Here is a 57,212-nt window from a genome sequence, read left to right as displayed (position 1 = left end):
GGCCGGCCGGTGGGCGCCGGCGCGCGATCGGCTGGCCGGTCCCCAGCTCGGTCCGTGCCTGAGCGCTCTCAGGGCCCCGGGACCGCGCCGCCGCCCTGGAGGCGTTCCAGGTCCGAGGGGCGGACCTGGATCACGAGGAGGGCGATCACCGCGGCGACGGCGGTGAAGATCGCGGCCGTGACGAAGGCGGCGGAGACTCCCGCGGCCAGGATCTGGTCGGCGTACTGCGCCGGCAGCTGCCCGGTGCGCTGGAAGCGCAGCCGTTCCCCCGGGGTCGCCTGGGAGAGGAAGGCGGGGATCTGTCTGCCCGCCTCGTTGTTGCTGGCCGTGCCGAACATCGTGACGAGGATGGACAGTCCGAGGGAACCGCCCACCTGCTGGGTGGCGTTGAGCAGTCCGGAGGCGGCGCCGGTCTCCTGGACGGGCACGTTGGACAGCGCCATCAGCGTCAGGGACACGAACTCCATGCCCATGCCCAGGCTGAAGACCAGCATCGGCCCGAGGATGCTGCCCGCGTAGGTGGAGTCGACGTCGGTCAGCGTCAGCCAGGCGAGGCCCCCCGCGGCCAGGATCGCGCCCGTCACCATGAAGGGCTTCGGCCCGTACTTCGGCAGGAGTTGGGAGGCCAGGCCGGCGCCGACCGCGATGACGGCGCTCACCGGCAGGAAGGCCAGTCCGGCCTGGAGGGGGCTGAAGTCCAGCACGTCCTGCACGAAGAGGGTGAGGAAGAAGAACATGCCGAAGATCGCGGCGGCGAGGCTGAGCATGATGCCGTAGGTGCCCGCGCGGTTGCGGTCGGCGAACATGTGCAGCGGGGTGATCGGCTGCCGGGAACGCCGCTCGATCAGCACGAACAGCGCGAGGAACAGGACGGCGGCGCCGAACGAGGCGAGCGTGAACGGGTCGCGCCAGCCTTCCTGCGCGGCCCTGATGAACCCGTACACGAGCAGCACCATGCCGATGGTGGAGGCGAGGGCGCCCGCGATGTCGAAGTGTCCGGGGCGGCGTTCGGACTCGCGGATCCAGCGCGGGGTGGCGAGCGCGATCAGCAGGCCGATGGGCACGTTGACGAAGAGCACCCAGCGCCAGTTGAGCCATTCGACCAGCATGCCGCCCGCCAGCAGACCGATGGCGCCGCCGCCGGCCGAGACGGCGGCGAACACCCCGAACGCCCGGTTGCGTGCCGGGCCTTCGCGGAAGGTCGTGCTGATGAGGGCGAGGGAGGTCGGTGAGGCGATGGCGCCGCCGACTCCCTGGAGGGCGCGGGCGGCGAGGAGTTGCCAGGAGTTCTGGGACAGCCCGCCGAGGAGTGAGGCGAGCGCGAACAGCAGCACGCCGAAGACGAACACGCGCCGCCGGCCCAGGATGTCGCCCATCCTGCCGCCCAGGAGCAGGAGCCCGCCGAAGGTGAGGGTGTAGGCGTTGACGACCCACGACAGGCTGGTCGTGGAGAAGTCCAGCGCGCGCTGGATCTCCGGCAGGGCGATGTTCACGATGGTGATGTCGAGCACCACCATGAGCTGGCAGGAGGCGATGACCAGCAGCGCCATGCCGTTGCCGCGGCCGTCCTCACCCCGCGCCTCTCGCGGGGTCGTCGCCCGTGCTTCGGGGGTCGGCTCGGTTTCGCTCATCGCATCGCGCCGTGGCGGGGGTTGGGTGGCTGGTGCGTCCGCCACCATTCGACCGTACGCCGGTGCCGTACGGCCCTCCAGTCGATCACGGGTCCGGGGTGCTGACCTGTGCGGACGATCCGCCGGCGGGGCGGTCAGCCGGTGGCGGGGGCGATGTTCTGGTTGGCGTGGAAGAAGTTGTCCGGGTCGTAGGTCCGCTTGGCGGCGGCGAGCCGGTCGTAGTGGCCGCGGTAGGTGGAGCGGACCCGGTCCGGGCTCTCCCCCTCGCCGATGAAGTTGATGTACGAGCCGCCCATGGAGTGCGGGTGCAGGTCCGTCCAGTAGTCGACGGTCCACCGCCGTATCGCGTCGGCGTTGGCGGGGTCCGGGTCGATGCCCGCGATCACCCCGGACCACACGGCGTCGCGGTAGGCCCAGGCCGTGTCGTCCGGTCCGGCGTCGTGGGCGGCGGCGTCCACCGGGTACAGGTGCATCAGGGAGAGCGGGGTGGGCAGCTTCTCGCCGTACTCGTGGTGCACGTCGATCGCGCCGTCGGTGATCCGGTCGAAGAAGTCGCCGCGCCAGTACCACTGGTAGCCCTTGGGGATCAGCGCGTCGAACATGCTCTGGAGCGCCGGGTAGGGCAGGGGCGTGGTGAAGTGGAAGGCGGGCGGCGCGGGATCGCCGACGACTTCGAGGGCCCGTTCCAGGCCCTCGCCCGCGAGGCCGCCGGTGGCGCACCAGACGACGCCGCACATCTTCCGCCCGTGGATCTCCTGCGGGAAGGGCGGGCCGGGCGGGATTTCGAGGAGGGTGAAGAAGCCGTACAGGTCGCGGGGTGCGGCGGGCAGGAACTCCCGGTACCAGCGCAGGACTTCGGGCGTGCGGTCGACGGACCACACCGTGACCGCGACCCCGACGGTGTCCACCGGGTGCAGCCGGAAGGTGAACGAGGTGACGACGCCGAAGTTCCCGCCGCCGCCCCGCAGCGCCCAGAACAGGTCGGGGTGTTCGTCCGCGGAGGCGGTGACGAAGGTGCCGTCGGCGAGGACCACGTCGGCGGAGAGCAGGCTGTCGGCGGTGAGGCCGAAGGCGCGGGTCAGATAGCCGTGGCCGCCGCCGAGGGTGAGCCCGCCCACGCCGGTCATCGAGATGATGCCGGCCGGTACGCCGAGGCCGAACGTGTGGGCCGCGTGGTCCAGGTCGCCGAGCTGGGCGCCGCCGGCGACCTCGGCGGTGCGCGCGGCCGGGTCCACGCGCACACCGCGCAGGGCCGACAGGTCGAGCACGAGCGCGTCGTCGACCATGCACAGGCCGGGTCCGCTGTGCCCGCCGCCGCGCACGGCGAGTTCGACCCCGCTGTCCCGCGCGACGGAGAGGACGGTCCGCACGTCGGCGACGTCGGCGCAGCGGGCGATGGCCGCAGGACGCCGGTCGATCATGGCGTTGTAGATGCTGCGGGCGTCGTCGTAGCCCGGGTCCTGCTCGGTGATGACGGGCCCCCGCAGCCCTTCGCGCAGACCTTCCAGTGCCGTACCGCTGATGCCGCCCATGATCGGGACCCCTCTGTGCGACGGTGGACCGCCGGTCACGGCGCCTGACGTCCGGGCGGGTCGCGGGGGCGTGGTGCGGTGATCCGGTCGCACCGCGTGTCGATCGCGTCTCTTCGGGGGCGGGACGCACCGGTCCCGCCTGCTCCCAGTCTTCACCCGTCCCCGCACGGGCGCACGTCGGTCGGCGGGCGGCCGCGCCCGCCGGTCCCCTCCCGCGCCCGCCGGTCCCCTCCCGCGCCCGCCGGTCCCCTCCCGCGCCCGCCGGGTGCCCCGCCCCGTGGCCGCACAACTGCGTTTGCTACGCTCCCGGAGCCTCCCGCGGGGGAAGTCCGGTGAGAGTCCGGCGCTGACCCGCAACGGTGTGCGCGCGGCCCGTCCGGTCCGTCGCGTGAGCCCGATCGCCCGTGGTGGCAGCGACCCGTTGACTGCTCGCCGCGGACTGCGAGAGGGGACCCGCGACCGCACGCGGTCCTGGGCTGTCTCTCCCGTCCGGTCCGACGGCGGCCCCAGGTGAAGGACCGCCCGCCCGTGCACCGAAGCCCGCCACGGACACCGACCGCGCGCCCGGGGTCGGCGCGCCTGCCGGTCGGACCGCTCGCCGTCGGCCTCGGACTGCTGCTGCTGGTGTCGCTGGTCTGCGGTGTGGGGCTGGGCGCCGCCGGGATCGGCTGGGGCGAGGTCCTGCGGCTGCTGTGGGCGGGCCTGACCGGCGGGAGCATCGAAGCCCGCGACGTGGCGGCCTACACGATCGTCTGGGAGATCCGGCTGCCGCGCGCCGTGCTGGGCGCCGTGGCCGGCGCGGGACTGGCGGCCGTCGGGGTGGCCGTGCAGGCGATGGTGCGCAACGCGCTCGCCGATCCGTTCGTGCTCGGCATCTCCTCCGGCGCCGCGGTCGGCGCCAACGCGGTGATCCTGCTGGGGGTGTTCGCGGGACTCGGGGTGTGGGCGCTGTCCCTGTCCGCCTTCGCGTCGGCGCTCGCGGCGACGGCGCTGGTGTACGCGATGGCCCGCTCGCCGCACGGGCTGACCCCGCTGCGGCTGATCCTGACGGGGACGGCACTGGCGTACGGCTTCCAGGCGCTCACCACCGTGATGGTGTTCGGCGCGTCCCGGGGCGAGGCGGCGCGCACGGCGATGATGTGGCTGCTGGGCAGCCTCGGGGGCGCGACGTGGGCGCAGGTGCCGCTGGCCGGGGCGGCCGTGCTGGCCGGGTGGGGGTGGCTGCGCCGCCGGTCCGAGGCGCTCAACGCGCTCGCGATGGGCGACGAGACGTCGGCCGCGCTGGGGGTCCGGCCGTCGGTGCTGCGGCGGGAGCTGTTCCTGGTGACGGCCGCGGTGACCGGGACGGTGGTGGCGGTCAGCGGGGCGATCGGGTTCGTCGGGCTGATGGTGCCTCATGTCGCGCGGATGCTGGTGGGGGCCGATCACCGCCGGGTGCTGGCGGTGGCGCCGCTCGCCGGGGCCGTGCTGCTGGTGTGGGCTGACCTGCTGTCCCGGCTCGTGCTCGCGCCCGTCGAACTGCCCGTCGGGGTGATCACCGCGGTGGTGGGGGTGCCCGCCTTCCTGCTGCTGATGCGGCGCGGCGGCTACGCGTTCGGGGGGCGGTGACCGTGCGGCTGGACATCGAGGGCGTGACGGTGGAGGCGGCCGGGGCACGGCTGGTCGACGGCATGCGGCTCGCCGTGGACAGCGGGGCGTTCGTCGGCCTGGTCGGGCCGAACGGCAGCGGCAAGTCCACCCTGCTGCGGTGCGTGTACCGGGCGCTGCGGCCGGACGGCGGCGTGGTACGGCTGGACGGCGAGGACGTACGAACGATGACGCCGCGGGCGACGGCCCGGGTGCTGGCGGCGCTGCCGCAGGAGTCGTCGGCCGAGTTCGACTTCACCGTCGGTGAGGTGGTGGCGATGGGGCGGCTGCCGCACCGGGAACGCTCGGCGGCGGCCGACCGGGAGATCTGCGCGGCGGCCATGGACCGCACGGGCGTCGCGCACCTGGCGGACCGCGGGTTCCTGACGCTGTCCGGCGGGGAGAGGCAGCGCGTGCTCATCGCACGGGCGCTCGCCCAGCAGCCGCGGGTGCTCGTCCTGGACGAGCCCACCAACCACCTCGACATCGCGCACCAGTTGGACGTGCTGTCCCTGGTGCGCTCCAGCGGCCTGACCGTGCTGGCCGCCCTGCACGACCTGAATCTGGCCGCCGCGCACTGCGATGTGCTGTACGTCGTCGCCGACGGGCGGGTGGTGGCCGGCGGCGCCCCGCACGACGTCCTGCGACCGGCGCTGCTGGCCGAGGTGTTCGGGGTGCGCGCGCATCCCGTGCGGCACCCGGAGACGGGCGCCGTCCAGCTGCTGTTCGATCTGCTCCCGCCCACGTAAGGACCCCGTCCATGCGCACGTTCCGCGTCACCGCCCTGTGCCTCGCCTCGGTTCTCGCCCTCTCCGGCTGCGGCGCCGAGGTCGAGCCGCCCGCCGGGGCCTCGTCCACGGCCGCCGCGAAGAACGCCGCGGTGACCCTCACCAACTGCGGCCGGAAGGTCACCTTCGACAAGGTCCCCGAGCGCGTGGTCACCAACGACGTCGGCATCACCGAGCTGATGTTCGCCCTCGGTCTGGAGGACCGCATGGCCGGGTTCGCGATGCCCGAGGACAAGGGCGATCTGCGCAACGTGCCGTGGAAGGCCGGCTACGACAAGGTGAAGTGGCTGTCGAAGGGCCAGCTGACGAGGGAGAACGTCCTCGACGCCCGCGCCGACATGGTCTTCGCCGGCTGGAACTACGGCTTCCGGGAGGAGGGCGGCTTCACACCCGAGGCGCTGAAGAAGCTCGGCATCGCGTCGTACGTCCTCACCGAGTCCTGCCGCAACGGCCGGGCGGGCGACGCCCGCGGCATCATGCCGCCGCTGGAGGCGCTCTACACCGATCTCACCAACCTCGGGAAGCTGTTCGGCGTCCAGGAGCGGGCCGCCGCGCTGGTCGCCGGGTTCAGGGAGCGGATCGCCGCCGTAGTGGCGAAGGCGCCCCGGGGCGCGGACCGGCCGAGGGTGTTCCTCTACGACAGCGGGCAGGAGCAGCCGCTCACCTCGGGCCGCTACGCCGCCCCCGAGCAGATCATCAGCGCGGCGGGCGGCGTGAACATCATGCGCGACCTCAAGGACTCCTGGACTGCGGTGGGTTGGGAGAGCGTCGTCGAGCGCGATCCGGAGATCATCGTGATCGTCGACTACGGCGACGTGAGCGCCGGGCAGAAGCGGGCGTTCCTGCTGTCCTATCCGGCGCTGCGCAAGGTGTCCGCGGTCAGGAACAAGCGGATCTTCGTGCTCGACTACGCCGACCTGGTCGAGAGCCCGCGCAACGCGTCGGCCGTCGCCCGCCTCGGCGCCTATGTGCGCACGGTGGCCGGCGGGCGCTGATCAGCAGCGCTCGAAGTGGCTCGGTCTGCCGTCGCGCGTGACGAGGCGGCCGAGCTGTTCGGCCCGTGCCCGGGGCATGAGGGTCCAGCCGCCGTCGGGCTCGCGCAGGGCGGCCGAGTGCCAGGGCGTGGTCCAGGCGTCGGGGCCGTCCAGGAGCCGGATGCCGAACTTGGGGGCGCCGGCCGGCTGGGGGTGGATCGACAGGCGTACGGCGCCGGGGTGCTGCTCGGCGATGAGCGCGCCCCAGGCCCGGCTGCGCTGGATGACACCGTACGCGCGGCTGCGGCACGCGCGTTGGAGCGCGGAGCGGGTGCCGGTGAAGTCCGCGGTGTCCTCGACCAGGAAGCGGGTGATGCCCCGGTACAGGGCGAGGGTGGCGGCGTCGTCGCGGACCTCCGCGCGCAGGGCGTCCAGGGCGGGGGCGTGGCGGTCGTGGACATGGGCGCGTTTGGCGTCGTGCGGGAGGTCGCCGAGGACGTCGCGCAGGTCGAAGACGGACAGGTGCCGCGCCCCCGACCGTCCTATGAGTACGCGCAGTTCGTCGGCGTAGGCGTCGATGTGCTCGTCGGGGACGCGGATCAGGTCGCCGAAGACATGGCCGTCGGAGCAGATGACGACCCGGGCGCCGGGCGGGTGGACGCGCCGGATGTCCGCGCACAGGGTGTCGAGGAAGCGCAGGGAGAGGCGTTCGCCCTGGTCCGGCAGGTGCCCGAGGACCTTCGCGGGGTTGGGCGACTTGCAGGGGAACCCGGGCAGGGTGAACACCACGGGCTCACCCGCCCGCACGAACGCGTCGATGCCGTGCAGTTGGTGGCCGAACGCCCCGGGTGCGCCGGGGGTGCGGTCGGTGGTGCGGTGGTGGGGCAGCAGGATGTCCAGGACGGCGGCGCTGGTACGGCTCGTGGCACGGGTGTCGGATGCGGTCGTCGGCGGCATGGGGGCTCCGTACGGGCATGGCGGCGGGGCGCCGCGGCTGTGCGCCGGGCGCGGGCGCCGCGTGGCTCGGGGTGGGGGCGGGGCGGGCAGTCAGCGGCGGCGGTCGTAGGCGACGGGGAGTTCGCGGGTGCCGCGGCCGAGGACGGCGGGGATCCACGCGAGGTCGTCGTCCCCGACCGCGAGACGCAGGCCGGGCAGGCGCGTGAGCAACGTGCCGAGGGCGATGCGCAGTTCGGCTCGGGCGAGGGCGGCGCCGGGGCAGAAGTGGATGCCGTGGCCGAAGGCGAGATGGGGGTTGGGGCTGCGGTCGAGGTCGAGGGTGTCGGGGTCGGGGAAGCGGCGCGGGTCGCGGTTGGCCGCGCACAGGGAGACGATCACGGAGTCGCCTGCCGGTACGGGCGTGCCGTGCAGGTCGCTGTCCCGGTCGAAGAAGCGCCAGGTCGTCAGCTCGAAGGCGCTGTCGTGGCGCAGGAGTTCCTCGACCGCCCGGGGCAGCAGGGCGGGGTCCTCGCGCAGCCGGGCGAGCTGGCGGGGGTTGCGGAAGAGGGCGACGAGGGCGGTCGTGATCTGGTTGGTGACCGGTTCCTGGCCCGCCACCAGCAACTGGAAGATCATGGAGTCCCGTTCCTCGGGCGTCAGTTCGCCCTGGTCGCAGGCCGCCGTGAGCCGGCCGAGGAGGTCCACGTCCCCCTGGCGCCGCTTGTGGGCGACGACGTCGGCGATGTAGCTCTGGAGTCCGTGCAGCCGCGCCTCGTAGCGGGCCCGCCCGGGGTCCGCCGGTCCGACCGGCTGGACGACCTTGCCCCAGTCGCGGTCGAAGCGGGCGGACAACTCGGGCGGCAGGCCGATGACTTCGGCGAGGACCTGGAAGGGGAAGTGCGCGGCGAACCCGGCGACGAGGTCGGCGGGCCCGGTGTCCGGCAGCGCGTCGACCAGCCGGTCCGCGAGGACCTGGAAGCGGGGCAGCAGCGCGTCGACGCGGCGCGGCGCGAAGGCGTCCGTGACCTGGCCGCGCATCCGGGTGTGCCGGGGCGGGTCCTGGTGGAGCAGATGCACCTGGAGCTGGGAGTGCTGGGGCTCGGGCATGATCGAGGCGCGGGCGCGCCAGCGGTCGTTGCCCCGGTCGTGGTTCTTGCCGAGCCGGTCGTCGTTGAGGGCGGCGTGGGCGGCGTCGTAGCCGGTCACGAGCCAGGCGCGGACCCCGCTCGGGAAGAGGACGCGGTGGACGGGACCCGCGTCGCGCATCCGCTCGTACAGCGGATAGGGGTCGGCCTTGTAGGGGCAGCCCATCAGCGGCACCGGGTCGGTGAGCGGCTGCGGTTCCTGCGCGGTCATGGGCGGTGGCGCTCCTCAGAGGGCGAGTTCGGGCTTGTGGTGGTCGAGCCACAGGGCGAGGTCGACGACGCGTTCGAGGCGCAGGCGGTGCCCCCAGCGAAGCTGCTCGGGCGGGGTGTCGAGGCAGGGCTTGAGGCGGGTCTCGTCCGCCAGCGCGCGGACCTGCTCGACGGCCAGGGCGTCGCGGGCGAGGTTCTGCAGGCCGCGGTTGTAGTCGGGGTGGTGGGTGGCCGGGTAGTGGTTCTTCGGGCGGTGCAGCACCGACTCGGGCACGAGCCCGGTTCCGGCGGCGCGCAGCAGGCTCTTCTCGCGGCCGTCGAAGCTCTTCAGCGCCCAGGGCGCGTCGAAGGCGTACTCGACGAGCCGGTGGTCGCAGTACGGGACGCGGACCTCCAGACCGTGCGCCATGCTCAACCGGTCCTTGCGGTGCAGCAGTTGGCGCAGCCAGCGGGTCAGCGACAGGTGCTGCATCTCGCGCCCGCGGTGCTCGCCGGGGCTCTCGTCGTCGAGGTGGGGCACGGCCGCGAGCGCGCTGCGGTAGGTGTCGGCGCGGAACTCCCCGATGTGCAGGTCGAGTTCGGGGTGCAGCGGCATGGCGGCCTCGTCGCCGGTGACCAGCAGCCAGGGGAAGGTGTCGGCGCCCAGGGCCTCGGGGTCGTGGAACCAGGGGTAGCCGCCGAAGACCTCGTCGGCCGCCTCGCCGGACAGGGCGACGGCGGAGTGCTCCCTGATCCGCCCGAACAGCAGGTACAGCGAGGTGTCCATGTCGCCCACGCCGATGGGCGAGTCGCGGGCGGCGACGACGGCCCTGCGGTGCTCCGGGTCGAGCAGCGCGAGGGGGTCGAGGACGACCGTGCTGTGGTCGGTGCCGACGAACGCGCCGGCCTCGGCGGCGTACGGGGTGTCGTGGCCGGTGCGCAGGACGTCGCCGGTGAAGTGCTCGGCCTGGTCGCTGTAGTCGACGGCGTAGGTGCGCAGCCGGGCGTCCGGGCCCTCGCGCAGCCGGAGTTCGTCGGCGAGCAGGGCGACCAGGACGCTGGAGTCGATGCCGCCGGACAGCAGGGCGCACAGGGGGACGTCGGCCTCCAGCTGTCCGCGGGCGGCGGAGCCGACGAGCGCGCCGACGCGGTCCACGGTGGCGTCCCGGTCGTCGCGGTGGCGTCCCGCCTCCAACTGCCAGTAGCGCCGTTCGCGGATGCCGCCGCGGTCCAGGACGAGCACGGCGCCCGGCTCCACCTCCCGCACTCCGGACCAGATCGTCGGCCCGGTGTTGAACAGCAGGCTGTACGCCTCGCGCAGGCCGTCCGCGTCGACCCGGGGCCGTATCTCGGGGTGGGCGAAGAGGGCCTTGGGCTCGGAGGCGAAGGCGAGTCCGCCGTCGACGGCCGCCCAGAACAGGGGTTTGACGCCGAGCCGGTCGCGGACGAGGAGCAGCCGCTGGGCGCGCTCGTCCCAGACGGCGAAGGCGAACATGCCCTCCAGGTGCTCGGCGGCGTCCTCGCCCCACTCGGCGTGGGCGCGCAGCACGACCTCGGTGTCGCTGCGGGTCTCGAAGCGGTGCCCGAGGGCGCGCAGCCGGGCCCGCAGTTCGTGGTGGTTGTAGATCTCGCCGCTGTAGGTGAGCACGGCGGTCGGCGCGTGCGGCCGGTCGGTCATCGGCTGCGTGCCGCCCTCGGGGTCGAGGACGGCGAGCCGGCGGTGGCCGATCGCCGCGTGCTCCCCGAGCCAGACACCGCCCGCGTCCGGTCCGCGCGGGGCGAGGCTCGCGGTCATGGCCTCGATGGCCGGGGTCCGGGTGCGGGCGTCGCTGTGGAAGGACACCCAGCCGGTGATTCCGCACATGGAAGGCTCCTGGGTCGTTCAGGTGGGGACGTGGTCGCGGGGGCCGGGCTCCGGGACCGGTCCGCCGGCGGGGCGCCGGTGGTCGAAGGCGATCAGCGGATCGCCGGTGAGGGGGTGGTCCACGACGGTCGCCCGGACGCCGAACACCTCGGCCAGCAGGTCGGGGCGCAGCACCTGGCGGGGTGGTCCGGAGGCGATCACCCGGCCGTCGTGCAGGACGTGCAGCCGGTCGCACACGGAGGCGGCGGCGTTGAGGTCGTGCAGCGACACGAGGGTGGTACGGCGGGCTGCGCGCAGCAGGGCGAGCAGTTCGACCTGGTGGCGGATGTCGAGGTGGTTGGTGGGTTCGTCCAGGACGAGGACGTCGGGCTGCTGGGCGAAGGCGCGGGCCAGCAGGACGCGTTGGCGTTCGCCGCCGGACAGTTCGCTGAAGCGGCGCCCGGTGTGGTGGGTCATGCCGACGTCGGCGAGGGCGCGGGCGACGATCTCCCGGTCGGTGGCGTCCTCCCCGGCGAAGGCCCGCTTGTAGGGCGTACGGCCCATGGCGACGACCTCGTGGACGCTGAGTTCGAAGTCGCCGCCCCGCTCCTGGGGCAGCGCGGCGACGTGCCGGGCCGCCTGGGCGGGTGCCAGCCGGCGCAGGTCGGTGCCGGACAGCAGGACCCGTCCGGCGTGCGGTGTGAGGTGGCGGTAGACGGTGCGCAGCAGGGTGGACTTGCCGCTGCCGTTGGGGCCGACGAGTCCCGTGATCTCGCCGTCGGCCGCGATCAGCCGGGCGCCCGCGACGACCGTACGGCCGGCGTAGGCGACGTGCAGGTCCTCGATGTCGATCCTCATCGCACGCTCCCCGGGCGCCGGTCCAGCAGATACAGCAGGGCCGGTGCCCCGATCAGCGAGGTGACGACGCCGACGGGCAGCTCCTGGGTGTCCATGGCCGTACGGCAGGCGATGTCGACGACGACCAGCAGGAGCGCCCCGAACAGGGCGGACAGGGGCAGCAGTCGGCGGTGGTCGCCGCCGACGACCAGCCGGCAGGCGTGCGGCACCATGAGCGCGACGAACGCGATCGCGCCGGAGACGGCGACGAGGACGCCGGTCAACAGGCTGGTGAGGGTGAAGAGTTCCCGGCGCAGGCGGCTCGCGTCCACGCCCAGTCCGGCCGCCGTCTCGTCGCCCATGGTGAGCGCGTTGAGGCCGCGGGCGCGGGCCAGCAGCCACAGCAGCGCGCCGGGCACGGCGACGGCGGGCGCGGCGAGCAGCGGCCAACTGGCGCCGCTCAGGCTGCCCATGAGCCAGAAGAGCACGCTGCGGGTCTGCTGCTCGTCTCCGGCCTGGAGCACGAGGTAGCTGGTGAAGCCGGACAGGAACTGTCCGATGGCCACGCCGGCGAGCACCAGCCGCAGGGGCGCGAAGCCCTCGCGGCGCCGGGCCACGGTCCACACCAGCGCGAAGGTGGCGAGGGCCCCCGCGAACGCGGCGCCGGAGAGCCCGAGTCCGAGGGCGCCGCCGGTGCCGAGGCCGAGGACGATCGCGGCGACCGCGCCGAGCGAGGCGCCGTTGGAGATGCCGAGGAAGTAGGGGTCGGCGAGCGGGTTGCGCACCAGGGCCTGCATGGCGGTGCCGCACAGGCCGAGCCCGGCGCCGACGAGGGCGGCCAGCAGGGCGCGCGGGAGACGCAGTTGCCAGACGATCAGGTCGTCGGTGCCGGGGCGGGGCGCCTCGCCGGACAGGCGGCGCAGCACCACGCCCCACACCTCCCCGGCCGGGATGGCGGTGGAGCCCCGGGACACGGCGACCGTGAGGGCGGCGAGCAGGGCCGCGGCGAGGGCCAGCGCGAGCGGCCCGGCGGGCACGGACCGCGTGCGCGGCCCCGGGGCGTCGCCCTCACGGCCGCGGGTGTCCTCGCGGGCCGGCAGGGTGTCGGTCACGGCCGGCCGATCCTGCCCGGGTACAGCGTCTTCGCGATCTCCTCGACGGTGTCGGCGTTGGAGACCCCGCCGATGGTGGTCCGCTCGGAGCCGATGCGCAGGAATCGGCCTTCCTTGACGGCCTTGAGGCCCTTGGTGGCGGCGTTGGTCTCCAGCCACCGCCGCGCCTCGTCGAACGCCTTGTCGTTGGCGGCCTTGTCGCCCCGGTTGCGCACGCCGAGCTGGATCCAGTCCGGGTTCTTCGCGATCACGTCCTCCCAGCCGACCGGCCGGTAGTCGCCGTCGCAGTCGGCGAAGACGTTGCGTGCGCCCGCGAGGGTGATGACCGCGTTGGCGATCTGGCGGTTGCAGAAGGCGATGGGCTGCTTGGTGCCGGCGTCGTAGTCGAAGAAGAAGTACGTGGGCCGCTCGGCCTCGGGGGTGGCGCCGACCGCCTTGCGCACCGCGTCCACCTTGGTGCGCATCGCGGTGACGAGTTCCTCGGCCTTCGCGCGCCTGCCGGTGATCGCGCCGAGGGTGGTGACGTCGTCCTGGACGGCGGACAGGTCGGTCAGGGGCTGCTTCTTCGCCGCGGCGCAGGCGGTGGACTTCAGGAAGGTGTGCTTGATGCCCGCGGCCTTGAACTCCGCCTCGGACGGCGACTCCCCCATGCCCGCCATGTTCATGGAGGCGAAGCTGTCGATGTACAGGTCGGCGCCGGAGCCGAGGAGCTTCTCCTTGGGGATGACGGCCTTGCCGAGCACCTTCACGCGCTGGGCGCGTGCGTCGAGTCCGCCCGGGAAGGCGCCCTTGCCGGGCGGGAACCCGGTGCCCATCACCAGGTCGTCGGCGCCGAGCCGCAGCAGCAGTTCGAGGCTGGAGGCGTTGCTGGTGACGATGTTCTTCGGGGCCGAGGTGAAGGTGGTGCGGGCGCCCTTGCAGTCGGTGACGGTGACCGGGTAGCCCGCCGCGCCGTCCTTGCCGGCGGCCGCGGCACCGGACGTACCGCCGTCGCCCCCGCCGCCGCAGCCCGCCGCCAACAGGCCGCCGAGCGTCACGGCGGCCGTGGCCCGCCCCATACGAGAACGCATTGCAACTCCCCTGGATCCACTGGATGCGCGGGGCGGATCAGCGCCGCCCGGTCCAGTAGTCGGGGCGGACCCGGTGTCAGTTCCCGGAGGTGGTGACCGACACCGGGCCACGGCTCACGCCGCGACGGGGACCGGCTCGGGGACGGCGAGCGGCTCCGGCACGGTCACGGCCACCGTGTCCGCGCCCGCCTCGGCCGCCGCGAGCAGCTCGACGAGAGCCGCGCGGGCGCGGGCCACCCGGGAGCGGACCGTCCCCACGGGGCAGTCGCACAGGGCGGCCGCCTCCGCGTACGGCAGCCCGGCCAGCTGCGTCAGCACGAACGCCTCACGGCGCTCGGCGGGCAGCGCGTCCAGCAGGTCGAGCAGGGCGACGCCGTCGTCGAAGCCGGGCAGGCCGGCCGGCTGGGCGCGTTCCGCCACGAGCGTCCAGTCGTCGGTGTCGCACAGCCGCGGCCGGGCCGCGGCGTAGCGGTGGCTGTCGATCACCGCGCGGCGCGCGATGGACAGCAGCCACGCGCGCGCCGAGGAGCGGCCCTCGAACCGGTGCAGGCTGCCGAGCGCGCGCAGGAAGGTGTCCTGGGCGAGGTCGTCGGCGGCCTGCGGGTCGGCGGAGAGGTGCGCGACGTACCGGACGACGTCGCGGTGCAGCGAGCGGACGAAGCGGTCGGCGGCCTCGGGGTCGCCGCCGCGTGCGGCCAGCGCCCACGCGGTCGTCGACTCGTCGCACCGGGCCGCCGGGGAAGTGCCGTCCCCCGTGGCGTGCCGCACGCGGCTCGCGTGCGGGGAGGGCGGGGCAGGAGTGATCACCTGAGTCCTTCTCGGGTAGACCGGACTCCGGTGCGGCGGCGGGTACGGCGGCAGGGCCGCCCGGTGAGGGGCGGGTGCGGGCGTGGGTGCCGCGGCCACCGGAGGGGTTCCGGGGTGCGGGACACGGCCGCACGGCAGGTGCGGCCGCGGACCCGGGGCGGGCCCGCGTCGACGGATCGACAGGCGTGCCGTGGTGCCTCGGGATACCGGCTGTCTCAGACGACAGCGGTCCCGGCCGGGGGTCCCCTTGAGGTGATCGTGTGGACGAGCGGCAGCAGCCGCGGCGCCCGTTCGGAGCGGGCGCGGCGCGGCACGGGCCGCGGGGGGTGCGCCGGCGCGGGCGGGGCCAGGGGGAGGTTCAGCGGTGCGGCCAGCCAGCCCGCCACGGCCCGCAGGATGCGGAACGCGGCCCGTTCGCCGTGGGCCAGCCACAGGCCGCACAGCAGCGCCGCGAGGGTGTGTGCGGCCAACATGCCGAACGACGACATGCCGGCCATGTCGTGGCTCATGCCACCCATGGCGCCCGAGCCTGTGGGGTCCGACCCCATGGTTCCCGCACCCATGGTGCCGGAGCCCATGGTGCCGGAGCCCATGGTGCCGGAGGCCATGGTGCCAGCACCCATGTGGGCACCACCCATGGAGCTCATGCCCATGGGGTCGGCGCCGCCGGGCATGGCGCCCATGTCCTGTCCGGAGTTCCCCGAGGGCTGCGCGAGTTCGAAGACCCCGTGCAGCCCGCCCTGGGCGGCGACGACGACGGAGACGATGAGGAGCAGTCCGCGCTCCCGGCCCGCCAGGCACCAGCCGGCCCCGCCGGTGGCGAGGAGGCCGACCGCGAGCGACCACCACGGGACGCCGGCGCCGGACATCAGGACGTGGCCGAGCGCGGCCAGCACGACGCAGACGGACGCGAACACCGCGGCCCGTATCGCGCGCACACTCCACCCAACTGTCATGACGGCCCTCATCCTCGCATCCTGGGCCTGCTCGTCATGGAGGGGTACGCGCGACACCCCCGTCCCCTACTCAAGCCCAGAAGAGTGATACAGGACACATCGACGTCAGGGAACCACGCGTGCCGCCCGTCCGACTTCCTGTGGGACCGCGCGTGTCACGCGCCGGTGCCGGGACGGACGACCCGTGCCTGCACCTCGATCCGCCCGGAACGCTCGAAGTACAGCGTGAACGGCACGTAGGTGCCCTCCTCCCAGCCCCGCCCCGCGCGCATCGTCACATCGAGCCCGAACGGGGACATGGCGACCACGGTCCGGGCCGGGATCGGTGCCGAGTCCACCGCCCCCGAGGCGGCGGCCGTCTTGTTGATCATCCGGTGGCGGCTGAGCACGGTGCCGCCCGCCACGGCGGGCGAGGTCACCTTCAGGAGCCGGTCCTCGGCCCCGCCCGAATTGGTGATCCGGAAGAACGCGGCGGTGTCGCGGACGTCCCCGTACGGCAGCAGGACGCGTCCGTCGCCGACCTCGATACGGGCGGGGCTGCCGGCGTTGCCCGTGCTCACCCAGGTGGTCAGGCCGCCCAGGGCGACACTGCACGCGGCGATCGGCGCGAGCGCGGCCCGGAAGCCCTCGGCGGCCCGGCGCCGGCTGAAACGCCAGGAACGGCCGTCGGGGGCAGGGGCGTCGGAGGCGGGGGTCATCGGAGTCCTCCCGGGACTGCGGGCCGGCGGCGGGCGCGGGCGGGGCGGGGCTGCCAGGCCCGCAGCCGCAGGCTGTTGCCCACGACGAGCAGCGAGCTGACCGACATGGCCACGGCGGCGACCATCGGATTGAGCAGTCCGACCATGGCGAGCGGGACGGTGACGGCGTTGTAGCCGAAGGCCCACCACAGATTGGCGCGAATGGTGCCCAGGCTGCGCCGGGCGAGCCGTACGGCGTCCACGAGGGCCTCGATGTCGCCGCGGACCAGGGTCACGTCCGCGGCACCGATGGCGACGTCCGTGCCGGTGCCCATGGCGATGCCGAGGTCGGCACCGGCGAGCGCCGCCGCGTCGTTGACGCCGTCCCCGACGACCGCGACCCGGCGCCCCCGCTCGCGCAACTCCTCGACGAGGCGCGCCTTGTCCTCGGGGGTGCGGCGCGCGTGCACCTCCTCGATGCCGAGCGCGTCGGCGACGGCGCGGGCCGGTGCCTCGCGGTCGCCGGTGGCGAGCACGGGGTGCACTCCGAGCCGGCGCAGCCGCTCCACGGCCCGGTAGCTGCCGGGCCGCACCACGTCCCCGACCTCGATCAGCGCCTGCGCCTCGCCGTCGACGCGCACGAGGACCGGCGTGCGCGCGGCGGCCTCCGCGACCGGCAGGGCGTCCGCCAGGGCCGCGGGCAACTCCTCGTCGGGCGCGAGGACTTCGACCAGCCGGCCCTCGACCCGCCCGCGCACGCCCCGGCCCGGCTCGGCGTGGAAGTCCCGCACCTCGGGCAGCGGCCCCTGCTCCGCGAGGACCCTGCGGGCGTGGGCGGTGATCGCGCGGCCGAGCGGGTGCTCCGAGCCCTGTTCCACGGCACCGGCCAGACGCAGCACGGCGTCCTTGCCGGGGCCGCCGGGCACGGCGGTGACCCGGGCGACGCTCATGTGCCCGGTGGTGAGGGTGCCGGTCTTGTCCAGCACGACGGTGTCGATGTGGTGGAGCCCTTCGAGGGCCTGCGGGCCGCGCACCAGGACACCGAGTTGGGCACCGCGTCCGGTGGCGGCCATCAGCGCCGTCGGCGTGGCCAGGCCCAGGGCGCACGGGCAGGCCACGACCAGCACGGCGACGCACGCGGTGATCGCCGCCTGGGGGTCGGCGCCGGCCCCGAGCCAGAAGCCGAGCACCGTGACGGCCAGGGCCAGCACGACGGGGACGAACACCCCGGCAACGGAGTCCGCGAGCCGCTGCGCACGCGCCTTGCCCGCCTGAGCCTCCGTCACCAGCTGTGTGATGCGGGCGAGTTGGGTGTCGGCGCCCACGGCGGTGGCGCGGACGAGCAGGAGTCCGCCCTCGTTGACGGCTCCGCCGACCACCGCGGAGCCGGGGCCGACCTCGATCGGTTCGCTCTCGCCGGTGACCAGTGACAGATCGACGGCTGAATTGCCCTCCACCACCTGGCCGTCGGTCGCGACGCGCTCGCCGGGGCGCACGGCGAAGGTCCGCCCGACGGTCAACTCCTCGATCGGCACCAGGCGTTCGGTGCCGTCGTCGTCGCGTACGGCCACCTCCTTCGCGGCGAGCCGGGCCAGCGAGCGCAGCGCCGCTCCGGTGCCGTGGCGTGCGCGGGCCTCCAGGAAGCGCCCGGCCAGCACGAACAGCGGTACGCCGACGGCCGCTTCGAGATACACGTGGGCGACGCCGTCCGACGCCGAGGGGAGCAGGCTGAACGGCATGGTCATGCCGGGCGTGCCCGCCCCGCCGAGGAACAGGGCGTAGGTCGACCAGGCGAAGGACGCGATCACGCCGAGCGACACCAGCGTGTCCATCGTGGCCGTGGAGTGCCGCAGCCCGCGCAGCGCCCGGGTGTGGAAGGGCCAGGCACTCCACACGGCGACGGGCGTCGCGAGGACGAAGCACAGCCACTGCCAGTTGCGGAACTGCCAGGCGGGCACCATCGACAGGAGCAGCACCGGGGTCGCCAGCAGCGCGGTCACGAGCAGTCGGGTGCGGTCCGGGCGGGCGTCCTCGGCCGCCTCCTCGTCCGCGGGCGGGGACGCCGCGGGGGGCTCGGGCAGCGCGGCGGTGTACCCGGCCTGCTCGACGGCCGCCACCAGGTCCTCGGGGCTGATCCGGGGCGGATGGCTCACCCTGGCCTGCCCGGTGGCGAGGTTGACGGTCGCGCTCACGCCTTCCAGCCTGGCGAGCTTCTTCTCCACCCGCCGCACACAGGCGGCGCAGGTCATGCCGCCGACGCTCACGTCGGTGACGGTCATCAGGGGTGCCGGTTCGGTCGCCATCAGCCGCCGCCCCCGTGCCGCATCCGCATCTTGCTCTTGTCGAGCCCGCCGCCGTCGTCGGCTCCCGTGCCGTACATGCCGGGCGCGACGGGCCCGGCGGTGGCTCCGACGGCGTACGACGCCGTGAAGACGAGTACGAGCAGCAGCAGGAACCCGCAGAGGGCGGGTGGCGGCGCGAGCCTGCGCACCGCCGCACCCGCCCCGGGAGCGGACTGCTGGGGTTGTTTCATCACCGGCCTCCTGAAGCACTTTCTGTCACAGGAGTCGGACGCGGGGGACGGCGAGTTCCCGCCCGCCGACGGTCCGGGCGACGGCGGGGCGGGCCCGGGTTCAGGTCGGGGCGGTCTCGTCCTGCCGGTACCGGTGCCGGAGGCAGGAGGCGACGACCACGAAGGGCCACAGGGACTGGATGGCGGTCACCAGGCGCTCGGCGACACCGGCGGCCCCCTGGAGGTGCAGCTCGACCAGGAACCAGACGGCGGAGAGAAGCATCAGCAGGGTCGCGGCGACGGCGGGCGCCGGGCGCAGTCCCCAGGGGGCGCCGTCGCGGCGCCGGGCGGCCAGCACCGGCCAGACCGCCAGCAGCGTGAAGCCGATCGCCGTGACCGTGCCGTGCCGGAGGGAGCCTCCGCTGCTGGGCGGCGGGATGAGCGCCACCACACATGCCGTCACACCGCCCGCGCCGAGGGCCAGCCGTCCGGCGGGCGCGGCCGGCCGCAGCCCGAGCGCGGTGAGGAGATGGCAGACGCCGAGTCCGGCCAGGGCCAGGGTCATCACCCAGAAGCCCGAGGACCCGTATGCCGCGAGGGTGCTGATGGTCTCGGTGGCCGGGTCGTACGCGGGCCCTTCGAGCCGCGCGGCGATGGCCCAGCCGCCGATCAGTACGGCCGGCGCGCATCCCGATGACACCAGAGCCCATTTCGGCACATGTCGCATCAATCAACCGTAAGTCGCCGCCGCCCACCGGCCAGACACCCACACGCGCGCCCACGGCACCCCTTCGCCGCCCCGACGGCGAAGGGCGGCAGCGGCAGCACCCCCGAGAACCCGGCGGACTGCCCGTGGTGTGCCGCCGCGCGACGCGGAACCGGTCGCCGCCGAGCCGGGCACGACGCCACCTCGCCGCCCGGACCCCTGTGCCCTGTCTGTCCCGGGTGCCCCCTCGGACGGCGACCGGTGAGCCACGCGGCCCGCACGGCACCGGCCGCCGCCGAGCCGGTGTCGTGCGGTGCCGTGGGGTGTCGTGCCGTGCGGTGCGGTCAGCCCAGGAAACTCAGCCGCACCCGCCGGTCCGGGTTGTCGCGGTTGGTGTCGACCAGGCACACCGACTGCCAGGTGCCGAGTTCGAGACGCCCGTCGATCACCGGCAGGGTCGCGTGGGGCGGTACGAGCGCCGGGAGGACGTGGTCGCGGCCGTGACCGGGGCTGCCGTGGCGGTGCTGCCAGCGGTCGTCGGCGGGCAGGATGCCGTGCAGCGCGGCGAGCAGGTCGTCGTCGCTTCCCGCGCCGGTCTCGATGATCGCGACACCGGCGGTGGCGTGCGGCACGAAGACGTTCAGCAGGCCGTCGCGGCCGGCCGCCGCCTCCCGGAGGAAGGACTCGCAGTCGCGGGTGAGGTCCACGACCCGCTCCGAGGAGCCGGACGCGACGTTCAGGACTCGGGTGGTGAAGGCGTCTGACATGCCTTCCATACTCGCCCATCGGACGGAGTCCGCCCCGCGTCCCGGCCGGTCCCGGCCGCTCGCGCCCCGCCCGTCCCGTAGCGGGGAAGATCCGCGCCCGCGCGCGGGTTGGCAGAGGCGTGAACACTGCTGAGGCTGTCGCGGACATCGACGTCGTCGTCATAGGCGCGGGTCAGGCAGGTCTGTCCAGCGCCTACCACCTGCGGCGCACCGGATTCGAGCCCGACCGAGACTTCGTCGTCCTCGATCACGCTCCCGGCCCCGGGGGCGCCTGGCAGTTCCGGTGGCCCTCACTGACGTACGGCAAGGTGCACGGGATGCACGCGCTGCCGGGCATGGAGCTGACCGGGGCCGATCCGGACCGGCCGTCGTCGCAGGTCATCACCGAGTACTTCGACTCCTACGAGCGGACCTTCGGGCTGCGGGTGCGCCGGCCCGTCGAGGTGCGGGCGGTGCGCGAGGGCGAGGGCGGACGGCTCCTCGTCGAGAGTTCGGCCGGCACGTGGTCGACGCGGGCCCTGATCAACGCGACCGGCACCTGGGACCGGCCGTTCTGGCCGCGCTACCGCGGTCAGGAGACCTTCCGGGGGCGGCAGTTGCACACCGCGCAGTACCCCGGCCCCGAGGCGTTCGCCGGTCGGCGGGTGATCGTGGTGGGCGGCGGCGCCTCCGGCACCCAGCACCTGCTGGAGATCGCTCCCGTCGCGGCGGCCACGACCTGGGTCACCCGGCGCCCGCCCGTGTTCCGCGAGGGCCCGTTCAGCGAGGACGTGGGCCGGGCGGCGGTCGCGCTCGTCGAGGAGCGGGTCCGGCAGGGCCTGCCGCCCAGAAGCGTGGTCTCGGTGACGGGTCTGCCGCTGAACGACGCGATCCGCGAGGGGCTGGCGAACGGCGTCCTGGACCGGCAGCCCATGTTCGACCGGATCACACCGGACGGGGCCGAGTGGCAGGACGGGCGGCGGGTGGCCGCCGATGTGATCCTGTGGGCCACCGGCTTCCGGGCCGCCCTCGACCACCTGGCGCCGCTGCGGCTGCGCGAGGCGGGCGGCGGCATCCGGGTCGAGGGCACGCGCGCGGTCGCCGACCCCCGCGTGCACCTGGTCGGATACGGCCCCTCGGCCAGCACGATCGGCGCCAACCGGGCGGGCCGCGCGGCCGTACGGGACATCAGGCGGCTGCTGGCCGGGGAGCGGGCGGCGGCCTGACGCACCCGGGCCCGCCGCTCACGCGCCGGGTTTCGGGCTCGCCTTCTGCTGGCGGGTGAACTCGGCCACGTTGCGCTGGTGTTCGGCGTAGTCGGCGGTGAAACGGGTGTCGCCCGGCTTGACCGTGACGAAGTACAGCCAGTCCCCCGCGGCCGGGTTGACCGCGGCGCGCATCGCGTCCTCGCCCGGACTGTCGATCGGCGTGGGCGGCAGCCCCATGCGCTGATAGGAGTTGTAGGGACTCTCGACGCGCGTGTCCGCCTCGGTCGTGCGGATCGAGGAGCGGTTGAGGGCGTAGTTGACGGTCGAGTCCATCTGGAGCGGCATGCCGCGTTCGAGCCGGTTGAAGACGACGCGGGCGACCTTGGCCATGTCGGCCCTGGTGGCCGCCTCCGCCTGGACGAGGCTCGCGATGGTGACCGCCTGGTAGACGTTCATGGCGTTGCGCTGGGCGCCGGCGGCGATGGGCGCCCGGCTGAACTTCTCGTTCGCGGTGTTCACCATGGCCGACAGCAGGCTCTCGGGCGTCATCCGGGTCCCGTCCCGCTCCAGGGGGTACGTCGCCGGGAAGAGGTAGCCCTCGGGGTTGCTCTCGGCCTCGCTGGGCAGTTTGAGTCCGGCCTTGCCGAGGGACTTCCTGGTGCTGCCGGGCGGCAGGGCGAGGGCCTTGTCGACGGCCGTGTAGACCTGGCTCGCCCGCCAGCCCTCCGGGATCACCAGCGAGGTCGGCCGGGCGGGCTCGTCGTCGCTCATGATCAGCAGGGGCACCGCCACGACGGTGCCGGCCACGACGGCGCCGGCGGCGACGAGAGCGGTGCGACCCCGGCGCGTCAGTCGAATCGTGCTCCGTGGCGGAGTGTTCACGTACATGCCGGAACGTTAACCCGCAGAGCATGGCAAGTCCGGCATATCGTCACCCTGTCGGCTCCAGTTGGGCGTCTCGGCGGACCAGGGCCGCGTACCGCCCCTCCCGCTGGAGCAGTTCCTCGTGCGTCCCCTGTTCGGCGACCCGGCCCGCGTCCAGGACGACGATCCGGTCGGCGCTCCGGACCGTGGAGAGCCGGTGCGCGATGGTGATCGTGGTGCGGTCGGCGGACAGGGCGTCGATGGCGGCCTGGACGGCGTGTTCGGTACGGGTGTCCAGCGCGCTGGTCGCCTCGTCCAGGACCAGGACGGGCGGGTCGCGCAGGATGGTCCTGGCGATGGCCAGACGCTGCTTCTCCCCGCCCGAGAAACGGTGTCCGCGCTCGCCGACGACGGTGTCGTAGCCGTCGGGCAGCGAGGCGATGTGGTCGTGGATCTGGGCGGCCTCGGCCGCGGCCCGCAGTTCCTCGTCGGTGGCGTCGGGCTTGGCGAAGCGCAGGTTGTCGGCCACCGAGGCGTGGAAGAGGTACGTCTCCTGGGAGACGACGCCGACCGCACGGGCGAGGGTGTCGAAGTCGAGGTCGCGCACGTCGACCCCGTCGAGGGTGATCCGGCCGCCCGTCACGTCGTACAGGCGCGGCACGAGGTGGCCGAGGGTCGACTTTCCGGCGCCGGTCGGGCCGACCACCGCGAGGCTGCCGCCGGCGGGGACGGCGAGGTCGATGCCGTCGAGGATCGGGCCGCTCTTGCCGTCGTAGCGGAACTCGACCTTCTCGAAGCGGAGCTCGCCCTTGACGTGGTCCAGCCGGACGGCCCCGTCGCGCTCGGTGATGTCGACGGGCAGGTCCAGGTACTCGAAGATGCGCTGGAAGAGCGCGAGCGACGCCTGGATCTGCACACCGGTGGACAGCAGGCTGACCGCCGGGCGGAACAGCCCCTGCTGGAGCGAGACGAAGGCGACGATCGTGCCGAGGGAGACGCCGGGTCCGCCGAACTGCAGCGCGGCGCCCGCGGTCCAGTAGATGACGGCGGGCATGGCGGCCATCACGATGGTGATCACGGCCATGCGCCAGCGGCCCGCCATGTTCGAGCGGACCTCCAGGTCGACGAGCCGCTCGGACTCGTCGGCGAACGCCTTGGTCAGCGAGTCGGAACGGCCCATGGTGCGGCCCAGCAGAATCCCGCTCACCGACAGCGACTCGGTGACGGTGGCGGCCATCGTCGCCATCTGCTTCTGGCGCTGCGTGGTGATCTTCTTGCGCTCGTTGCCGACGCGGCGGCTTATCCAGACGAACACCGGGAGCAGCAGCAGGGAGACGACGGTCAGCCGCCAGTCGAGGACGATCATCGCGACGACGGTGGCGACCACGCTGGTGAGGTTGGAGACGAGCGAGGTCGCCGTGGAGGTGACGGTGGCCTGCATCCCGCCGATGTCGTTGGCGATGCGGGACTGGACCTCGCCGGTGCGGGTGCGGGTGAAGAAGGCGAGCGACATGCGCTGGAGGCGGCCGTAGACGGCCGTCCGCAGGTCGTGCATGACACGCTGGCCGACGGTCGTGGAGATCAACGTCTGCAGTACGCCGAAGACGCTGGTCAGGACCGCGCTGAGGATCATGCCGAGCGCGAGCAGGCTCAGCAGTCCGGTGCGGCCCTCGGGGATGGCCACGTCGAGGATCGCCTTGAGCAGGAACGGCGTGGCGACGCCGACCAGCGACGCGGCGCCGACGAGCAGGCCGACCACGGCGAGACGGCCGCGGTAGGGACGGAAGAGGCGGAGGATGCGGCGGACCTGCCGGGGCTGCTCGCTCTGGGCGGCCGGCCCGGTCCAGACGGGTTCCTTCTCGGGATGCATGGGCTCCTACGGGGGTGTGATGTGCGGGAGGGGAGGAGAGGGTGGGGGCGGGGGCGGGGGCGGGGGAATCGGAAGGGGGATCTTCGGGGCGGGCGATTGGGAGGTGCTGCTTTGCGGCTTTCAGGCTGGTGCGGCTTCGGGCTGGTGCGGTTGCGCGGTTGTTCGATTTGTTCGGTTGCGCGACCCCAGGGTGCGAGGCGGCCGCGGGGCGTGTTGCGGCCGTGCGGTGCGACGCTGCGGATTGACGCTGCGGATTGACGCTGCGGATTGACGGAGCTTAGCTCATTGTTACCTATGCTCACAATGAATGTGGTCCTGATATTGTTCCCGCATGACCATGCCCGATCCCGACGGCCCGCTCGCCGAGCAGCTGCTGCGCTTCACCCGCCGGGTGCACCGGATCCAGAAACGGCACCTCCAGGAGTGCGGCCTCGGTGTCACGCCAGCGCAGTCCCGTCTGCTGCGCACGCTGGCGCACTACGACGCCCCGCCGCGGATGGCGGACCTCGCCGAACGCCTTGAAGTGGTCCCGCGCGCCGTGACGACGCTGGTCGACGGGCTGGAGGCGAGCGGGAAGGTGCGCCGGGTTCCGGACCCCGCCAACCGGCGGGTGATCCGCATCGAACTCACGGAGGACGGGCGCGGCGCCCTGCGCGAGCTGCACGGGGCGCGGCGGTCAGCGGCGGAGGAGATCCTCGCCCCGCTGACGGAGGAGCAGCGCGCGGTACTGGGCGAACTGCTGGACACACTGATCGACGGCGACGCGGTACGGGGCTGCTGAGCGAGGGGGTCGTGGCGCGGCGCTGCCGAGCGGCGGACCGGTGGTGCGGGGCTGCCGGGCGAGGGAGTCATTGCTCAGGGCCGCTGGGCGTGGGGGCGCGCGAGGTAGTCGCCGTACGCGGGGCAACCGCCGTAGTCGCCCTCGGCTGCCGTGCGCGCGGGCGCTTGCCCGGCCGTCGCGCCGACGGGCCCACGCACCGTCGGGTCCCCGGACCGACGCTCCCCGACCTCCGCACGGTCGAATCCCCTCTCCGGCGACACCTCCCCCCGTCAACTCCGCCTCTTCAGTGCGGCCTTGTCCCCCATGACCGCGACCGGACGCAGGGCCGGGTCGAGCGTGCGCAGCAGGTACCGCATTCCCGATTCGGACAGACTGACGCAGGCCGACGTGCCGCTGCCGTGGTCCATGTGCAACCAGATGCCACCGCCCTTGCGCCGGCCCTGCGGCCGGACCGGGTCGTTGGGCGGGGTCCCCTTGACCCGGTTGTAGTCGACGGCGATGACGTAATCGAAGTCGCGCCAGTACGACTTCGCCCACCAGCGCGGCGCGGCGAACGACGGCGAACGCGTGTACGGCAGCTTCGATCCAGGGTCCTTCAGCACACCCCCTGCGTCGCTGAGGGTGAAGACGCCGACCGGGCTGCGGTCGTCGCCCTCGCGATGATCGGGCGTCCAGCCCTTCTTGCCGTTGTGTCCGGGCCAGCCGCGCACACGCTCCCAGTCCGTGCCCCGCTTGAGGTAGAGAACGATCGTGGCGTCCGGCGAGTTCCTGCCCTCCCCGTACACGGCCACGACCTGGCGTGAGCCGACGGGGATACGCCGCTGCCACCGGGCGCCGACCCCCGGGACCCTGGTGGGATCGACCGGGGAAGCAGACCGGGCGCGAGCGGCTCCCGCGGCATGGGCACCCGCGGCATCGGCACCCGCGCTCGCGCCGGAGCCAGCGCCCTCGCGTGCGCCCTCGCACGCCGTCAGCACCGTCAGCACCGTCAGCAGGCCGACCACAGCCGCCGTGGTGGCCGCGGCCCGCCGCACTCCGCCGTTCCGCATCGCCCCATCGTCGCACCGTGCCCGCGGCGCGGGCCGTGAACGACCCGGACCGGATCCGATCGGCTCCGCGGAAAACCCCTTGCGTCCGGCCCCGCCGCGCGGCGAACCTGTCACGGTTTGCTGCCGCCGCGGACGGTCCGTACGCGGGCGGCGTCAGCGATCCTCCCACCCCTTCCCCCCCTCCTCTTCTCCTCTTCTCTTCTCCTCTTCTGACACTGAGCCGCTGGGACATCATGCAGATTCAAGACCTTCCGTACGCCGACCCGGGCGTGCCGGACGCACGATCGGGTCCCCGCTTCCTGTGGTGGCTCTTCAGGAACCAGTTGGACGGCCAGGCCAAGGCCCTCGCCTGGGGGTTGCTGCACTTCCTGTCCGTCTCCGCGCTGCCGTTCTGCGTGGGCGCGGCCGTGCAGGCGGTGGTGGACCGCTCGGGGTCGCGGCTCGCCCTCGCGGGCGGGCTCCTTGCCCTGTGCGGCGCCGGCACCGCGCTCGGCGAGACCTTCCTGCACCGCGCCGCCGTCACCAACTGGATCACCGCCGCCGCCCGCGTCCAGCAGGTCCTCGCCCGCAAGACCGCTCAGTTGGGCTCGGCGCTGACCCGGCGCGTCGCTGCCGGTGAGGTCGTGTCCGTCTCCACGGGCGACGTCGAGAAGATCGGCTGGTTCGTCGAAGCCGTGTCGCGCTTCACCGCGGCGGCGACCACGATCGTGCTCGTCTGCGCGGGCCTGGTCGTCTACCAGCCCGCCCTCGGAGTCATCGTCGCCGTGGGCCTGCCGGTGCTGGCGCTCTCCGTGCTGCCTCTCCTCCCCAACGCCACACGGCGCGCCGACTTCCAGCGGGAGAAGGCGGGCCGCGCCACCGAGTTGGCGTCCGACACGGTGGCCGGACTGCGCGTCCTGCGCGGCATCGGCGGCGAGGAACTGTTCCTCGACCGCTACCGGCGGGCCTCCCAGGAGGTACGCCACGCCGCCGTGCGCAGCGCCCGCATGTGGGCCCTGATCTCCGCGATCCAGGTCCTCCTGCCGGGCCTGCTGCTGATCGCGGTGATCTGGTACGGCTTCCAGCTCGCCCGCGGGGGCCAGGTCTCCGTCGGCGAACTGGTCACCGTCTACAGCTCGATCATGATCCTCAGCTACCCCTTGCGGCACTTCGAGGAGATCGCCATGGCGTACTCCTTCTCGCGGCCCTCGGCCAGGCGGGCCGCGCGGGTGCTGTCCCTGGAGCGCGCCACCGAGACCGGCGGTACACGCGCCGGATCCGAGGTGCCGTCAGGCGACCTGTACGACCCGGCCACCGGACTGCTGGCCCCGGCCGGCCGGTTCACCGCCGTGGTGTGCGGCGACCCCGACGCGGCCGGACGGCTGGCCGAACGGCTGGGCGGCCACCCCTCGGAGGAAGGCCCCTCGGTGCTCCTCGGGGGCGTCCCCCTGGACGAGTTGGCGCTCGCACACGCCCGTACGGCCGTCCTGGTCCAGGACAAGGATCCGGTGCTGCTCTCCGGCACCCTGCGTGAACTGTTCGACGTCCCGAGGTCCGGCAGCGTCGAGGCCCGGCGTGCACTGGCCGCTGCGCAGTGCGAGGACGTCCTCGCCGCGCTTCTCCAGGGGGCGGTCGGGGCCGGCGATGCGATGGACGCCCTGATCACCGAGCGCGGCCGGTCCCTGTCGGGCGGCCAGCGCCAGCGTCTGGCACTCGCCCGGTCGCTCGTCGCGGACCCGGACGTCCTCGTCCTGGACGAGCCGACCTCCGCCGTGGACTCCCACACGGAGGCCCGGATCGCCCAGGGGCTGCGAGATCTGCGCGCGGGGCGCACAACCGTGGTGTTCACCTCCTCGCCGCTGCTCCTCGACCGCGCCGACCGGGTGGTGCTCGTCCACGAGGGCGCGGTGGCGGCCGCCGGTGTCCACCGCGAACTGGTGCACGCCGAGCCGCGGTACCGGGCCGTGGTAGCCCGGGAGACCGACGAAGAGGCCGCCCGGACCGAGGATTCGGCCACGGACGGGGCGCAGCGGGGACGGACCGCATTCGGCACCTCGCCCGTGCGGGCCGCAGACCTGGCCGGCGACGGCGGCCTCACCGAAGAGGACGACGTACTCAAGGAACTGCAAGAGATCGAGGAGTCCGCATGATCGGCGTCGCGCCACCGGCCTACGACCCGGCGGCCCCGACGACGGCGAACACCCTGCCCGTCGGCTCCCCCGCGACCGTACGCGCCTACGTGACCGAGCTGTTCCGCCGGCACCGGCGTGCCCTCCTGCTGCTCGTCACCGTGAACACCGCGGCCGTGGTCGCCTCGATGGTCGGCCCCTGGCTGCTGGGCGACCTGGTGGAACGGGTGTCGGGCGACGGGGGCCGCGGGATCACCGCTCGGGGTCTCCCACTCGAACTCACCATGGGGCTGTTCGCCGCCGCCCTCCTCGTCCAGACCGTGTTCGTACGGCAGGTGCGGCTGCGCGGCGCCGTGCTGGGCGAACGCATGCTGGCCGATCTGCGCGAGGACTTCCTCGTGCGGTCGGTCGGGCTGCCGCCGGGCGTCCTGGAACGGGCCGGCACCGGCGATCTGCTGTCCCGCATCACCACGGACATCGACCGGCTGGGCAACGCCATGCGTGAGGCGGTGCCGCAACTGGCCATCGGCGTGGTCTGGGTGGTCCTGCTGCTGGGCGGGCTCGTCATCACGGCGCCCCCGCTCGCGGCGGCCGTGCTGCTGGCGGTGCCCCTGCTGGTGGCGGGCTGCCGCTGGTACTTCAGACGGGCGCCCGCCGCCTACCGTTCGGAGGCCGCAGGCTACGCCGCCGTCGCCGCCGCGCTCGCCGAGACCGTGGACGCCGGGCGCACCGTCGAGGCCCACCGCCTCGGCGCACGCCGGGTCGAGATGTCCGACCTGCGCGTCAAGCAGTGGACTGCGTGGGAGCGCTACACGCTCTGGTTGCGGTCGGTGCTCTTCCCCGTCATCAACATCACCCATGTGACCGTCCTGGCCTCCGTCCTGATGATCGGCGGGGTGTTCGTGCTGCGGGGCTGGATCGGCGTCGGCCAGCTGACGACCGGCGCGCTGATCGCGCAGATGCTGGTGGACCCCGTCGGGCTCATCCTGCGCTGGTACGACGAGCTTCAGGTGGCACAGGTGTCGCTGGCCCGCCTGGTCGGCGTCCGTGACATCGAGCCGGACGCCGGGAACGCCCAGCTCGCTCCCCAGGGCCGCGACGTGCGAGCCGACCGCGTGCACTTCGGCTACCTGGAAGGCGTGGACGTCCTGCGCAAGGTCTCCCTGGAGGTCGCGCCGGGCACCCGGCTGGCCCTGGTGGGGCCCTCGGGTGCCGGCAAGTCCACACTGGGCCGCCTGCTCGCCGGTATCTACGCGCCCCGCGACGGCCGGATCACCCTCGGCGGCGCGGAACTGTCCGAGATGACCGCCGAACGCGTCCGCTCGCACGTGGCCCTCGTCAACCAGGAGCACCACGTGTTCGTGGGCTCCCTGCGCGACAACCTCCTGCTGGCACGCACGGGGGCGACCGACGCGGAGCTGTGGGCGGCGCTGGGCGCGGTCGACGCGGACGCGTGGACCCGTGCGCTCGACGAGGGCCTGGACACGGAGGTCGGCTCCGGCGGGTTCGCGCTCACCCCGGCGCAGGCACAGCAGATCGCCTTGGCCCGACTGGTCTTGGCCGACCCGCACACCCTGGTCCTGGACGAGGCGACCTCGCTCCTGGACCCGCGCGCGGCCCGCCATCTGGAACGGTCCCTCGCCCGCGTCCTGGACGGCCGCACGGTGGTGGCCATCGCCCACCGCCTCCACACGGCGCACGACGCGGACGTCATCGCGGTCGTGGAGGACGGCCGCATCAGCGAGCTGGGCAGTCACGAGGACCTGGTCCGGGCAGACGGGGCGTACGCGGCACTGTGGCGGTCGTGGCACGGCTGAGCCGCGCCGGTGGCCGACGGCGGAGGCCGGGGGACGGGAGATCGGAGAGGCGGGTACGGGGCGGTGGATGGTGGCGGTGTCCGGGAGGCGGAGAGGGGCGGTGAGCGGCCGCGCCGGCGGGGAGGGAGCCTCCGGGAGAAGGTGACGGGGCGTGGGCGGCTGTGACCCCAGGTGACCGGAGGTTGCGTACGGCCGGTTGCCCGTCCTGAGTGCGACCGGCGCATCCGCCGTCGCCCGGCGCCGCGGGCGCCACGTCGCGAGGGGACCGCAGCCGGTGTCAGGGCCTGTCCGGTCCCGGGGAAGCCCGGCGATGCGTCGGCGTGTCCGGCCTGCCTCGGGCCGGCGCACTCGGCCCGTGCCGTTGCGCCGGGGGGAAAAGGGGTGGAAGGCTGGAAAGCGGCACCGGTTCGGGGAGCATCCGGGGACCGCGGTTCGCACCGGATGCGGCCTGTGCCCCGCGTCGCGGCGGCTCGCCGCCCCTCGCGGTGACCTCGGGCCCTTCCCCACCATCTGGAGGTACCCGTGAACAGCGTCGACGACGGATGGGGTGACGACGTCTACCAGCCCGACGCGGACGACCAGCGCGAGGACACGGGGCTGCTCGACGTCGAGGACACCCTGGAGAACGACGGCGTCGACGACCCCCTGGACCGCGGCTGGTCCCCTCCCGAACGGCCATGGGCGGTGGAGCGCGACGACGTGACGGCCGCCGAGCGCAGGCAGGGCGAGACGCTCGACCAGCGGCTCGCCGAGGAGGTGCCCGACGTGCCCGCCCCGGACGGTGACGGCCTGGGCGACGCCGACGGCACGGACGGCGAACTGCTCGACAACGAGGTCGGCGACAGCCGTTCCGGCCGTCTCGTGGCGCCCGACGAGGGCGCTCATGAGGACGAGGAGAGCGCGCTCGTCGCGATGGACATCGGTATCGACGGGGCCGCCGCGTCCGCCGAGGAGGCCGCCATGCACATCGTCGACGAGGACTCGCTGTCCGGCTGACGGTCCGCTCTCCGCCGCCATCGGCCCTCGCCGCTCTGTTTCGCGCCTCCGCGCGCCCCCTGCCCGGCCGCTCCCTCCCATCGTGTCGCCCCGGTTCCCCGGCCCCAGGCCGTCGGCCACGCCGGCGCCGTCCCACGAGGAGTTCGCATGAAGCAGGACAAGCACCCCGATTACCACGCGGTCGTCTTCCGCGACCGCGCCGCCGGTTACGCCTTCCTGACCAGGTCCACCGCCACCAGCGACCAGACGATCGACTGGGACGACGGCGAGAGCTACCCGGTGGTGGACGTCGAGATCTCCTCGGAGAGCCACCCCTTCTACACGGGCAAGGCCCGGACCGTGGACTCCGAGGGGCGGGTCGCCGCCTTCGAGCGCCGCTACGGCGGCGGAACCGGCCAGGACGGCTGAGCGGCGGCAACGCGTCCCGGCACAGCCGGTCGCCGGCACGGCTGAGCGGCGGTCTGGTGTCCCGGCACAGCCAGTCGTTCGCGTGACTGCGCGGTGGCCCTGCGCCGGGCCACCCGGCTCTGCGGTCCAGGCGGACGTTGGTCCTGCTGGGCCGCGGGCCGCGCGTGGGCTGCCGCTCAGGACCTCGGTCGGCCCGTGGGCGAGGACCGGCGAGACGCCGGCGAAGGAACGGCCGTCCGGCCCGGACGCCAGTGGCGGCCGGTCTGTCGGGCCGGGCGGGCCGGGCGGGCCGGGTGGGTCGGGCGCGCCGGGTCGGCCGGGTGGGTCGGCAGCTTGGTCCGCAGAGCCAGGTGACCCGGGGTGCGGCCGCCCGCAGGAGCAGCAGTGCCGATACCGGCCGCGCCCCCTCCGGTCGCGGCGAAGGCCGCCCCGCCCCCTCAGATCACGTTGAGGGCCGCGGCGGCGCCGACCCCGCCGAGCAGCATGAACACCGGCATCAGCACCTTGAGCTCGACCCAGCTGCCCGCCCTGAACCGCATGAACTTCGGCGGGCCCAACGGGTACCAGCGCTTGCGCCCCACGGGTATCGGCCACAGGATCGGGCAGCCGGACACGGTCAGTGCGTCCCCGATGTCGTGCACGAGGGCTCCCAGGACCACCGGCAGCCCCAACCACAGGTACTCCTGGCCCGGGGCCGTGAACAGCCAGTCCGCGCCGTTGCCCGGCTTGTCCAGCACGCCCGCCAGGATCCACGCGCTGGTCGCCGCCAGCAGCCAGACCAGGACGTCGCTGCTGGAGCCGCGGGCAGCCCGCCACAGCAGACCCTCGATCGCCAGCACCATGTGTGCGAAGAGGATCGCGAGCACCGCCCAGCGGCCACCCGCGATCGCCAGCGCCGAGGTGCCGCCGCCGATCAGAACCGCCCACAGCCAGGTGTGGGTGAGGGTGCGGTGCCCGCCGGAGCGGCGCGGGTCGGCCGGCTTCTTCGTGCCCTTGTAGACGGCGTACGACAGCTTGTCCACGATCTCGCACAGCCAGCGGGACAGGGGTCCGAAGGACCGGGAGATCGTGGCCGCTTTGTGGTCGAGGTCCGGGGCGAGGGCCGCCCCGGCGCAGACCAGCGCTCCGACGAGGAGTACCGGCCAGGGCATCCCCTTCCCGGCCGCGGCGGCCGCCGCTCCGACGCCGAGCCAGGCGGCGGCCCCCGACAGTGAGTGTGCTGGTCCCATCATCGCCGCTGCCTGTCCCATTCCTCGTGTGCCGCTGTCCAGTTGACCGGGTTCGCCGACGTGCCGTCGGCGTCACAGCGTAGCGTTCGCGATCTTCGTGCCCGCAGCCGATTCCCCGGTCAGGGCCCGGTGCAGGCAAGATGGGTGGGTGACCCTCATCGACCAGCTGCCGCCGAACGCCGACCCCGACGCCCTCTACGAAGCTTTCGAGTCGTGGGCCACGGAGCGTGGGCTCACGCTCTACCCCCATCAGGAAGAGGCCCTGATCGAGGTGGTCTCCGGCGCGAACGTGATCGTGTCGACACCGACCGGGTCCGGCAAGAGCATGATCGCCGCGGGCGCCCACTTCGCGGCGCTGGCCCGGGACGAGGTCACCTTCTACACCGCGCCGATCAAGGCCCTCGTCTCGGAGAAGTTCTTCGAGCTGTGCAAGATGTTCGGCACCGAGAACGTGGGGATGCTGACCGGCGACGCCTCCGTCAACGCCGACGCCCCCGTGATCTGCTGCACCGCCGAGGTGCTGGCGTCGATCGCGCTGCGGGACGGCAAGGGCGCGGACGTCGGCCAGGTCGTCATGGACGAGTTCCACTTCTACGCGGAGGGGGATCGCGGTTGGGCCTGGCAGATCCCGATCCTGGAGCTGCCGCAGGCGCAGTTCATCCTGATGTCGGCCACCCTCGGCGACGTCTCGATGTTCGAGGAGGACCTGACCCGGCGCACCGGCCGCCCGACGTCGGTGGTCCGTTCGGCGACCCGCCCCGTCCCGCTCTCCTACGAGTACCGTCTCACCCCGCTCACCGAGACCCTGACGGAACTCCTCGACACCAGGCAGGCGCCGGTCTACATCGTGCACTTCACGCAGGCGCAGGCCGTGGAGCGGGCGCAGGCGCTGATGAGCATCAACATGTGCTCGCGCGAGGAGAAGGACCAGATCGCCGAGCTGATCGGCAACTTCCGCTTCACCACCAAGTTCGGGCGCAACCTGTCCCGTTACGTCCGCCACGGCATCGGCGTCCACCACGCCGGCATGCTGCCCAAGTACCGGCGGCTGGTGGAGAAGCTCGCGCAGGCCGGTCTGCTGAAGGTCATCTGCGGCACCGACACCCTCGGCGTCGGCGTCAACGTGCCGATCCGCACGGTGCTGTTCACCGCCCTCACCAAGTACGACGGCAGCCGGGTGCGTACGCTGCGCGCCCGGGAGTTCCACCAGATCGCGGGCCGCGCCGGGCGGGCCGGTTTCGACACGGCGGGCTTCGTGGTGGCTCAGGCGCCGGAGCACGTCGTCGAGAACGAGAAGGCCCTCGCCAAGGCCGGCGACGACCCGAAGAAGCGCCGCAAGGTCGTCCGCAAGAAGGCTCCGGAGGGCTTCGTCGCCTGGTCGGAGAGCACCTTCGACAAGCTGATCTCCTCCGAACCCGAGCCGCTGACCTCCCGCTTCCGCGTGACGCACACCATGCTGCTGTCCGTGATCGCCCGGCCGGGCAACGCCTTCGAGGCGATGCGGCACCTGCTGGAGGACAACCACGAGCCGCGCAAGCAGCAGCTGCGGCACATCCGGCGCGCGATCGCCATCTACCGCTCGCTGCTGGACGGCGGCATCGTCGAGAAGCTCGAAGAACCGGACGCCACCGGCCGGATCGTCCGTCTGACGGTCGACCTCCAGCAGGACTTCGCGCTCAACCAGCCGCTGTCCACCTTCGCGCTGGCCGCGTTCGAGCTGCTGGACCCCGAGTCGCCGTCCTACGCGCTCGACATGGTGTCCGTCGTGGAGTCCACGCTCGACGATCCGCGGCAGATCCTCGTCGCCCAGCAGAACAAGGCGAAGGGTGAGGCGGTAGCCGCGATGAAGGCGGACGGCGTGGAGTACGAGGAGCGCATGGAACGCCTCCAGGACATCACCTACCCGAAGCCGCTGGAGGAGCTGCTCTTCCACGCGTACAACACCTACCGCAAGAGCCATCCCTGGGTCGGCGACCACCCGCTCTCCCCGAAATCCGTCATCCGCGACATGTACGAACGGGCGATGTCCTTCACGGAGTTGGTGTCGCACTACGAGCTGGCCCGCACCGAGGGCATCGTGCTGCGCTACCTCGCCAGCGCCTACAAGACGCTCGACCACAACATCCCCGACGACCTGAAGTCCGAGGACCTCGAGGATCTGATCGAGTGGCTCGGCGAGATGGTGCGCCAGGTCGACTCCAGCCTGCTCGACGAGTGGGAGCAGCTCGCCAACCCGGAGGAGATGACCGCGGAAGAGGCCCAGGAGAAGGCCGACGAGGTCAAGCCCGTCACCGCCAACGCGCGCGCCTTCCGGGTCCTGGTCCGCAACGCCCTGTTCCGCCGCGTCGAACTCGCCGCGCTCGATCAGGTCGAGGAGCTGGGCGGGATGGACGCCGAGGCCGGCTGGGACGCGGACGCGTGGGGCGAGGCGATGGACAAGTACTGGGACGAGTACGACGACCTGGGCACCGGCCCCGACGCCCGCGGCCCGAAACTCCTGATCATCGAGGAGGTGCCGACTGACCATCTGTGGCGGGTCCGGCAGATCTTCGACGACCCGAACGACGACCACGACTGGGGCATCAGCGCGGAGATCGACCTGACCGCCTCCGACGCGGAGGGCCGCGCGGTGGTCCGTGTGACCGACGTCGGCCAGCTGTGAGCACGGGAGCATCGCCCTCATGACGACGAACCCCGCCGAGCGCCTCGTCGACCTGCTCGACCTGGAGCAGATCGAGGTCAACATCTTCCGCGGTCGCAGCCCGCAGGAGTCCTTGCAGCGTGTCTTCGGCGGCCAGGTGGCCGGGCAGGCGCTGGTCGCCGCGGGCCGCACCACCGAGGGCGACCGCCCGGTGCACTCGCTCCACGCGTACTTCCTGCGCCCGGGACGGCCGGGTGTGCCGATCGTGTACCAGGTCGAACGGGTGCGGGACGGCAGGTCGTTCACGACCCGCCGGGTCACCGCGGTGCAGCAGGGCCGCACGATCTTCAATCTCACCGCCTCCTTCCACAAGCCTGAACAGGGGGGTTTCGAGCACCAGCTGCCGCCGGCCCGCAAGGTCCCGGATCCCGAGTCGCTGCCCACGGTGGCGGACGAGATCAGGGAGCATCTGGGCGCGCTGCCGGAGCAGTTGGAGCGGATGGCCCGGCGTCAGCCCTTCGACATCCGCTACGTGGACCGGTTGCGCTGGACGAAGGAGGAGGCCAAGGACGCCGAGCCGCGCAGCGCGGTGTGGATGCGCGCGGTCGGGCCGCTGGGGAACGATCCGCTGGTGCACACCTGCGCGCTCACCTACGCCAGCGACATGACGCTCCTGGACGCCGTCCGCATCCCGGTCGAGCCCCTGTGGGGTCCGCGAGGGTTCGACATGGCGTCGCTCGACCACGCGATGTGGTTCCACCGGCCGTTCCGCGCGGACGAGTGGTTCCTCTACGACCAGGAGTCACCGATCGCGACCGGCGGCCGGGGCCTCGCCCGTGGCCGGATCTACGACCTGCAGGGCCGACTGCTGGTGTCGGTCGTGCAGGAGGGGCTGTTCAGGGCCTTGTGACCCGGGTGCCTGCTGCGCCGAAGCAGGCGGAGCAGGCCGCGGGGTGCTTCCCGCTCCTCGGGGTGCACGGCGACCGGCGGCTCGGGCGTGCCGTACGGACCGGGCCGGTCGGGGTGGTCGGGGTGATCGGGCCGGGCAGACCGGCGCAGGTGGTCGGGGTGGCCGTACTGAGCGAGCTGTCCAGGGTGACCTGTGTGACTGGGGTGTCCGAAGTGACCGTGCACCGGGAGACCACGCGCCGCGGGACCATCCGCCAGGGGACCGTCCGTCGTGGAACTCGGTACCGGTCGGCTCCGTCGCGTCTCGCGCAGCAGTGCGGTCACCTCCGCCCGGAGCAGGCCGACCTCGTCGGCGTCCTGAGCCGTCATGATCCTTTCGGCGACGAGGGCAGACGGCGAACCCGGCGCTCCGGAGTACGGCGGAGCGGGCCGCAGACGGTGCAGGTGAGCGCGCTCGTGAGCGTCGGGCACGATCTCATCGATGTCGGCGGGATCGAGGAAGGCGGCCGACGCGGCCGCTCGCTGCCACGGATCGTCGGCCAGGCGGAGCAGGAATCCCCGCTGGCGACCGCGCCAGTTGCGTGACCGCAGATCCACTCCCGCGTCCAGCATCGCGCGCAGGCTCTCCGGCATGCGGCGGGCCCGCAAGAGGTGGGCGTTCTTGTCGTCGGCGGCGAACCTGCGCAGCTCATCGGCCAGATACAGCCAGACCACGGCCCGGTAGCGGTTCAGGTACCACCTCGTCGGGGCCACGAGGCCCAGCCGTGCCAGGCGTGTGAACCTGCCGACGGGCACCCCGACCAGGCCCGCGGCCTGTGTCGTCCCCACCACCTCGACGCGCTCGCGGAGGGTGTCCGGAAACCCCGCGCCCGTGCTCACCCGCTCGATCTCGGAGCGCTGTACGCGTCGGCCGCCCCCTCCCTCGTCCGGGACGGTCCGCACGAGGCCGAGGTGGACGGCGAGGTCCAACTCCGCCCGCCTCAGCCCCAGTTCCCGCGCCGCGCGGCTCGGTGTCATCGCGAGCCGGTGTGCTGTGATGGTGTCGCCCGTCATGACCGATCTCCCCCGTGAGGTTCCGCTGCTCACGCTCGGTGCGTGCGCCGTGACAGAACCGTAGCCGCATCGGCCGACTCCGCGGCGGGCCTGTGGATAACTCCACGGGGATGACGAATCCGCAGCTCAGAGATCTGTGAGCGGTGGCCGCTCGGGCTGCCGCGCGTCCACGTCGAGGTGTTCGCCGACCCGGTTGACCAGGAGGGTCATCTCGTAGCCGATCTGGCCGATGTCGGCCTGCGCGCCGCTGAGCACGCACAGGCAGCTTCCCGAGCCGGCCGCGGTGACGAACAGGACGGCCTCGTCGAACTCGATCATCGTCTGGCGCACTCCGCCGGCGCCGAAGTGCCGTCCCGAGCCCTTGGCGAGGCTGTGCAGTCCGGACGAGACGGCGGCCAGATGCTCGGCGTCCTCGCGCCGCAGTCCCGAGCTGGCGCCGGTCACCAGACCGTCGTTGGACAGCACCAGGGCGTGCCGTACATGGTCGACACGTTTGGTCAGGTCGTCCAGGAGCCAGCCCAGCTTCTGGTTCTGCGCCATGTCGCGGTCTCCCCGTGTAGATGTCTCCCCCCGCACCGGAGGACTCATCGCCACCCTTCCCGACGATCCGGGCCGCGGGCAAGGAGGATGGGGGCATGGCGAAGAAGATGACCGATGAGGAATGGCGGGCGTTCGTCTCACACGGCACACGCACCGCAAAGCTGTCGACCGTGCGCGCGGACGGCGCGCCGCATGTGGCTCCGATCTGGTTCGTACTCGACGGCGACGACTTGGTGTTCAACACCGGGGCGTCGTCGGTGAAGGGCCGCAATCTGGTCCGGGACGGCCGGGTGGCGCTGTGCGTGGACGACGACCGGCCGCCGTACTCCTTCGTGGTGCTGCGGGGCCATGCCCGCGTCTCGGAGGATCTGGACGAGCTGAGGCACTGGGCCGGGCGCATCGGCGCGCGGTACATGGGTGAGGATCGCGCCGAGGAGTTCGGGGCCCGCAACGGCGTCCCGGGAGAGCTCCTCGTCCGTGTCCGGATCGACAAGGTGCTGGCCGAGGCGGACGTCGCCGACTGACGACGTCCGCCGCCGCGCGTGCCGAGGTGGCGTGGGGTTGCTGAGGAGGAGTCAGCTCACTGAGTCGAGGAGCCGGGCGGTGTGCACCCGCCCGGCGTACTCGACGAGCCGGATCAGCACCTCCCTGCCGGAGGCGGTGTCGCGGGCGTCGCACAGCACCACGGGCGTGCCGCGGTCCAGGTCCAGGGCGCGTGCCACGTCGTGGGCGCCGAAGGTGCGGGCGTCCGTGAAGCAGTTGACGGCCACCACGAATGGGATGCGCCTGTGCTCGAAGTAGTCCACGGCGGGGAAGCAGTCCGCCAGACGCCGAGTGTCGGCGAGGACCACCGCCCCGAGCGCCCCTTGGGACAGCTCGTCCCACACGAACCAGAAGCGGTCCTGGCCCGGGGTGCCGAAGAGGTACAGGGACAGTCCCGCGCGGATGGTGATGCGCCCGAAGTCCATGGCCACCGTGGTGGTGGGCTTGCGGTCGACGCCTGCGACGTCGTCCACCGACCGGCCGGCTTCACTGAGCAGTTCCTCGGTGCGCAGCGGCCTGATCTCGCTGACCGCCCCGACCAGCGTGGTCTTGCCGACGCCGAAGCCGCCGGCCACCAGGATCTTCAGTGCCAGGGCGGTCGACTCGTCGTCGAGGGCTTCGGAGTGCTCGTGGACCATCGATCACTTCTCTCTGGAGTGCCGGCATCGGTCGACGTCGCGTGCGAAGGGTGCATCATGGCAACTGCGTCTGCCCGTCGCATGGTTGGATCGCTTTTTGCCCGTGGTGACCGGCTCGTTCCCGTTCTGTGCCCGTGCGGGCGCGCGACCGGGTGCCGTACGGGACCGGCTGCTTCTGAAACGGCGTCCGTGTCCAGTGCGACGAGGGCTTTCAGATCCAGGCGCACGCCGGGGGGATTCCGCCGCGTGCGTCCGCCTGCGGGGATTCGGCGTGCAGATGCACGGGCGTGACCGGATCTCGCGCGAACGTGTACCGCGATGTGATCCGTGTCGGTGAGGGATCATGCGGGGCATGAGCGACGACCACACACATGTGCAGGAGTTCTTCGGCGCGCGTGCCGCCGACTGGGACAGGCGCTTTCCCGACGACGGCCCCGCCTACGCCGCGGCGGTCGCCGAACTGGGGCTGCGCGAGGGAGCCCGTGTCCTGGACGCGGGGTGCGGCACGGGGCGCGCGTTGACTCCACTACGTGCGGCCGTCGGGCAGGCGGGGCGTGTCCTCGGAGCGGATCTGACGCCGGCCATGCTGGAGGCCGCCGCGCGGGCCGGCCGCGACCGCGACGGGCAGTTGCTGCTCGCCGACGTGGCCGCGCTCCCGCTGCGCTCGGAGTCCCTGGACGCCGTGTTCGCGGCTGGGCTCATCGCGCACCTCCCCCATCCCGTGGAGAACTTGCGGGAGTTGGCACGCGTGGTGCGAAGCGGCGGAACCCTCGCCCTGTTCCACCCGATCGGCAGGGCGGCGCTCGCGGCACGCCAGGGCCGGCGGATCACCTCGGACGACCTGCGTGCCGAAGACAACCTCGGTCCGCTGCTGGCCGGTTCCGGGTGGCGGCTGACGTCGTACACCGACGCGGACGACCGTTTCCTCGCGCTGGGGGTGCGGGAGTCCTGACGGCGTCCGGACGGCGCGCGGCAGGATACCGTTCACTCGGTGGCGGCCCCGCGCGCGTGCCGGACGGGACACCCGCCAGGACCGAAGGCGGGCGGGTGCCGAGCAGCGCGCGTGACGGTGCGCAGCAGGGGTGCCAGAGGTGCAGGGTACCAGGAGGCCATGCGGTCCGGAGCCGCGTCGGACACGCGCCGCCCCCTCGTCCCAGCGGAAGTGGGCGTGCCTCGTAGGCACCTGAGGCACGCCTCGAACTCCTCACAGGCGGATCTCTCCGAGTCTCTCGCAGCGCCTCGCCACGAGGTCCCCCTTTTGCCGTCAGAACTCCAACTCTACGGTGAGGGAGAGGAGAAGGGCGTTCGGCCGACGGACCGCCCAGGGAGGATGTTCCGCATGTGGGGCAGGATTCGACGATGGTGCACGACCGCTGTCCGCTCCTTGCGCACGGAGCAGGAGGCCGCCGGGAACGAGCGCCCGCACAATCTGTTCGAGGCCGCGGCCGTGTACGTGGCGGCGCGTGCCGCGGACGACCAGGACACGCTCGACGAGGCAGCCGGCTGGGTGTCGCCGGAGGCGCTGTCGTTCGGGGTGAGTGAACTGGCGTGCCGGGCCGTCCTCGTGCTCGCCCGACAGCGCGGCGAGTCGCCGCAGACCGTCGCGCGGGAGCTCCTCGGGCTTCCGGCAGCATGACAACGCCGTCAACAGCGGTCGATTCGCCCCTGTCCTGCCGGAAACCGGCAGCTCCGGGTGTGTCTGGGAGTCGTGACAAGCGGCTCGGAGGCGCACTAGGGTGCGCGCCGGTGGACGAACTGATGGGGAGGCTGGGATGGCCGGGACGGACGAGGAGACCGTCGCCGCCGCGGACGACGCGCTCTACGTGCTCACTGCGGTACTGCTGACGCCGGCGAAGTTCCCGAGCGTGCTGGGCGACGACTATCCGGAAGCCTGTGCCGAACTCGGTCTGGCGCCGCTCGCCGACGGCTACGGCCTGGTCCTCGGCCAGGACGGCGACGGCGCGCGCTGGACGGTCGTCATCGACGATGTCTCCCTGGTCGCTGTTGCCATCGCCTCCTGGGACTGCGGCATGGAGTACGACCTGTCGCCGGACGAGCGCACGGTCGTGGCCGCGCTGCCGGGCTGGCCGCTGGCGGTCGCCGTCGCCGCCCCCCATGTGCCGGCACCGCACGATCCCGAGCCCGAGATCGCCGACGGCCCGCCGCTGACGCCCCCGGACACGAGCGTATGGGGTCCGGCCCAGCGGCGCCTGGGCGCCGACGAGATCGCGTTGCAGTGGGCGACGTGGCGCGAGCAGATAGACGACGCCGAGTTCGCGGCATCGGAAGACGCCGCCCAGGAGACCGGTGCAGACCCGGACGACGACGGACGGACCGCCGACAGCGGGGGCGAGACGGGCGGGAACCACGGCGGCCACCTCGGTGTCCGGCGCGTTCTCGCCGAGGCACGGGCGTACGTGGACTCCCCGCCGCCCCTCGGCCGGGTCCGCTCCTCGTTCGCCTCCGGCGACGCCCGGACTCTGCGGGCGGACGGTCCCGGCTGGTCGCTGGTGGCGAGGACCGACGACATCGCGTTCGTGCTGCTGGACGACGAGCCGGGCGAGGTCCTGCCGGTGGGCCGCGGTCCGGAGCTGCCCGGACTGCTCGAAGCACTCGACAAGTTGGCCGTACGCCCCACCTGAGCCACGCGCGTCCCCGGATGCCCCCGGCCAGGCGCATCGACCCCGAGGGCGGGCATGCCGGTCACGGCGGGGGCGTGTGCCGGTGGGCGCCACCCCAGGTCCCGGCGCCCGCCGTCCCCCGTCTGGTGTCCGCCACCCCGTGTGCCGTGCGACGGCCGGGGATGTCGGGCCGCCCCCGAGGAAGCCTCGCCGTGAGTTCGCGTCGACACGGGCGGGTGTCGACTTGCGGACGTGTCGGCATGGCCGCTTGGCCTGCCCACGGGAATGCCCATCGGCACCTCTGCGGTCGCACCCCCTGTCGTCGGCACTCCTGTAGCCAGGCCCCACCTGGCGGATGCGTTCCATGTGTCCCCAACCCATGGATGCCGCGACTCGCGGACCGCACCATGAGGCAGCCCTGCCCGGCCCCGCCCTCTCGTCTGCGCTCCGCAGCTCTCTGCCAGGAGGCACGTCATGCGTCCGATCCGAGCCGTCCCCTTCCTCGCCGCCACCCTGCTGGCCACCGCGCTGGGCGGTCCGGTCCCCGCCGCGGCAGCCGGCGGCGTCCAGGGGCACTGCGCGCGCCAGGAGCGCGTACGGGTTCCGGACGCCGCCTTCCAGGAGAGCGCCTGTCTGCCCGATCTGACGACCACGGGCCTCGCCGGCACCCGGTACACGGACATGGCCGACCAGGCCGGGCTGACGGCACGCGGCACCCTGACGCCCTCCGGAGTCCCCGGCATCCAGGTCGACGGCTACTTCCCCGACTCCTCCCGCTTCAACAACACGAACGGCCGGCGTCACGACGCGCAGTTCGTGATCAGGCTGCCCGACCGCTGGAACGGCGGCCTGGTGGTGACCGGGGCACCGGGGACCCGCAAGCAGTACGCGACGGACAAGGCGATCTCCGATCAGGTGCTCGCGCGGGGGTACGCCTACGCGGCTACCGACAAGGGCAACAACGGGCCGGACTTCTACCGGGACGGCAAGCGGCCCGGTGACGCGGTCTCCGAATGGAACACACGGACCACCCAGCTCACCCGGGCCGCGCGCAAGGCGGTCGCCCAGCGGTACGGGCAGGCCCCCCGGCGGACCTACATGACCGGGATCTCCAACGGCGGCTACCTCACCCGCTGGCAGCTCGAGAACCACCCCGAGCTGTACGACGGCGGCGTGGACTGGGAGGGCGCGCTGTGGACCGCGTCCGGCCCGAACCTGCTCACCTCCCTGCCCACCGCTGTAGCCCGGATGCTGGGCACCGCGCGGGACGAGGACCTGTACTCCGTCGGCTTCGCGCGCGGCTCCGAGTTCCTGTGGCCGTACCACGAGCAGGCGTACTGGGGTGTCACGCAGAAGATCTACCGCGCCGAGTTCGATCCGGCCTACGACCCCAGGTGTCCCGGAGCGTCCGCCGGGAGCACCCCGGAACAGATCCTGGCACCCTGCGCCTCCGACGCGTCGTACGACTACAGCGCGCGGCCCGCCTCCGTCCGCCGCGCCGTGGCCCGTGTGGCCCTGACCGGACGCATCGGGAAGCCGTTGATCACGCTGCACGGCGACCTGGACGCGCTGCTGCCGAAGAGCGCCGATTCCGACATGTACGCGCGCATGATCGACGCGAGCGGACGGGGCGCGCTGCACAGCTACTTCACGGTCGCGGGCGGGACGCATGTCGACGGGCTCTACGACACGTATCCGGACCGGCTGCGTCCGATCCTGCCCTGCTACCGGTCGGCCTTCGACACACTGGTCTCCTGGGTGGAGCGGGGCGTCCGACCGCCCGCGGACCGCACGGTCGGCAGGCCCGCGAACGGCGACGTGGTCAACTCCTGCCCGCTGGCCACGCCGGCCGCGCGGGCGGCCGGATGACCGTCAGCGACCGATCTCCTTGCGGTGGACACGGCGCAGGCGGCGCCGCTGGGACGGGTCGAGCGTGAGGTAGGCGGCGGCCGGCACTCCCAGGACTATCAGGAGAGCCGCCCACCAGGGCAGCCAGATCAACAGGATGAGACCGGCCGCCACACCCCCCGCGGCGATCTTCGCGTTCTTCGACATGTGCGTCGCCTCCTTCGCGGCCACTGCCGCTCTCTGCCCTGAAAACGGGTTCGGGCGTCCGACGGTTCCGGATCGCGACCCTGAGACGACCCTGAGGTCCTCGGCGCGGGCCCCCTACTGGTCCCAGCCCCCCTGAACCGTGCCGGGTCCGGAGCCGCGCCGGGTCCGGAGTGCCAAGGAATGCTGGGGCTCCGGTTCGACTCCGAGGTTTCGGCTCCGAGGTCCGGATCTGATCCGGAGGCCCGGATCGGCGTCGGCGGTCCGGCGACGTCCGTCGATCACGGATGCCGCCGGGCCCTGCACTCAGGGGGGTACCCACAAGCGCGCCCCGGTGACCCACTTCACGCATCGACCACGCCGGGCCGCTCGACCGGACGCTGCACTCCCGGCGACTCCGACCCCGAGTAGTCACATGTGAGGAGCGCTGCGCCCTCGTGCCGAGGCTTCCCAAGACGACAGACCGAGACCTCCGAACTGACCTCCTGCAGTGCCGCCTTCGTGCCCGGTGACCCCACGCGGACCCGCCGGATCGCCTTCTGGCGCGCCGAGCGCGGTGCGGTTCCGTCCGTCGCGTCGGGCTCCGTGGAGGAGCTGACCGTGGTGTTGCCCGGCCCCGCCGGGGTCGAGCCGGCTCGGGTGCCGGCCGTCCTGCCGCCGGTGCGGGCGGCCGTGCCCCTGCTGGTGCGCGCCCGCCGGGACACCGCGTCGTCCCGGGCCGCCGTCCTCTGGGGCACGGCCGCCGCCCTGGCCCTGCGACTCACCGCGCGCGGGCTGCTGCTGCCCGGTCTCTCACCGGAGGGTCACGGCGCCTGGCGCGCGGGTCCCTTGCAGCCCGATGGCGTCGAACGCCTACGCGCCCTCGCGGCGGCCATGCCCCCGGAAGCCCACGCGGTGCCGGTCGAGGGCGTGACGCCGCTGCGACTCACGGCACCCGAGCACCGCGAAGCCGCGCGGACCGGACACCGGGTACGGCTGGGGCGGGCCTGAGAGCGGACGTCGAAGGGAACGTCGCCGCGAGGCACCCTGGGATGCCCCGCCCCCGTCTGCCTCGTCGCCGATGGCCCGCAGGAGGCCACGTCGGGCCTGCAGGGCGGGGCCGCCACGAGCGGACGCCGTCCCGCCCGCCGCCGTTCACCTGGTGGCCGCGGGGCGTTCCACGAGGACTCCAAGCCTGACCGCTGTCAGCGAACTTGGTCCCTCAGGAGGCCCGCATGTCCCCGCACGCCACAGGCCGGCGCCGCGTCCACCGTTTCGTAGCAGGCGGTGTACCCCTTGCCGTGATCGCGGCACTGGCGGCCGCGGGACCGGCCGCCGGTGCCGGGGGGTCGCACGGCGGTGGTGACCGGCATGGCAGCGCCGAGGTCGTAAGGACGGCGACGCTCGGCGACATTCCGCTCGGCGCCTTCAGCAACGGCCTGCTGCCCGGCACTGTGAGCGACGACCGGGGCGTCGACCTGGGCGGCATCGGCAGCGACATCTACCCGGCGGGCCGCAAGGACGAGTTCTGGACGGTCACCGACCGCGGCCCGAACGGTCAGATCAAGGTCGACGGCACGAAGCGGCGGACGTTCCCCGTGCCGGGTTTCGATCCGGCGATCGTCAAGATCCGTCTGGCGGGCGGCAGCGTGAAGGTGCTCGACGCGATCCCGGTCACGACCGCGTCCGGCAGGCCGGTCACCGGACTGTCGAACCAGCAGCGTGACGAGGCGCCGTACTCGTACGACGCCCGGACTCCGCTGGCGTACAACCCCAACGGACTGGACACCGAGGGCATCGTGCGGTCGCCGGACGGCAGTTTCTGGCTCACCGACGAGTACGGGCCCTCCCTCGTGCGCGTCTCCGCGCGCGGGAAGGTGCTCACGCGGTACGTCCCCAAGGGGCTGGGCCTCAAGGGTACGGACTATCCGGTGGTGGAGGCGCTGCCGTCCGTTCTGTTGCAGCGCAAGATCAATCGCGGGTTCGAAGGGCTGGCGCAGCTGCCCGGAGGCGATCTGGCCATCGCCGTACAGAGCCCGTTGTCGCTGCCGGACACCGACGCCGGGGAAGCCTCGCGTACGACGCGGCTGCTGCGGTTCTCGCCGAAGAAGAAGGCGGTCACCGCCGAATTCGCGTACCGCTTCGACCCGGTGGGCGTGGTCGACCCGGGTGAGGACGACACCTCGGAGCTGAAAATCTCGTCGGTGGTGGCCGTGGGCGGGGACAGGCTGCTCGTCGAGGAGCGCACGGACAGGACGGCCCGGCTCCAGTTGGTGCGCCTGGACCGCCGCGCGAACATCCTCGGCAGTGCCTGGGACGACACCACGACATCGCCCTCGCTGGAGCAGCTCGACGATCCGGCCGCCTCCGGGGTGCCGGTGCTGGCCAAGCGCCTGGTGGTGGACCTGGGCAAGGTCCCCGGAGTCCCCGGAAAGATCGAGGGCATCGCGCGCGTGGACCGCGACACCTTCGCGCTGATCAATGACAACGACTTCGGGATGACGGACGGTACGGGTGCCTTCGACGCACAGGGGCGGCTCGTCGACAGCGGTATCGAGACGTCGGTGACGTACGTGCGCCTGCCGCACGGCATCTGAGCACGACAACACCCACCGGCTGACGGGCGGTACGCGTGCGCGTGCCGCCCGTCAGCCCTCTGCCTTCTGCCTTCTGCCATCTGTCGGCTGTCCGCTGTCCGCTAGGGCAACTCGCCGTCCAGGGAAGGCAGCAGCGACTCCAGGCCGCTCGGCAGGTTGGTCGGGAAGCCACTGGGCAGGTCCGTCGGGAATCCGGAGGGAAGATCCGTGGGGAAGCCGGACGGAAGGCCGGTGGGGAAGCCGGACGGAAGCGAGGTCGGCGGCTTGCCGGGCAGTTCCGTCGGGATGTTCAGGGAGGGCCCGGGTGTCCCGCTGGTGCCGGAGCCACCCGGAGTCTTCTCATCGGGCGAGTCGTCACCGCCGGTCAGGATCAGGACCACCGCCACGACGGTCACGAGTGCGACGATCGCGACGACCAGGACGACAAGGGGGCTGCGACGCCTGCCCGGCCCGCCGTCGCCCTCCCCGGGCGGCCAGCCGCCGTACGCGGGCGGGCCGTTGTCCCCGGGAGGCTGTCCGTGGCCCCCGGGTGGCGAGCCGTACCCGCCGGTCGGGGAGCCGTGGCCCCCGGTAGGTGTTCCGAAGCCGCTGCCCGCAGGAGGTGTGTCACCCGGGGGTCCTGGCGGCTGAGGCGGTACGGGCGGCATGGCCATGGCGTCAAGGATCACCTCGGACGCGCCGGACCGCGACCCCCGTGCGGAAGTTGATACGGCACCGCGGCATGGACCGCACGGTTCCGGAACATTCGAGGCGCCCCGCGCGCGGGCTTCGCGCACTCCCCCGCGTCAGGAGCGCGCGCACCGGGAACGGCACCGCCCACGACCCGGTCAGGTCGCACACGGTGCCGTCAGTCCCCCGGTCTCGACGGTGCCCTCCGTGCCTCAGGTCACGCCCGCCCACACGTCGGCACGCGCGCGCGTGGTCTCAGCCACGGGCACCCAGGAGGTGGTCCATCGCCAGCTGATCGAGGCGCTCGAAGGCCATCCCGCGCGCGCCGGCCGCTTCGATGTCGAAGTCCTCGAAGGCGGAGCGGTCCGCGAGCAGCGCCTTGAGGCCGTCGGCGGCGGTCGGCTGCGCCAACTGGTCGAGCCGTGACGCGGTCAGGGCCTCCCGGACCTCCGGGTCGGCGCGGAATGCCGCCGAACGCTCCTTCAGGATGAGGTAGTTGCGCATGCAGCCTGCGGCCGACGCCCACACCCCGTCCAGGTCCTCGGTCCGCGGCGGCTTGAAGTCGAAGTGGCGGGGCCCGGTGTAGCCGGCGCCCTCCAGGAGGTCGACGAGCCAGAAGGCGGCGCGCAGGTCTCCGGCGCCGAAGCGCAGGTCCTGGTCGTACTTGATGCCGGACTGGCCGTTGAGGTCGATGTGGAACAGCTTGCCCGCCCACAGGGCCTGCGCGATGCCGTGCGGGAAGTTGAGCCCGGCCATCTGCTCGTGGCCGACCTCCGGGTTGACGCCGTACAGCTCGGGGCGCTCCAGACGCTCGATGAACGCGAGCGCGTGGCCGACCGTGGGCAGGAGGATGTCGCCACGCGGCTCGTTCGGCTTGGGCTCGATCGCGAAGCGCAGGTCGTAGCCCTGCGAGGTGACGTACTCGCCGAGGAGGTCGAACGCCTCCTTCATGCGGTCGAGTGCCACACGGACGTCCTTGGCCCCGCCCGACTCGGCGCCCTCTCGCCCGCCCCAGGCGACGTAGGTCTGCGCGCCGAGTTCGGCCGCGAGGTCGATGTTGCGGATCGTCTTGCGCAGGGCGTAGCGGCGCACGTCGCGGTCGTTGGCCGTGAATCCGCCGTCCTTGAAGACGGGGTGCGTGAAGAGGTTGGTGGTGGCCATCGGCACCTTCATGCCGGTCGCGTCGAGGGCCTCGCGGAAGCGTTTGACGTGCGCCTCACGCTCGGTGTCCGAGGATCCGAAGGGGATCAGGTCGTCGTCGTGGAAGGTGACACCGTGGGCGCCGAGCTCGGCCAGGCGCTGCACCGTTTCGACGGGGTCGAGCGCGCGGCGGGTGGCGTCGCCGAAGGGGTCCCGTCCCTGCCAGCCGACGGTCCACAGGCCGAAGGTGAACCTGTCCTCGGGGGTGGGCTGGTAGCTCATGCCTCGGCTCCTTGCTCGCTGGCTGCGGCTCGCCAGAACTATTTCGTCATGGCGCTTTACAAATTAGTATGCGCACGCGTCCCTGGGAAGGGACAAGATGTCCCCAAAGGGGGTGTGGTCCGGGTCGCAACTCCTCGGGCACCCTCGAAACAGCAGGTCAGATGCCGCACAGCCGCATAAGGGAGAGCCCGATGTCAGCAGCCGAGGGTCCGCTCGTCGTCGGCGTGGACACGTCCACCCAGTCCACCAAGGCCCTGGTCGTCGACGCGTCGACGGGACAGGTCGTCGCGAGCGGCCAGGCACCGCACACCGTGTCCTCGGGCGCGGGCCGCGAGAGCGACCCCCGTCAGTGGTGGGAGGCCCTGTGCGAGGCGCTCGCCCAGTGCGGCGACCCCGCGCGCGAGGCGGCGGCGGTGTCCGTCGGCGGACAGCAGCACGGCCTGGTCACCCTGGACGGGCGGGGCGATCCGGTGCGTCCGGCCCTGCTGTGGAACGACGTGCGCTCGGCGCCGCAGGCCCGCCGGCTGACCGGGGAACGGGGCGGGGCGAAGTTCTGGGCGGAGCGCACGGGCTCCGTGCCGACCGCTTCCTTCACGGTCACGAAGTGGGCCTGGCTGGCCGAGAACGAACCGGAGTCCGTCCGGGCCACCAGGGCCGTACGCCTCCCCCACGACTACCTCACGGAACGGCTCACGGGCGAGGGCACCACCGACCGCGGTGACGCCTCGGGCACCGGCTGGTGGGCGTCGGGGACGGAGGCGTACGACGCCGAGATCCTGGCGCACGTGGGCCTGGACGCGGCGATGCTCCCGCGCGTGGTGCGGCCCGGCGAGGTCGCGGGCACCGTGCGCGACAGCCACGACCTGCCGTTCTCCAAGGGCACCCTGGTCGCCTCCGGTACCGGTGACAACGCCGCCGCGGCGCTCGGCCTCGGGCTGCGTCCCGGCTCACCGGTGCTGAGCCTCGGCACGTCGGGCACGGTGTACGCCGTGTCCCGGCGGCGCCCGGCGGACCCGACGGGCACGGTGGCGGGATTCGCCGACGCGCACGGCGACTGGCTGCCGCTGGCCTGCACCCTGAACTGCACGCTCGCCGTGGACCGCCTGGCGACCCTGCTGGGCCTGGACCGGGAGGCCGTGGAACCCGCCACCGGCCTCACGCTCCTGCCCTACCTGGACGGCGAGCGCACCCCCAACCTCCCGAACGCCTCCGGTGTGCTGCACGGTCTGCGCCACGACACGACCGGGGGCCAGCTCCTCCAGGCCGCGTACGACGGTGCCGTCCACGCCCTGCTCGGCGCACTCGACCTGGTCCTGGACGAGGACGCCGACCGCTCGGCCCCGCTGCTGCTGATCGGCGGCGGCGCCCGGGGCGCCGCCTGGCAGCAGACCGTACGACGGCTGTCGGGACGCCCCGTGCAGGTGCCCGAGGCCAGGGAGCTGGTCGCGCTCGGTGCCGCCGCGCAGGCCGCCGGACTGCTGACCGGTGAGGACCCGGCCGCGGTGGCACGGCGCTGGAACACCGCGCGCGGGCCGGTCCTGGACGCCCTGGAGCGGGACGGCGAGACCCTGGCGAGGATCAGCGGGGTACTCTCCGACGCGGCCCCGCTGCTGCAGCGGCGGCCCGAGGCGCACTGAGGACTGACGGAGGCATGACCGCACCGCTGCACAAGGCACGGCCGGCCGGCGCCGGACGTGCCCTGCCCGACACCCAGCAGGGCATGCGCCGCCGCAATCTCGCCCGGGTGATGCACACCGTGAGCGCCGCGGGCACGCTGTCCCGAGCGGCTGTCGCGTCCCGGATCGGGCTGACGCGCGCCGCGGTGTCCACCCTCGTCGAGGAGCTGATCCGGACCGGGCTGCTGGAGGAACTCGGCCCCGAACGGCCGGGCCGGGTGGGCCGACCCGGGTCGGCGCTCGCCGTCAGCGGCCGCGGTCCGGCGGGGATCGGCGCGGAGGTCGGCGTCGACCATCTCGCCGTCTGCGCGGTCGACCTGCGCGGCGAGGTGCGGTCCACGGCGACGCGGCACGGCACGAACCGGGGCCGCGCAGTCCAGCCGGTCGTCGACGAACTGCGCGAACTGGTGCGCGGGGTCGTCGCTGAGGCAGAACGGGCGGGGTTGTGGCCCGCCGGTCTGGCCGTCGCCGTGCCGGGTCTGGTGGCGCGGGACGCCCGTACCGTCGTGCGCGCGCCGAACCTCGACTGGCGCGACACCGACCTCACAGGCCTGCTCGACGTTCCGTTCCCGCTGAGCGTCGGCAACGAGGCCAACTTCGGCGCGCTCGCCGAACTGTGGCTCGGTGAGGGCACACCGCGCGACTTCCTGCACGTCTCGGCCGAGATCGGGATCGGCGCGGCGGTGGTGGTGGACGGGGGTCTGCTGCACGGGACCCGCGGCTTCGCCGGTGAACTGGGCCACGTGCCGGTCCGGCCGGACGGACCGGAGTGCCCGTGCGGGTCGCGAGGATGCCTGGAGCAGTACGCGGGCGAGGAGGCGGTGCTGCGCGCGGCCGGACTGGGGCCGGGCGCGGACCGGGTCGGGCTGCTCGCGGAGCGGGCGGCCGCCGGCGACGCGGACGTACGGCGTGCGCTGCGTGACGCGGGGACCGCGCTCGGTGTCGCGCTGACCGGTGCGGTGAATCTGCTCGACCCCGAGAGCGTGGTGCTCGGCGGTGCGCTCGCCGCGCTGGCGCCCTGGCTGCTGCCGTCCCTGGAATCCGAGCTGGACCGCCGTACGGCGGGCCCGGCCTGCCCGGTCGCGGTGTCCCGGCTGGGCTCGGAGGGCCCTCTGCTGGGTGCCGCGCACTCGGTGGTGCGGGCGGTGCTGGACGATCCGGGGGTGGTGGCGGAACGGGGTGAGCCGAGGATGGGGCCGGGGTCCTCCCTCTGATGCCGTCCGGCCGCCGCTCCAGGCCGAGTTCACTCCTGTGAGTGAGGAAGTTATCCACAATCACGTCGCTGTCCACGGATCTCCGGACCGTTCCTCTGCCCGACGGGTCCGCACCGTACCGTGATGCACACGAGGCGCTGCCGCCGTGAGGTGGGCAGGCACGGCGCGTCGGCGTGAATGAGGGGGATTCACGCACTCCTCGGCGAACCCTCCCCCGACCGGCCACCGCGGAACGGAGTTGTGCAGCGATGAGCGACCCCAGGATCCTGACCGTACGCCCCGAACCCGGCGAGTACGCCTGGACGTTCGGCGGAGCGCCGCCCGTTGCGCGCATCGCGCCGGGCACGGTGCTCGACCTGTACACCGAGGACTGCTTCGGCGGACGTGTGCGGTCGGAGAAGGACCTCGTGTCCGAGATGTGCGAGTTCCCCTACCTCAATCCGCAGACGGGTCCGTTCCACATCGAGGGTGCCGAGCAGGGAGACACCCTCGCCGTGCACTTCGTGTCCGTCGAACCGGCCCGGGACTGGGCCGCGTCGACGACCGTCCCCCTGTTCGGCGCCCTCACCTCCACGCACACCACGGCCACGCTGCAGCCGCCGCTCCCCCAGACCGTGTGGATCTGGCAGCTCGACCGGACACGGCGGACCGCACTGTTCCGGGCTCACGACAGCGACATCGAGGCCGAGCTGCCGATGGACCCGATGCACGGCACCGTGGGGGTGGCCCCCGCCAACCTGGAGGTGCGCTCCGCCCTCGTGCCGGACGCCCACGGCGGGAACATGGACACCCCCGAGATGCGGGCGGGCGTCACCTGCTACCTCGGTGTGAACGTCGAGGGCGCGCTGCTCAGCCTGGGCGACGGGCATGCCCGCCAGGGCGAGGGTGAGACCTGCGGAGTGGCGGTCGAGTGCGCGATGAACACCGTGGTGATCGTCGAACTGCTCAAGGGGGTCACCACTCCGTGGCCCCGGATCGAATCGGACACGCACATCATCTCGACGGGATCGGCCCGGCCGCTGGAGGACGCGTTCCGGATATCCCAGGCGGATCTGGTGCGGTGGCTGGTGCGCGACTACGGATTCAGTGAGCTGGACGCGTACCAGTTCGCCACCCAGGCCGTCGAGTCACCGCTCGCCAACGTCTGCGACACCAACTACACGTGCGTGGCGAAGATCCGCAAGGAGTGGCTGCCCGCGCGGGAGACGTACCGGGCAGTGCACGCACGGCTGCGGGAGACTGCCGCGACCTGCGCTGAGGATCCGGGTGCGGCCCCACCGGCCCCGGCCCGCCCCGGTTCCCTCGGCCCTTGACGACACGGAAAGGCACCCTTTGGACCACACTTCACCCCGCCCCGCCAGACGCCTGATCCTCCAGGCCACCGCCCTCGCGGCCGTGCCGTACGCCCTGCTGCCCGGACCGCCGGCCGGGGCTCGTGCACCCGGGCCGGACCACCCGCCGGCGGAGTGGCGGCCCGCGAGCACCGCCAACTACACGAAAGGAGACCGTTCCGCGCCGCGCCCCGTCGACCGGGTGATCATCCACGTCACCCAGACCCAGTACACCAACACCCTGTTCGTCTTCGCGAACCCGAGAAAGAAGGTGTCCGCCCACTACGTCGTCCGGTCCGCCGACGGGCACACCTCCCAGTGCGTGCGCGAGTCGGACATCGCCTGGCACGCGGGAGACTGGGCCCACAACACCCGCAGCATCGGCATAGAGCACGAGGGCTGGGTGGACCGGCCCGACTACTTCACCGACGTCATGTACGAGACGTCGGCCCGACTCACGGCCGCGGTCTGCGCCCGTCACGGCATACCCACGGACCGCGCGCACATCATCGGCCACCACGAGGTGCCGGGCAGCGACCACACCGACCCGGGGCCGGGCTGGGACTGGAGTCGCTACATACGCCTGGTCAACGCGGTCTGAGGTCGCGCACGGCCACGCGGCCCGGCCGTCGTTCGGGTGAGCGCTGTCGAAGAGGTTGTCCGCGTGCGCGGCCGGAGTGACGATGTCCCCAGCCGCATCGCCTTCCGGGGAGGCCGAGTTGACCGATCCGTGGGTGGCCCTGGAGCCGGGCACCGACCCTGCCGAGCACATCCGCGTACTCCGGCGTGCGCACGAGACGTTCACCGCGGCGGGCACCGTGCCGAAGCCGGTGCGCGATGTCGTGGCCGCCTCGTGGCGGCGTTCCGCACGGGCCGGCGTCGGTCCGGACGGCACGGCGAGCGTGGAGCTGGTCGACGGAGACCTAGGCGCCTACCGCGCGGAGCACCCCCTGGCGAGGGTGATGCCCCTGATCCGGGAACTCATGGGCACGTTCGCCTCGGACGGGGAGCATCTCCTCGCCGTGTGCGACGCGCACGGCAGGCTGCTGTGGGTGGAGGGCCATCCGGCGACCCGGCGCAGGGCGGACGGGATGAACTTCGTGCCGGGTGCCCGTTGGGCCGAGTCGGTGATGGGGACGAACGCGCCGGGGACGGCGGTGGCCGTGGACCGTCCCGTGCAGGTGTTCGCGGCGGAGCATTTCATCCGCCAGGTGCAGCCGTGGACCTGTGCGGCGGCACCCGTGCACGATCCGAGGACGGGACGGGTCCTCGGGGCGGTGGACATCACCGGAGGCGACGGGCTCGCGCATCCGCACAGCCTCGGGTTCGTGCAGGCGGTCGCGCGGGCCGCCGAGTCCCAGCTCGCACTGCTCGTCCCACCGGAGGCCGGCCCCGAGGCACCCGAACTGTCCGCGCTGGGACGCGACGAGGCACTGCTGCTGGCGGAAGGCCGCACGGTCAGACTCAGCCGTCGGCACAGCGAGATCCTGGTGCTGCTGGCGCGCCGTCCCGAAGGGCTCACGGGTGACGAGCTGCTGTGCGCGCTGTACGAGGACGAGTCCGTGACGCCGGTGACGCTGCGCGCCGAACTGGCCCGCCTGCGCCGGATCCTGGGCTCCGGGCTGCTGGACTCGCGGCCCTACCGGCTCACGACGCCGGTCGAGTCGGATGTGACGATGGTCGAACGGAGGCTGGAGACGGGCTTGGTCACGGCAGCCGCGGCGGCCTACCGCGGACCGCTGCTGCCGGGCTCCCAGGCGCCGGCGGTGGTCCGGCTGCGGCGCCGTCTGGCCGACGGGCTGCGCATGGCACTGATCGCCCGCCGCGATCCCGACCTGCTGGCCGACTGGGCGCACGCGCCCTGGGGCGAGGACGATCTCGACGTGTGGCGGGCGCTGGCCGCGGTGCGCCCGACACCGGCGGTGTGTTCACGGCTGTCGGCCCTGGAGTCGGAACTGACGGCCCCGCCCGGCTGGGAGCGGCGTCCGCCGCGCTGACCGGACGGGGCCTGCGGAAGTGAGTGTGAGCCCACGGCTCGGGAGGAGGCAGGGGTTGCGCACGGCGCGGGGCGCCTGCGGAAGCCGCGGGCAGCGCAACGTACTTGCAACCTCGCCCTTCCTAGCCTCGCACCGGGAGCTGCCTGACGGCGGGCAGCGCTTCATCGGGAGGCAGAGCAGTATGACCCGTTACGCGGCGCCCGGCACCGAGGGCGCGATCGTCTCCTACCAGGCACGCTACGACCATTTCATCGGCGGTGAGTACGTGCCGCCGATCCGGGGGCAGTACTTCGAGAACCCCTCGCCGGTGAACGGACAGCCCTTCACGGAGATCGCGCGGGGCACGGCCGAGGACGTGGAGCGGGCTCTGGACGCGGCGCACGCGGCGGCACCCGGCTGGGGCCGGACGTCCGTGACGGAGCGAGCGGGCATCCTGTTGAAGATCGCCGACCGGATGGAGGCGAACCTGGAGAAGCTGGCGGTCGCCGAGAGCTGGGAGAACGGCAAACCGGTACGGGAGACACTGGCGGCCGACATTCCGCTGGCCATCGACCACTTCCGCTACTTCGCGGGCACGATCAGGGCGCAGGAGGGTTCGCTCGGCGAACTCGACGACGACACGGTGGCGTACCACTTCCACGAGCCGCTGGGCGTGGTCGCGCAGATCATCCCGTGGAACTTCCCGATCCTGATGGCGACGTGGAAGCTCGCACCCGCGCTGGCGGCGGGCAACGCGGTCGTCCTCAAGCCGGCCGAGCAGACTCCCGCGTCCATCCACTACTGGCTGAGCCTGGTCTCCGACCTGCTCCCGCCGGGCGTCCTCAACATCGTCAACGGCTTCGGGGTGGAGGCGGGCAAGCCGCTGGCGTCCAGTTCCCGGGTGGCAAAGGTGGCGTTCACCGGGGAGACCACGACGGGCCGGTTGATCATGCAGTACGCCTCGGAGAACATCACGCCGGTGACCCTCGAACTCGGCGGCAAGTCCCCGAACGTCTTCTTCGAGGACGTCTGGGCGGCGGACGACGACTTCCGGGACAAGGCCCTCGAAGGCTTCACGATGTTCGCGCTCAACCAGGGCGAGGTGTGCACCTGCCCCTCCCGCGCACTGGTCCAGCGGGGCAGCTACGCGGAGTTCATGGCGGCGGCGGTCGCCCGCACCGAGCAGATCACGACCGGCCACCCCCTCGACACGAACACGATGATCGGCGCGCAGGCGTCCAACGACCAGCTGGAGAAGATCCTCTCCTATCTCGACATCGGACGGCAGGAAGGGGCCAAGATCCTCACGGGCGGCGAACGCCTCGAACACGAAGGGGAGTTGAAGGGCGGCTACTACGTCCAGCCGACCATCTTCGAGGGCGACAACCGTATGCGGATCTTCCAGGAGGAGATCTTCGGTCCGGTGGTGTCGGTGACGTCCTTCGACGACTTCGACGACGCCATCAAGATCGCCAACGACACGCTGTACGGCCTCGGCGCGGGCGTGTGGACCCGGGACGTCAACACCGCGTACCGCGCGGGCCGCGCCATCCAGGCGGGCCGCGTCTGGACGAACTGCTACCACACCTACCCGGCGCACGCGGCGTTCGGCGGCTACAAGGGTTCGGGCATCGGCCGCGAGACGCACAAGATGATGCTGGAGCACTACCAGCAGACGAAGAATCTGCTGGTGTCGTACTCGCCGAAGAAACTGGGCTTCTTCTAGACACAGAAAAAGGGCGCCTGACCAGGGCAGATGCCCGGCAGGCGCCCTTTTCGGCGCACATCTAAGCAGCGAGCCGAAACACGCCCTTACTCCCGATATCTCCCACCCATATCCCAGCTCTGACCAGCAGTTCCGGGGCATTTCCGGGCCAAGGTCCCGCTAAGGCGCTCTCCGCATCGTCATCGTCCATCGCCTCCTCCCATCGCCGCATGGAGTCTTCGATCAGGGTGTTGGCGTGGTTCCGCGCATCAGCCAGGAACTTGGCGTAGTAGCGGAAGAGGACCTGGATGCTCTGCCCAGCCCGGCGCGCACACTCTGCGGGGTCGACGCCGGAGGCCAACCAGAAGGAGATGCCGGCGTGGCGCAGGTCGTAGGGACGCTTCGCCAGGTCAAGGGCGTGCTCGTCAAGCGTAAGAACAGCCTCACGCGCTCGCCCTCAGGTGATGCCGTACGCCGAGGCGTCGATGTAGTTCCCCTCTGCGTTGTGGAACAGGCGTCCGTCGGGTGCAACGCCGAAGCTTTCTATGTGTTCGCGCAACATGCGGACGAGCACTGGAGGAATTGGCACCGGGCGTGTCGCCTTGACTGCCCGCCGCTTCAGGGAGTGGATCTCGTGGACGGCGCCGTCATCCGTCCACTCCTTACCGGCAGTCACGACGCCGCCCTTCAGGTTCAGAAGGCCCCAGCCGCTCGCCGGCAGACGGCACTGGGATTTCTGTAGATGGATCACCTCGGCTGGGCGCATGGCGGCGTAGTACATGCAGCCGAAGAAGGCATACAGATGAGGGCCACGGCCGGGTAGGGCTCTGACTGCGGCTAGCAGTCGGGCAACCTGAGCCGGGTTCGGCACGCAGTCGGGATCGACTTCATCGGCGACTTCCGGCGCCGTCCAGCGAAGACCGATCAGCGGGTTCTGTGCGAAGTATCCGCGTTCAACGGCTACACCAAACACCTCGTTGACCGCAGCCTTCTTTCGCTTCACGGTCTTCCCTCTCTGACAGTCTCAACTGAGACACCCGGTTTGTCGGGTTAGTCTGGATGGGCGAGACAGGAGATCCCCTCAGTATGGCCAGCATCACCCCGATACCCGCCGCCGGTGACGATCCGGCGCCGAAGCCGAAGCGGCGGACGTTTTCCGCGGCGTACAAGCTTCGGATCGTTGCCGAGTACGACGCCGCCCCGGCCGGGGAGAAAGGCGCGATCCTGCT

The 57,212-nt window shown here is 72.7% G+C and carries 50 protein-coding genes; 24 read left to right on the top strand and 26 right to left on the bottom strand.

What is annotated here, in order from left to right; translation table 11 throughout:
* Window positions 1-68: 68 nt before the first annotated feature.
* Window positions 69-1,550, bottom strand: a complete 1,482-nt coding sequence (locus SZN_RS09805; protein WP_007493804.1) for an MFS transporter — start codon at window positions 1,548-1,550, stop codon at window positions 69-71.
* 215 nt (window positions 1,551-1,765) lie between these two features.
* Entirely contained in the window at window positions 1,766-3,163 is a 1,398-nt protein-coding gene (locus SZN_RS09800) for an FAD-binding oxidoreductase (protein WP_007493803.1), read from the bottom strand.
* Between the two features lie 528 nt (window positions 3,164-3,691).
* Between SZN_RS09800 and SZN_RS09795 the strand changes: the two genes are divergently transcribed.
* The 3 genes from SZN_RS09795 to SZN_RS09785 are packed head-to-tail and all read left to right on the top strand — an operon-like array spanning window position 3,692 to window position 6,572.
* Window positions 3,692-4,771, top strand: a complete 1,080-nt coding sequence (locus tag SZN_RS09795) for a FecCD family ABC transporter permease (protein WP_007493801.1) — start codon at window positions 3,692-3,694, stop codon at window positions 4,769-4,771.
* Between the two features lie 2 nt (window positions 4,772-4,773).
* A complete protein-coding gene (locus tag SZN_RS09790; protein ID WP_043729590.1) occupies window positions 4,774-5,538 on the top strand; it encodes an ABC transporter ATP-binding protein in 765 nt (254 codons plus the stop codon).
* An 11-nt stretch (window positions 5,539-5,549) separates the two neighbouring features.
* Window positions 5,550-6,572: an ABC transporter substrate-binding protein gene (locus SZN_RS09785; RefSeq protein ID WP_007493798.1), complete on the top strand. Its 1,023-nt coding sequence runs from the start codon at window positions 5,550-5,552 to the stop codon at window positions 6,570-6,572.
* Here SZN_RS09785 and SZN_RS09780 read toward each other — a convergent pair whose 3' ends face one another.
* From SZN_RS09780 to SZN_RS09720, 13 genes are all read right to left on the bottom strand, one after another.
* Window positions 6,573-7,508, bottom strand: a complete 936-nt coding sequence (locus SZN_RS09780) for an L-tyrosine/L-tryptophan isonitrile synthase family protein (protein WP_007493797.1) — start codon at window positions 7,506-7,508, stop codon at window positions 6,573-6,575.
* A 90-nt stretch (window positions 7,509-7,598) separates the two neighbouring features.
* Window positions 7,599-8,843, bottom strand: coding sequence for a cytochrome P450 family protein (locus SZN_RS09775; protein WP_007493796.1), 1,245 nt, complete (start codon window positions 8,841-8,843; stop codon window positions 7,599-7,601).
* A 15-nt stretch (window positions 8,844-8,858) separates the two neighbouring features.
* Window positions 8,859-10,685, bottom strand: coding sequence for an asparagine synthase (glutamine-hydrolyzing) (asnB, locus tag SZN_RS09770; RefSeq protein ID WP_007493795.1), 1,827 nt, complete (start codon window positions 10,683-10,685; stop codon window positions 8,859-8,861).
* Between the two features lie 18 nt (window positions 10,686-10,703).
* Window positions 10,704-11,522 (bottom strand): ABC transporter ATP-binding protein, encoded by an 819-nt coding sequence (locus SZN_RS09765; RefSeq protein ID WP_007493794.1) that lies wholly within the window; start codon window positions 11,520-11,522, stop codon window positions 10,704-10,706.
* Complete coding sequence (locus SZN_RS09760) at window positions 11,519-12,601, bottom strand: FecCD family ABC transporter permease (RefSeq protein ID WP_050815038.1); 1,083 nt, start codon at window positions 12,599-12,601, stop codon at window positions 11,519-11,521. The genes SZN_RS09765 and SZN_RS09760 overlap by 4 nt, the downstream gene beginning before the upstream one ends.
* 8 nt (window positions 12,602-12,609) lie before the next feature.
* Entirely contained in the window at window positions 12,610-13,683 is a 1,074-nt protein-coding gene (locus SZN_RS09755; protein WP_106432632.1) for an ABC transporter substrate-binding protein, read from the bottom strand.
* Between the two features lie 114 nt (window positions 13,684-13,797).
* Window positions 13,798-14,490, bottom strand: coding sequence for a sigma-70 family RNA polymerase sigma factor (locus tag SZN_RS09750; RefSeq protein ID WP_007493791.1), 693 nt, complete (start codon window positions 14,488-14,490; stop codon window positions 13,798-13,800).
* Window positions 14,491-14,705: 215 nt separating this feature from the next.
* Window positions 14,706-15,446, bottom strand: a complete 741-nt coding sequence (locus tag SZN_RS09745; RefSeq protein WP_043729559.1) for a hypothetical protein — start codon at window positions 15,444-15,446, stop codon at window positions 14,706-14,708.
* A 155-nt stretch (window positions 15,447-15,601) separates the two neighbouring features.
* Window positions 15,602-16,144, bottom strand: a complete 543-nt coding sequence (locus tag SZN_RS09740) for a copper chaperone PCu(A)C (RefSeq protein ID WP_007493789.1) — start codon at window positions 16,142-16,144, stop codon at window positions 15,602-15,604.
* Window positions 16,141-18,426 carry a heavy metal translocating P-type ATPase gene (locus SZN_RS09735; RefSeq protein ID WP_007493788.1) on the bottom strand — a complete coding sequence of 762 codons (2,286 nt, stop codon included), beginning with the start codon at window positions 18,424-18,426 and terminating at the stop codon, window positions 16,141-16,143. Before SZN_RS09735 ends, SZN_RS09740 begins: the two co-directional genes overlap by 4 nt.
* Entirely contained in the window at window positions 18,426-18,656 is a 231-nt protein-coding gene (locus tag SZN_RS09730) for a hypothetical protein (protein WP_007493787.1), read from the bottom strand. Before SZN_RS09730 ends, SZN_RS09735 begins: the two co-directional genes overlap by 1 nt.
* 100 nt (window positions 18,657-18,756) lie before the next feature.
* Window positions 18,757-19,362: a DUF998 domain-containing protein gene (locus tag SZN_RS09725; RefSeq protein WP_043729555.1), complete on the bottom strand. Its 606-nt coding sequence runs from the start codon at window positions 19,360-19,362 to the stop codon at window positions 18,757-18,759.
* Between the two features lie 323 nt (window positions 19,363-19,685).
* Complete coding sequence (locus SZN_RS09720; protein WP_007493783.1) at window positions 19,686-20,108, bottom strand: secondary thiamine-phosphate synthase enzyme YjbQ; 423 nt, start codon at window positions 20,106-20,108, stop codon at window positions 19,686-19,688.
* A 119-nt stretch (window positions 20,109-20,227) separates the two neighbouring features.
* On the opposite strand from SZN_RS09720, the gene SZN_RS09715 reads away from it, so the two are divergent.
* Window positions 20,228-21,313, top strand: a complete 1,086-nt coding sequence (locus SZN_RS09715) for an NAD(P)-binding domain-containing protein (RefSeq protein WP_007493782.1) — start codon at window positions 20,228-20,230, stop codon at window positions 21,311-21,313.
* A gap of 18 nt (window positions 21,314-21,331) precedes the next feature.
* Here SZN_RS09715 and mltG read toward each other — a convergent pair whose 3' ends face one another.
* Both mltG and SZN_RS09705 read right to left on the bottom strand, forming a co-directional pair.
* Window positions 21,332-22,183 (bottom strand): endolytic transglycosylase MltG, encoded by an 852-nt coding sequence (gene mltG / locus SZN_RS09710; protein ID WP_007493781.1) that lies wholly within the window; start codon window positions 22,181-22,183, stop codon window positions 21,332-21,334.
* Window positions 22,184-22,226: 43 nt separating this feature from the next.
* Window positions 22,227-24,029, bottom strand: coding sequence for an ABC transporter ATP-binding protein (locus SZN_RS09705; RefSeq protein WP_007493780.1), 1,803 nt, complete (start codon window positions 24,027-24,029; stop codon window positions 22,227-22,229).
* 331 nt (window positions 24,030-24,360) lie between these two features.
* Between SZN_RS09705 and SZN_RS09700 the strand changes: the two genes are divergently transcribed.
* On the top strand, window positions 24,361-24,810 hold the full coding sequence (locus SZN_RS09700) for a MarR family winged helix-turn-helix transcriptional regulator (RefSeq protein ID WP_007493779.1): 450 nt from the start codon (window positions 24,361-24,363) through the stop codon (window positions 24,808-24,810).
* 269 nt (window positions 24,811-25,079) lie between these two features.
* Here SZN_RS09700 and SZN_RS09690 read toward each other — a convergent pair whose 3' ends face one another.
* Window positions 25,080-25,859 (bottom strand): L,D-transpeptidase family protein, encoded by a 780-nt coding sequence (locus tag SZN_RS09690; RefSeq protein WP_007493777.1) that lies wholly within the window; start codon window positions 25,857-25,859, stop codon window positions 25,080-25,082.
* A gap of 233 nt (window positions 25,860-26,092) precedes the next feature.
* On the opposite strand from SZN_RS09690, the gene SZN_RS09685 reads away from it, so the two are divergent.
* The 4 genes from SZN_RS09685 (at window position 26,093) to SZN_RS09670 (ending at window position 31,188) form a co-directional block, all read left to right on the top strand.
* The gene (locus SZN_RS09685) at window positions 26,093-27,988 is read left to right on the top strand and encodes an ABC transporter ATP-binding protein (RefSeq protein ID WP_007493775.1); all 1,896 of its coding nucleotides are present in this window, start codon (window positions 26,093-26,095) and stop codon (window positions 27,986-27,988) included.
* Window positions 27,985-29,784, top strand: a complete 1,800-nt coding sequence (locus SZN_RS09680; RefSeq protein WP_007493773.1) for an ABC transporter ATP-binding protein — start codon at window positions 27,985-27,987, stop codon at window positions 29,782-29,784. The genes SZN_RS09685 and SZN_RS09680 overlap by 4 nt, the downstream gene beginning before the upstream one ends.
* 522 nt (window positions 29,785-30,306) lie before the next feature.
* Window positions 30,307-30,780, top strand: coding sequence for a DUF5709 domain-containing protein (locus tag SZN_RS09675; RefSeq protein WP_007493771.1), 474 nt, complete (start codon window positions 30,307-30,309; stop codon window positions 30,778-30,780).
* A gap of 147 nt (window positions 30,781-30,927) precedes the next feature.
* Window positions 30,928-31,188 (top strand): type B 50S ribosomal protein L31, encoded by a 261-nt coding sequence (locus SZN_RS09670; RefSeq protein WP_007493770.1) that lies wholly within the window; start codon window positions 30,928-30,930, stop codon window positions 31,186-31,188.
* A 437-nt stretch (window positions 31,189-31,625) separates the two neighbouring features.
* Here the strand turns inward: SZN_RS09670 and SZN_RS09665 are convergent, their stop codons facing one another.
* Window positions 31,626-32,420 (bottom strand): metal-dependent hydrolase, encoded by a 795-nt coding sequence (locus SZN_RS09665; protein ID WP_007493768.1) that lies wholly within the window; start codon window positions 32,418-32,420, stop codon window positions 31,626-31,628.
* Window positions 32,421-32,565: 145 nt separating this feature from the next.
* Between SZN_RS09665 and SZN_RS09660 the strand changes: the two genes are divergently transcribed.
* Together SZN_RS09660 and SZN_RS09655 are read left to right on the top strand one after the other, a co-directional pair.
* A complete protein-coding gene (locus SZN_RS09660) occupies window positions 32,566-35,079 on the top strand; it encodes a DEAD/DEAH box helicase (protein WP_007493767.1) in 2,514 nt (837 codons plus the stop codon).
* A gap of 19 nt (window positions 35,080-35,098) precedes the next feature.
* Window positions 35,099-35,968 (top strand): acyl-CoA thioesterase, encoded by an 870-nt coding sequence (locus SZN_RS09655; protein WP_007493766.1) that lies wholly within the window; start codon window positions 35,099-35,101, stop codon window positions 35,966-35,968.
* On the opposite strand, the gene SZN_RS41895 is transcribed toward SZN_RS09655, so the two are convergent.
* Both SZN_RS41895 and SZN_RS09645 read right to left on the bottom strand, forming a co-directional pair.
* Entirely contained in the window at window positions 35,905-37,020 is a 1,116-nt protein-coding gene (locus SZN_RS41895; protein ID WP_007493765.1) for a DUF6397 family protein, read from the bottom strand. The two genes, SZN_RS09655 and SZN_RS41895, sit on opposite strands and share 64 nt — an antisense overlap.
* A gap of 126 nt (window positions 37,021-37,146) precedes the next feature.
* Window positions 37,147-37,560, bottom strand: a complete 414-nt coding sequence (locus tag SZN_RS09645) for a roadblock/LC7 domain-containing protein (RefSeq protein WP_007493764.1) — start codon at window positions 37,558-37,560, stop codon at window positions 37,147-37,149.
* A 95-nt stretch (window positions 37,561-37,655) separates the two neighbouring features.
* On the opposite strand from SZN_RS09645, the gene SZN_RS09640 reads away from it, so the two are divergent.
* Window positions 37,656-38,084, top strand: a complete 429-nt coding sequence (locus SZN_RS09640) for a PPOX class F420-dependent oxidoreductase (protein ID WP_007493763.1) — start codon at window positions 37,656-37,658, stop codon at window positions 38,082-38,084.
* A gap of 51 nt (window positions 38,085-38,135) precedes the next feature.
* Here the strand turns inward: SZN_RS09640 and SZN_RS09635 are convergent, their stop codons facing one another.
* Window positions 38,136-38,741 carry a GTP-binding protein gene (locus tag SZN_RS09635; protein WP_007493762.1) on the bottom strand — a complete coding sequence of 202 codons (606 nt, stop codon included), beginning with the start codon at window positions 38,739-38,741 and terminating at the stop codon, window positions 38,136-38,138.
* Window positions 38,742-39,093: 352 nt separating this feature from the next.
* On the opposite strand from SZN_RS09635, the gene SZN_RS09630 reads away from it, so the two are divergent.
* The 4 genes from SZN_RS09630 (at window position 39,094) to SZN_RS09615 (ending at window position 43,231) form a co-directional block, all read left to right on the top strand.
* Window positions 39,094-39,693: a class I SAM-dependent methyltransferase gene (locus SZN_RS09630; protein WP_007493760.1), complete on the top strand. Its 600-nt coding sequence runs from the start codon at window positions 39,094-39,096 to the stop codon at window positions 39,691-39,693.
* A gap of 387 nt (window positions 39,694-40,080) precedes the next feature.
* The gene (locus SZN_RS09625) at window positions 40,081-40,377 is read left to right on the top strand and encodes a hypothetical protein (RefSeq protein ID WP_043729577.1); all 297 of its coding nucleotides are present in this window, start codon (window positions 40,081-40,083) and stop codon (window positions 40,375-40,377) included.
* 136 nt (window positions 40,378-40,513) lie between these two features.
* Complete coding sequence (locus tag SZN_RS09620; protein ID WP_007493756.1) at window positions 40,514-41,383, top strand: hypothetical protein; 870 nt, start codon at window positions 40,514-40,516, stop codon at window positions 41,381-41,383.
* Between the two features lie 453 nt (window positions 41,384-41,836).
* Window positions 41,837-43,231, top strand: coding sequence for a tannase/feruloyl esterase family alpha/beta hydrolase (locus SZN_RS09615; RefSeq protein WP_007493754.1), 1,395 nt, complete (start codon window positions 41,837-41,839; stop codon window positions 43,229-43,231).
* A 3-nt stretch (window positions 43,232-43,234) separates the two neighbouring features.
* On the opposite strand, the gene SZN_RS09610 is transcribed toward SZN_RS09615, so the two are convergent.
* Entirely contained in the window at window positions 43,235-43,417 is a 183-nt protein-coding gene (locus SZN_RS09610) for a hypothetical protein (RefSeq protein WP_043729549.1), read from the bottom strand.
* A gap of 498 nt (window positions 43,418-43,915) precedes the next feature.
* On the opposite strand from SZN_RS09610, the gene SZN_RS09605 reads away from it, so the two are divergent.
* Window positions 43,916-44,404: a hypothetical protein gene (locus SZN_RS09605; protein WP_007493750.1), complete on the top strand. Its 489-nt coding sequence runs from the start codon at window positions 43,916-43,918 to the stop codon at window positions 44,402-44,404.
* A 224-nt stretch (window positions 44,405-44,628) separates the two neighbouring features.
* Window positions 44,629-45,990, top strand: a complete 1,362-nt coding sequence (locus SZN_RS09600; protein WP_043729545.1) for an esterase-like activity of phytase family protein — start codon at window positions 44,629-44,631, stop codon at window positions 45,988-45,990.
* 101 nt (window positions 45,991-46,091) lie between these two features.
* Here SZN_RS09600 and SZN_RS42405 read toward each other — a convergent pair whose 3' ends face one another.
* Window positions 46,092-46,385, bottom strand: coding sequence for a hypothetical protein (locus SZN_RS42405; RefSeq protein ID WP_007493746.1), 294 nt, complete (start codon window positions 46,383-46,385; stop codon window positions 46,092-46,094).
* A gap of 529 nt (window positions 46,386-46,914) precedes the next feature.
* On the bottom strand, window positions 46,915-48,081 hold the full coding sequence (gene xylA / locus SZN_RS09585) for a xylose isomerase (protein WP_007493744.1): 1,167 nt from the start codon (window positions 48,079-48,081) through the stop codon (window positions 46,915-46,917).
* Between the two features lie 191 nt (window positions 48,082-48,272).
* On the opposite strand from xylA, the gene xylB reads away from it, so the two are divergent.
* From xylB to exaC, 6 genes are all read left to right on the top strand, one after another.
* A complete protein-coding gene (gene xylB, locus SZN_RS09580; RefSeq protein ID WP_007493742.1) occupies window positions 48,273-49,718 on the top strand; it encodes a xylulokinase in 1,446 nt (481 codons plus the stop codon).
* Window positions 49,719-49,732: 14 nt separating this feature from the next.
* Window positions 49,733-50,971: an ROK family transcriptional regulator gene (locus SZN_RS09575; RefSeq protein ID WP_007493740.1), complete on the top strand. Its 1,239-nt coding sequence runs from the start codon at window positions 49,733-49,735 to the stop codon at window positions 50,969-50,971.
* Window positions 50,972-51,219: 248 nt separating this feature from the next.
* Window positions 51,220-52,284 (top strand): acetamidase/formamidase family protein, encoded by a 1,065-nt coding sequence (locus tag SZN_RS09570; protein ID WP_007493738.1) that lies wholly within the window; start codon window positions 51,220-51,222, stop codon window positions 52,282-52,284.
* A gap of 19 nt (window positions 52,285-52,303) precedes the next feature.
* Entirely contained in the window at window positions 52,304-52,903 is a 600-nt protein-coding gene (locus SZN_RS09565; protein WP_043729541.1) for an N-acetylmuramoyl-L-alanine amidase, read from the top strand.
* 82 nt (window positions 52,904-52,985) lie between these two features.
* Window positions 52,986-54,299 (top strand): GAF domain-containing protein, encoded by a 1,314-nt coding sequence (locus tag SZN_RS09560; RefSeq protein WP_078508512.1) that lies wholly within the window; start codon window positions 52,986-52,988, stop codon window positions 54,297-54,299.
* A gap of 181 nt (window positions 54,300-54,480) precedes the next feature.
* Complete coding sequence (exaC, locus tag SZN_RS09555; RefSeq protein ID WP_007493732.1) at window positions 54,481-56,004, top strand: acetaldehyde dehydrogenase ExaC; 1,524 nt, start codon at window positions 54,481-54,483, stop codon at window positions 56,002-56,004.
* A gap of 436 nt (window positions 56,005-56,440) precedes the next feature.
* On the opposite strand, the gene SZN_RS42400 is transcribed toward exaC, so the two are convergent.
* Window positions 56,441-56,986, bottom strand: a complete 546-nt coding sequence (locus tag SZN_RS42400; protein WP_244313325.1) for a site-specific integrase — start codon at window positions 56,984-56,986, stop codon at window positions 56,441-56,443.
* Window positions 56,987-57,212 lie beyond the last annotated feature (226 nt).

The sequence above is a fragment of the Streptomyces zinciresistens K42 genome (assembly GCF_000225525.1).
Lineage (GTDB): Bacteria > Actinomycetota > Actinomycetes > Streptomycetales > Streptomycetaceae > Streptomyces > Streptomyces zinciresistens.
The sequence above is the reverse complement of the archived record's forward strand: the minus strand, read 5'-3'. Positions and strand labels throughout refer to the sequence as shown.

Coding starts and splice junctions, on each gene's coding strand:
- SZN_RS09805 (WP_007493804.1), bottom strand. CDS start 1,550: ATGGCGCTGCTGGTCATCGCCTCCTGCCAGCTCATGGTGGTGCTCGAC.
- SZN_RS09800 (WP_007493803.1), bottom strand. CDS start 3,163: ATGGGCGGCATCAGCGGTACGGCACTGGAAGGTCTGCGCGAAGGGCTG.
- SZN_RS09785 (WP_007493798.1), top strand. CDS start 5,550: ATGCGCACGTTCCGCGTCACCGCCCTGTGCCTCGCCTCGGTTCTCGCC.
- SZN_RS09780 (WP_007493797.1), bottom strand. CDS start 7,508: ATGCCGCCGACGACCGCATCCGACACCCGTGCCACGAGCCGTACCAGC.
- SZN_RS09775 (WP_007493796.1), bottom strand. CDS start 8,843: ATGACCGCGCAGGAACCGCAGCCGCTCACCGACCCGGTGCCGCTGATG.
- asnB (WP_007493795.1), bottom strand. CDS start 10,685: ATGTGCGGAATCACCGGCTGGGTGTCCTTCCACAGCGACGCCCGCACC.
- SZN_RS09765 (WP_007493794.1), bottom strand. CDS start 11,522: ATGAGGATCGACATCGAGGACCTGCACGTCGCCTACGCCGGCCGTACG.
- SZN_RS09755 (WP_106432632.1), bottom strand. CDS start 13,683: ATGCGTTCTCGTATGGGGCGGGCCACGGCCGCCGTGACGCTCGGCGGC.
- SZN_RS09745 (WP_043729559.1), bottom strand. CDS start 15,446: ATGACAGTTGGGTGGAGTGTGCGCGCGATACGGGCCGCGGTGTTCGCG.
- SZN_RS09740 (WP_007493789.1), bottom strand. CDS start 16,144: ATGACCCCCGCCTCCGACGCCCCTGCCCCCGACGGCCGTTCCTGGCGT.
- SZN_RS09735 (WP_007493788.1), bottom strand. CDS start 18,426: ATGGCGACCGAACCGGCACCCCTGATGACCGTCACCGACGTGAGCGTC.
- SZN_RS09730 (WP_007493787.1), bottom strand. CDS start 18,656: ATGAAACAACCCCAGCAGTCCGCTCCCGGGGCGGGTGCGGCGGTGCGC.
- SZN_RS09725 (WP_043729555.1), bottom strand. CDS start 19,362: ATGCGACATGTGCCGAAATGGGCTCTGGTGTCATCGGGATGCGCGCCG.
- SZN_RS09720 (WP_007493783.1), bottom strand. CDS start 20,108: ATGTCAGACGCCTTCACCACCCGAGTCCTGAACGTCGCGTCCGGCTCC.
- mltG (WP_007493781.1), bottom strand. CDS start 22,183: ATGTACGTGAACACTCCGCCACGGAGCACGATTCGACTGACGCGCCGG.
- SZN_RS09705 (WP_007493780.1), bottom strand. CDS start 24,029: ATGCATCCCGAGAAGGAACCCGTCTGGACCGGGCCGGCCGCCCAGAGC.
- SZN_RS09700 (WP_007493779.1), top strand. CDS start 24,361: ATGACCATGCCCGATCCCGACGGCCCGCTCGCCGAGCAGCTGCTGCGC.
- SZN_RS09690 (WP_007493777.1), bottom strand. CDS start 25,859: ATGCGGAACGGCGGAGTGCGGCGGGCCGCGGCCACCACGGCGGCTGTG.
- SZN_RS09685 (WP_007493775.1), top strand. CDS start 26,093: ATGCAGATTCAAGACCTTCCGTACGCCGACCCGGGCGTGCCGGACGCA.
- SZN_RS09680 (WP_007493773.1), top strand. CDS start 27,985: ATGATCGGCGTCGCGCCACCGGCCTACGACCCGGCGGCCCCGACGACG.
- SZN_RS09670 (WP_007493770.1), top strand. CDS start 30,928: ATGAAGCAGGACAAGCACCCCGATTACCACGCGGTCGTCTTCCGCGAC.
- SZN_RS09665 (WP_007493768.1), bottom strand. CDS start 32,420: ATGATGGGACCAGCACACTCACTGTCGGGGGCCGCCGCCTGGCTCGGC.
- SZN_RS09655 (WP_007493766.1), top strand. CDS start 35,099: ATGACGACGAACCCCGCCGAGCGCCTCGTCGACCTGCTCGACCTGGAG.
- SZN_RS41895 (WP_007493765.1), bottom strand. CDS start 37,020: ATGACGGGCGACACCATCACAGCACACCGGCTCGCGATGACACCGAGC.
- SZN_RS09645 (WP_007493764.1), bottom strand. CDS start 37,560: ATGGCGCAGAACCAGAAGCTGGGCTGGCTCCTGGACGACCTGACCAAA.
- SZN_RS09640 (WP_007493763.1), top strand. CDS start 37,656: ATGGCGAAGAAGATGACCGATGAGGAATGGCGGGCGTTCGTCTCACAC.
- SZN_RS09635 (WP_007493762.1), bottom strand. CDS start 38,741: ATGGTCCACGAGCACTCCGAAGCCCTCGACGACGAGTCGACCGCCCTG.
- SZN_RS09630 (WP_007493760.1), top strand. CDS start 39,094: ATGAGCGACGACCACACACATGTGCAGGAGTTCTTCGGCGCGCGTGCC.
- SZN_RS09625 (WP_043729577.1), top strand. CDS start 40,081: ATGTGGGGCAGGATTCGACGATGGTGCACGACCGCTGTCCGCTCCTTG.
- SZN_RS09620 (WP_007493756.1), top strand. CDS start 40,514: ATGGCCGGGACGGACGAGGAGACCGTCGCCGCCGCGGACGACGCGCTC.
- SZN_RS09615 (WP_007493754.1), top strand. CDS start 41,837: ATGCGTCCGATCCGAGCCGTCCCCTTCCTCGCCGCCACCCTGCTGGCC.
- SZN_RS09610 (WP_043729549.1), bottom strand. CDS start 43,417: ATGTCGAAGAACGCGAAGATCGCCGCGGGGGGTGTGGCGGCCGGTCTC.
- SZN_RS09600 (WP_043729545.1), top strand. CDS start 44,629: ATGTCCCCGCACGCCACAGGCCGGCGCCGCGTCCACCGTTTCGTAGCA.
- xylA (WP_007493744.1), bottom strand. CDS start 48,081: ATGAGCTACCAGCCCACCCCCGAGGACAGGTTCACCTTCGGCCTGTGG.
- xylB (WP_007493742.1), top strand. CDS start 48,273: ATGTCAGCAGCCGAGGGTCCGCTCGTCGTCGGCGTGGACACGTCCACC.
- SZN_RS09575 (WP_007493740.1), top strand. CDS start 49,733: ATGACCGCACCGCTGCACAAGGCACGGCCGGCCGGCGCCGGACGTGCC.
- SZN_RS09570 (WP_007493738.1), top strand. CDS start 51,220: ATGAGCGACCCCAGGATCCTGACCGTACGCCCCGAACCCGGCGAGTAC.
- SZN_RS09560 (WP_078508512.1), top strand. CDS start 52,986: ATGTCCCCAGCCGCATCGCCTTCCGGGGAGGCCGAGTTGACCGATCCG.
- exaC (WP_007493732.1), top strand. CDS start 54,481: ATGACCCGTTACGCGGCGCCCGGCACCGAGGGCGCGATCGTCTCCTAC.